The sequence below is a fragment of the Paraglaciecola sp. MB-3u-78 genome (genome assembly GCF_002835935.1).
GTDB lineage: Bacteria > Pseudomonadota > Gammaproteobacteria > Enterobacterales > Alteromonadaceae > Paraglaciecola.
On sequence record NZ_PJCF01000004.1, the window covers coordinates 865071 to 922741 of the forward strand.

53 protein-coding genes and 1 riboswitch (2 of these 54 cut by a window edge) are annotated in these 57671 nt (G+C 40.2%); of the genes, 21 read left to right on the forward strand and 32 right to left on the reverse strand.

Translation table 11 applies throughout. The features are described from left to right. On the forward strand, positions 1–1458 hold the 3' portion of the coding sequence (locus tag CXF95_RS10615; RefSeq protein WP_157828126.1) for an SHOCT domain-containing protein. Its footprint begins 606 nt before the window's first position; the window shows 1458 of its 2064 coding nt (coding positions 607–2064); the start codon falls outside the window, past its left edge; it ends in the stop codon at positions 1456–1458. Between the two features lie 324 nt (positions 1459–1782). Here the strand turns inward: CXF95_RS10615 and CXF95_RS10620 are convergent, their stop codons facing one another. Genes CXF95_RS10620 through CXF95_RS10640 form a run of 5 tightly spaced genes read right to left on the reverse strand, consistent with a single transcriptional unit; the run spans position 1783 to position 6614 of the window. Next, positions 1783–2364, reverse strand: coding sequence for a nucleotidyltransferase family protein (locus tag CXF95_RS10620; RefSeq protein WP_101198626.1), 582 nt, complete (start codon positions 2362–2364; stop codon positions 1783–1785). Next, positions 2361–3368 (reverse strand): XdhC family protein, encoded by a 1008-nt coding sequence (locus CXF95_RS10625; protein ID WP_101198628.1) that lies wholly within the window; start codon positions 3366–3368, stop codon positions 2361–2363. The genes CXF95_RS10620 and CXF95_RS10625 overlap by 4 nt, the downstream gene beginning before the upstream one ends. A gap of 5 nt (positions 3369–3373) precedes the next feature. After that, the gene (locus tag CXF95_RS10630; protein WP_101198629.1) at positions 3374–4582 is read right to left on the reverse strand and encodes an RDD family protein; all 1209 of its coding nucleotides are present in this window, start codon (positions 4580–4582) and stop codon (positions 3374–3376) included. Positions 4583–4593: 11 nt separating this feature from the next. Continuing rightward, a complete protein-coding gene (locus CXF95_RS10635) occupies positions 4594–5778 on the reverse strand; it encodes a VWA domain-containing protein (RefSeq protein WP_101198630.1) in 1185 nt (394 codons plus the stop codon). Then, positions 5778–6614 (reverse strand): MoxR family ATPase, encoded by an 837-nt coding sequence (locus CXF95_RS10640; protein ID WP_101198631.1) that lies wholly within the window; start codon positions 6612–6614, stop codon positions 5778–5780. The genes CXF95_RS10635 and CXF95_RS10640 overlap by 1 nt, the downstream gene beginning before the upstream one ends. Before the next feature lie 263 nt (positions 6615–6877). On the opposite strand from CXF95_RS10640, the gene cysK reads away from it, so the two are divergent. The 4 genes from cysK to CXF95_RS10660 all read left to right on the forward strand — a co-directional run bounded on the left by cysK (position 6878) and on the right by CXF95_RS10660 (position 10810). Further along, positions 6878–7843, forward strand: a complete 966-nt coding sequence (gene cysK, locus CXF95_RS10645; RefSeq protein WP_101198633.1) for a cysteine synthase A — start codon at positions 6878–6880, stop codon at positions 7841–7843. A gap of 148 nt (positions 7844–7991) precedes the next feature. Continuing rightward, positions 7992–8435: a hypothetical protein gene (locus tag CXF95_RS10650; protein ID WP_101198779.1), complete on the forward strand. Its 444-nt coding sequence runs from the start codon at positions 7992–7994 to the stop codon at positions 8433–8435. A gap of 183 nt (positions 8436–8618) precedes the next feature. Beyond that, positions 8619–9224 (forward strand): rhombosortase, encoded by a 606-nt coding sequence (gene rrtA, locus CXF95_RS10655; protein ID WP_101198634.1) that lies wholly within the window; start codon positions 8619–8621, stop codon positions 9222–9224. 146 nt (positions 9225–9370) lie between these two features. Then, positions 9371–10810, forward strand: a complete 1440-nt coding sequence (locus CXF95_RS10660) for an IS66 family transposase (RefSeq protein ID WP_101197042.1) — start codon at positions 9371–9373, stop codon at positions 10808–10810. Positions 10811–10856: 46 nt separating this feature from the next. Here CXF95_RS10660 and CXF95_RS10665 read toward each other — a convergent pair whose 3' ends face one another. The 6 genes from CXF95_RS10665 to CXF95_RS10690 all read right to left on the reverse strand — a co-directional run bounded on the left by CXF95_RS10665 (position 10857) and on the right by CXF95_RS10690 (position 19612). Beyond that, entirely contained in the window at positions 10857–11105 is a 249-nt protein-coding gene (locus CXF95_RS10665; RefSeq protein WP_101198635.1) for a hypothetical protein, read from the reverse strand. Between the two features lie 25 nt (positions 11106–11130). Next, positions 11131–12768 carry an IS1634 family transposase gene (locus CXF95_RS10670; protein WP_101197715.1) on the reverse strand — a complete coding sequence of 546 codons (1638 nt, stop codon included), beginning with the start codon at positions 12766–12768 and terminating at the stop codon, positions 11131–11133. A 201-nt stretch (positions 12769–12969) separates the two neighbouring features. Then, entirely contained in the window at positions 12970–15459 is a 2490-nt protein-coding gene (locus CXF95_RS10675) for a prolyl oligopeptidase family serine peptidase (protein ID WP_101198636.1), read from the reverse strand. A 496-nt stretch (positions 15460–15955) separates the two neighbouring features. Beyond that, positions 15956–16720, reverse strand: coding sequence for an SDR family oxidoreductase (locus CXF95_RS10680; RefSeq protein WP_101198638.1), 765 nt, complete (start codon positions 16718–16720; stop codon positions 15956–15958). A 41-nt stretch (positions 16721–16761) separates the two neighbouring features. After that, positions 16762–17766, reverse strand: a complete 1005-nt coding sequence (locus tag CXF95_RS10685; RefSeq protein WP_101198639.1) for an NADP-dependent oxidoreductase — start codon at positions 17764–17766, stop codon at positions 16762–16764. Between the two features lie 40 nt (positions 17767–17806). After that, on the reverse strand, positions 17807–19612 hold the full coding sequence (locus CXF95_RS10690) for an acyl-CoA dehydrogenase (RefSeq protein WP_101198641.1): 1806 nt from the start codon (positions 19610–19612) through the stop codon (positions 17807–17809). Between the two features lie 183 nt (positions 19613–19795). On the opposite strand from CXF95_RS10690, the gene CXF95_RS10695 reads away from it, so the two are divergent. The 3 genes from CXF95_RS10695 to CXF95_RS10705 all read left to right on the forward strand — a co-directional run bounded on the left by CXF95_RS10695 (position 19796) and on the right by CXF95_RS10705 (position 22985). Continuing rightward, positions 19796–20770: a GlxA family transcriptional regulator gene (locus CXF95_RS10695; RefSeq protein ID WP_101198642.1), complete on the forward strand. Its 975-nt coding sequence runs from the start codon at positions 19796–19798 to the stop codon at positions 20768–20770. Between the two features lie 283 nt (positions 20771–21053). Beyond that, positions 21054–21362, forward strand: coding sequence for an isoamylase early set domain-containing protein (locus CXF95_RS10700; protein WP_101198643.1), 309 nt, complete (start codon positions 21054–21056; stop codon positions 21360–21362). Positions 21363–21464: 102 nt separating this feature from the next. Next, a complete protein-coding gene (locus CXF95_RS10705) occupies positions 21465–22985 on the forward strand; it encodes a DUF3336 domain-containing protein (RefSeq protein WP_101198644.1) in 1521 nt (506 codons plus the stop codon). A gap of 176 nt (positions 22986–23161) precedes the next feature. Here the strand turns inward: CXF95_RS10705 and CXF95_RS10710 are convergent, their stop codons facing one another. The 3 genes from CXF95_RS10710 to CXF95_RS10720 form a co-directional block, all read right to left on the reverse strand. After that, on the reverse strand, positions 23162–23344 hold the full coding sequence (locus tag CXF95_RS10710) for a hypothetical protein (protein WP_101198645.1): 183 nt from the start codon (positions 23342–23344) through the stop codon (positions 23162–23164). Positions 23345–23715: 371 nt separating this feature from the next. After that, positions 23716–24642, reverse strand: a complete 927-nt coding sequence (locus CXF95_RS10715) for an electron transfer flavoprotein subunit alpha/FixB family protein (protein WP_101198647.1) — start codon at positions 24640–24642, stop codon at positions 23716–23718. Beyond that, a complete protein-coding gene (locus CXF95_RS10720) occupies positions 24642–25391 on the reverse strand; it encodes an electron transfer flavoprotein subunit beta/FixA family protein (protein ID WP_101198648.1) in 750 nt (249 codons plus the stop codon). Before CXF95_RS10720 ends, CXF95_RS10715 begins: the two co-directional genes overlap by 1 nt. A gap of 456 nt (positions 25392–25847) precedes the next feature. Here CXF95_RS10720 and CXF95_RS10725 point away from each other — a divergent pair, with 456 nt between their 5' ends. The 5 genes from CXF95_RS10725 (at position 25848) to fur (ending at position 29679) form a co-directional block, all read left to right on the forward strand. Further along, positions 25848–27485: an electron transfer flavoprotein-ubiquinone oxidoreductase gene (locus CXF95_RS10725; RefSeq protein ID WP_101198650.1), complete on the forward strand. Its 1638-nt coding sequence runs from the start codon at positions 25848–25850 to the stop codon at positions 27483–27485. A gap of 2 nt (positions 27486–27487) precedes the next feature. Further along, positions 27488–28261, forward strand: a complete 774-nt coding sequence (locus tag CXF95_RS10730; RefSeq protein WP_101198651.1) for an alpha/beta fold hydrolase — start codon at positions 27488–27490, stop codon at positions 28259–28261. An 86-nt stretch (positions 28262–28347) separates the two neighbouring features. Then, entirely contained in the window at positions 28348–28557 is a 210-nt protein-coding gene (locus tag CXF95_RS10735; RefSeq protein WP_101198652.1) for a DUF2788 domain-containing protein, read from the forward strand. A gap of 69 nt (positions 28558–28626) precedes the next feature. Then, positions 28627–29151: a flavodoxin FldA gene (gene fldA, locus CXF95_RS10740; protein WP_101198653.1), complete on the forward strand. Its 525-nt coding sequence runs from the start codon at positions 28627–28629 to the stop codon at positions 29149–29151. 108 nt (positions 29152–29259) lie between these two features. Beyond that, complete coding sequence (fur, locus tag CXF95_RS10745) at positions 29260–29679, forward strand: ferric iron uptake transcriptional regulator (protein WP_101198654.1); 420 nt, start codon at positions 29260–29262, stop codon at positions 29677–29679. A 488-nt stretch (positions 29680–30167) separates the two neighbouring features. On the opposite strand, the gene CXF95_RS10750 is transcribed toward fur, so the two are convergent. The 8 genes from CXF95_RS10750 to CXF95_RS10785 all read right to left on the reverse strand — a co-directional run bounded on the left by CXF95_RS10750 (position 30168) and on the right by CXF95_RS10785 (position 38653). Beyond that, a complete protein-coding gene (locus CXF95_RS10750) occupies positions 30168–31760 on the reverse strand; it encodes an IS66 family transposase (protein WP_198556450.1) in 1593 nt (530 codons plus the stop codon). 35 nt (positions 31761–31795) lie between these two features. Continuing rightward, a complete protein-coding gene (tnpB, locus tag CXF95_RS10755; RefSeq protein WP_101197177.1) occupies positions 31796–32161 on the reverse strand; it encodes an IS66 family insertion sequence element accessory protein TnpB in 366 nt (121 codons plus the stop codon). Continuing rightward, positions 32158–32481: a hypothetical protein gene (locus CXF95_RS30530; protein ID WP_232787551.1), complete on the reverse strand. Its 324-nt coding sequence runs from the start codon at positions 32479–32481 to the stop codon at positions 32158–32160. Before CXF95_RS30530 ends, tnpB begins: the two co-directional genes overlap by 4 nt. Before the next feature lie 32 nt (positions 32482–32513). After that, a complete protein-coding gene (locus tag CXF95_RS10765; RefSeq protein ID WP_101198655.1) occupies positions 32514–33644 on the reverse strand; it encodes an acyl-CoA dehydrogenase family protein in 1131 nt (376 codons plus the stop codon). 116 nt (positions 33645–33760) lie between these two features. Then, positions 33761–34282 (reverse strand): glutathione S-transferase family protein, encoded by a 522-nt coding sequence (locus CXF95_RS10770; RefSeq protein ID WP_232787760.1) that lies wholly within the window; start codon positions 34280–34282, stop codon positions 33761–33763. A gap of 60 nt (positions 34283–34342) precedes the next feature. Beyond that, positions 34343–36016 carry an AMP-binding protein gene (locus CXF95_RS10775; protein ID WP_101198656.1) on the reverse strand — a complete coding sequence of 558 codons (1674 nt, stop codon included), beginning with the start codon at positions 36014–36016 and terminating at the stop codon, positions 34343–34345. Positions 36017–36211: 195 nt separating this feature from the next. Then, positions 36212–37789 carry a hypothetical protein gene (locus CXF95_RS10780; protein WP_101198657.1) on the reverse strand — a complete coding sequence of 526 codons (1578 nt, stop codon included), beginning with the start codon at positions 37787–37789 and terminating at the stop codon, positions 36212–36214. 234 nt (positions 37790–38023) lie between these two features. Further along, positions 38024–38653 (reverse strand): lysoplasmalogenase, encoded by a 630-nt coding sequence (locus CXF95_RS10785; RefSeq protein ID WP_232787761.1) that lies wholly within the window; start codon positions 38651–38653, stop codon positions 38024–38026. 333 nt (positions 38654–38986) lie between these two features. Here CXF95_RS10785 and CXF95_RS10790 point away from each other — a divergent pair, with 333 nt between their 5' ends. Continuing rightward, on the forward strand, positions 38987–39658 hold the full coding sequence (locus CXF95_RS10790; protein ID WP_101198658.1) for a nitroreductase: 672 nt from the start codon (positions 38987–38989) through the stop codon (positions 39656–39658). A 122-nt stretch (positions 39659–39780) separates the two neighbouring features. Here CXF95_RS10790 and CXF95_RS10795 read toward each other — a convergent pair whose 3' ends face one another. Then, positions 39781–40977, reverse strand: a complete 1197-nt coding sequence (locus CXF95_RS10795) for an MFS transporter (RefSeq protein WP_198556551.1) — start codon at positions 40975–40977, stop codon at positions 39781–39783. Positions 40978–41367: 390 nt separating this feature from the next. Then, positions 41368–42402, reverse strand: coding sequence for an AraC family transcriptional regulator (locus CXF95_RS10800; RefSeq protein ID WP_101198659.1), 1035 nt, complete (start codon positions 42400–42402; stop codon positions 41368–41370). A 163-nt stretch (positions 42403–42565) separates the two neighbouring features. Here CXF95_RS10800 and CXF95_RS10805 point away from each other — a divergent pair, with 163 nt between their 5' ends. Further along, positions 42566–43720 (forward strand): acyl-CoA dehydrogenase family protein, encoded by a 1155-nt coding sequence (locus CXF95_RS10805; protein ID WP_101198660.1) that lies wholly within the window; start codon positions 42566–42568, stop codon positions 43718–43720. Between the two features lie 351 nt (positions 43721–44071). Here CXF95_RS10805 and CXF95_RS10810 read toward each other — a convergent pair whose 3' ends face one another. From CXF95_RS10810 to moaA, 7 genes are all read right to left on the reverse strand, one after another. Then, positions 44072–44890: an HAD family hydrolase gene (locus tag CXF95_RS10810; protein ID WP_101198661.1), complete on the reverse strand. Its 819-nt coding sequence runs from the start codon at positions 44888–44890 to the stop codon at positions 44072–44074. A 167-nt stretch (positions 44891–45057) separates the two neighbouring features. Next, positions 45058–45519, reverse strand: a complete 462-nt coding sequence (gene moaE / locus CXF95_RS10815) for a molybdopterin synthase catalytic subunit MoaE (protein ID WP_101198663.1) — start codon at positions 45517–45519, stop codon at positions 45058–45060. Between the two features lie 8 nt (positions 45520–45527). After that, complete coding sequence (moaD, locus tag CXF95_RS10820) at positions 45528–45788, reverse strand: molybdopterin converting factor subunit 1 (protein WP_101198664.1); 261 nt, start codon at positions 45786–45788, stop codon at positions 45528–45530. Then, complete coding sequence (moaC, locus tag CXF95_RS10825) at positions 45782–46267, reverse strand: cyclic pyranopterin monophosphate synthase MoaC (protein WP_101198665.1); 486 nt, start codon at positions 46265–46267, stop codon at positions 45782–45784. Before moaC ends, moaD begins: the two co-directional genes overlap by 7 nt. Positions 46268–46274: 7 nt before the next feature. Beyond that, positions 46275–46814 (reverse strand): molybdenum cofactor biosynthesis protein B, encoded by a 540-nt coding sequence (moaB, locus tag CXF95_RS10830; protein WP_101198667.1) that lies wholly within the window; start codon positions 46812–46814, stop codon positions 46275–46277. A gap of 2 nt (positions 46815–46816) precedes the next feature. Next, positions 46817–47422 (reverse strand): molybdenum cofactor guanylyltransferase, encoded by a 606-nt coding sequence (locus CXF95_RS10835; protein ID WP_101198668.1) that lies wholly within the window; start codon positions 47420–47422, stop codon positions 46817–46819. A gap of 46 nt (positions 47423–47468) precedes the next feature. Beyond that, positions 47469–48437, reverse strand: coding sequence for a GTP 3',8-cyclase MoaA (gene moaA / locus CXF95_RS10840; protein ID WP_101198669.1), 969 nt, complete (start codon positions 48435–48437; stop codon positions 47469–47471). Continuing rightward, a riboswitch (molybdenum cofactor riboswitch) is annotated at positions 48431–48602 on the reverse strand. Its footprint overlaps the gene before it by 7 nt. A gap of 216 nt (positions 48603–48818) precedes the next feature. Here moaA and CXF95_RS10845 point away from each other — a divergent pair. The 4 genes from CXF95_RS10845 to CXF95_RS10860 are packed head-to-tail and all read left to right on the forward strand — an operon-like array spanning position 48819 to position 53558. Beyond that, positions 48819–49700 (forward strand): kinase, encoded by an 882-nt coding sequence (locus tag CXF95_RS10845; protein ID WP_101198670.1) that lies wholly within the window; start codon positions 48819–48821, stop codon positions 49698–49700. Beyond that, positions 49693–50526, forward strand: a complete 834-nt coding sequence (locus CXF95_RS10850; protein WP_101198671.1) for a mannosyl-3-phosphoglycerate phosphatase — start codon at positions 49693–49695, stop codon at positions 50524–50526. The genes CXF95_RS10845 and CXF95_RS10850 overlap by 8 nt, the downstream gene beginning before the upstream one ends. Before the next feature lie 15 nt (positions 50527–50541). Next, on the forward strand, positions 50542–51771 hold the full coding sequence (locus tag CXF95_RS10855) for a glycosyl transferase (RefSeq protein WP_101198672.1): 1230 nt from the start codon (positions 50542–50544) through the stop codon (positions 51769–51771). A 29-nt stretch (positions 51772–51800) separates the two neighbouring features. Then, positions 51801–53558, forward strand: coding sequence for a sugar phosphorylase (locus CXF95_RS10860; protein ID WP_101198673.1), 1758 nt, complete (start codon positions 51801–51803; stop codon positions 53556–53558). A gap of 496 nt (positions 53559–54054) precedes the next feature. Here the strand turns inward: CXF95_RS10860 and CXF95_RS10865 are convergent, their stop codons facing one another. Continuing rightward, complete coding sequence (locus tag CXF95_RS10865) at positions 54055–54441, reverse strand: sulfurtransferase (RefSeq protein WP_101198674.1); 387 nt, start codon at positions 54439–54441, stop codon at positions 54055–54057. A 176-nt stretch (positions 54442–54617) separates the two neighbouring features. Between CXF95_RS10865 and CXF95_RS10870 the strand changes: the two genes are divergently transcribed. Continuing rightward, positions 54618–55982, forward strand: coding sequence for an 8-oxoguanine deaminase (locus tag CXF95_RS10870; protein ID WP_101198675.1), 1365 nt, complete (start codon positions 54618–54620; stop codon positions 55980–55982). Between the two features lie 325 nt (positions 55983–56307). After that, a protein-coding gene (locus CXF95_RS10875; protein WP_101198676.1) for a TonB-dependent siderophore receptor crosses the window boundary here: on the forward strand, positions 56308–57671 show its 5' portion. The gene runs 1051 nt beyond the window's last position; the window shows 1364 of its 2415 coding nt (coding positions 1–1364); its start codon is at positions 56308–56310; its stop codon lies beyond the right edge, outside the window.

The following is a 57671-nucleotide window of genomic DNA, read 5'->3' on the forward strand; positions in this document are numbered from 1 at the left end:
ACTTGGAACCTTGATTATGCACAGCTATATTTTTCTTTAAATCACATAGATGAACTTAAAGATTATCCTCTGTATTCTGGCGTAATATTACGCATTGACCCCCATGCTTTTGGAGAGTTTAACTACACCGTTCTCGATACTAATCCTTTCATCAAAGACTCTAACATCAATAATGAAATAGTGGTAATGGGCGTCCAAAATATTGAACGTTTTTTTAGGGCTAAAAACGAACACACGTCAATATTCATCCAACATAATAACAATGAACAACACCGTCTGAGCAAAGCAATACTTGGTGATAATTTACTCACCCAGTCTGAGTCTAATATCCTTTGGCAACAACCCAATGCAATGTCAGCAATGTTACTTTATCAGGGACGTGACTTTATGAGTCTAAGAGATAAGATGGTTTTTATCACACTGCTAGATAATAAATGGCATTTAGGTTCTCTTGCACTTGTACCATTAATTAACGAATTGCCAATATTCGAAGAGCTCCTCACTAAAGACGTTCTATCACCAACTTCTGATTTGAACATTTATCAGGATAATCAAAATGAAATAATACTTTTTGATAACCACAAAAGTAAGATGTATTCACTGCAGTTAATTGTTTCAAAGGTAATTGAATCAGTTACAACTCAGTCAAACACGACAGCGGCTGGATCTAACAACTATATTTTGCACATAAGTTTATTGACGGGATTGTTGTTACTTTTGATTTTTGTGTATCGTAAGAAAATGAATAATCGTAGCTCTGACTCTCCATTAGATAAAGACCATCTGCAATTAAAATATGAGCCAACCACACAAATCATTACGCTGTTCAAAGCAAATCAGAAGAAGGACTACAAAACTCTTACCCTTGACGACATTATTCGTTGCGAAATATTGTTGAATAAAAATATTATTAATACTATTGATGACCAGCCAGACAATGCACTAAACAATCAAATCGAAGTAGATATGCGTGCTCTTTTTTCCAAAGAATACTATACTAAAATGGATGATGAGGACACTCGGCAGATTGAAATAGTCTTATCCGTCAAAGGTGATAGTTTCAGAGTGAGTCTATATCTGAGAAAAGGCAACAGTAGAGTAACAGGTACAAAGTATGATGAGATTATAGATATACTTGTTGATCTGTGCTGGAGTATTTCAAAATGTATCAACCACAAAGATACAGAGGCTCGTATAATTCCTATCGTTAAATACTTTCATCCTAGTATGAAGGTTTCGCCTATACACTCCAACAAATCACAACAAAGAAGACATAAGAAAATTGAAGATCCAATCCAAGAGCCAGCAAAGTATACAAGCACAGCTTCAAAATTCTCAAACCAAGTAAAATCACAAACTGAATTGGTTGATGCGCTGGATAAGTTAGTCAATTTGCATCAACAAGGATATTTAAGCGATGAAGAGTTCAGCTTAGCTAAAACCAAATTACTGAAATAACTTACCAAATAAATGAATACTAACAATAGGTATCCAGCGATATAAAGCATAAAAAAGTAAACAAATAGACTTCACAATTTGGAAAAACAAGTCGCGAACATCAAAATATTTTTTTAAACTGTCATCTTTTCAGCCCACAAGCGTGCTTGAAAATCTATTTAATTACAGTATCTCCAACGTTTGGATACTCGTTAAAAGAAAACAATCTGCTATCTCAAATTATACTTTTCAGGGGTCATTAGATTGTTTCAATATGCATGCTTTAAACGATACATTACTGTTACCAACATGCACTCAAATCAAGAACCAAACGTTATAATAGAATTAAACTTGCTTAAGGTCCTGTGGGGTATCAATATCAAATGCGGCTTCTGGTATAGCGATACTAATAATCTGTTGCGAGTGTTGTAAAAGCAGTGTCTTTGCGCCTTTATCACCTGTTAATTGACTTAATTCAGCAAAGTATTGTTTTGGAAATATCACAGGAACTCCATGCCCACCCCGATACTTCGCCGCAACAATGTGTGTGGGGTGTTTTTTTGCAGCATCTAACAATCTGCTAATCATTTGTTGTGTTAAAGCTATTTGATCTGCTAAACCAATCAACACATGGGATCTATCACTAGCAATATTCAGTATGGATTGCGCCAACGTATGGCCCATTCCCTTTCGCCATGAACTAACAACATACTTGTTCACTTCATCAGGCAAAACTTGAGTGATTAACGCTGCATTTGCACCTAATACTACACATCCATGTGTAATGCCTTGTAACCACTTTTCACCTTGACGATAGGGTGAGAGGCAATGGCAAATCATGGGCTGGCCATAAATATCTGTTAGCTGTTTTATTCCACCAAAACGTTGACTTTGACCTGCGGCTAATAATATCAGCTCGGTTTTCACTGATTTAGCACACCACTGATAGACAAGCCGTCTGCGTTTTCTAATACAGCATGTACTTCTGCTAACATAGACAGGGCAATAGATTCAGGCAATTCACCGCCTAATCGCAAACCTACTGGGTTAGCTAAAGGTTTAGACAAGTCATTTCTGGTTAACTTTGCAATATCTAATACTCTGTCAGTGCGATGAGTGGGCCCAAGTAATCCAACATATTTGGCACTACTGCTTTGTACTAACTTTAATGCTGCGGCATCAAGTTTTATGTTATGTGTTAAGACCAACGCAGCATCTATTTGACTAAGCCAAGTCGTGCCATACAAGTCGTCTAATGACTGACGGATAATCTGATTGGCTTTTGTGAAAAACTCAGCCTTTGCGTAGCCAACACGAGGATCAATAAGTAGCACCTGCCATCCCAACTCAGCCGCTATAGAGACTAAAGGCTTTGCATCGACACCCGCTCCAAATACAGCTAGCAACGGGGCAGGACTAAGTAATTGTACAAAAACGTTTGCGGAACCAGTTACTTGGGCACTCGTCCCTAACGTTTGAGACTTTTCGTCTATCGGCAGTACTTTATTGGATGGTATACCTTCATCGATTTGTTGATGATATTCGGCCTTTTGCCTTTGCTCTAAATAGCTATTCAACGCATCAAGTTTGAGATAATCATTGTTTGCATGTACCGGCTGTAACAAAATTCTCACCATGCCGCCACAACCAATACCCAGTTGCCAAGCAAGATCCTCTTCTTCACGCATATCGTACTCAATGATACGATTACGTTGATTATCCCAGCAGCGCCTAGCTTGACGCATGATATCCGACTCTAAACATCCGCCGCTTAACAAACCGAAATATTGCCCCATGTCATTGATCAACATCATGGCCCCAGCTTTACGGTAAGAGGAGCCGTCGGTTTCAATAATAGTGGCCAATACCCACAAATGTTTATCTCTTTTTTGTGACCAGTGGTCCAGTAACTGGCTTATTCTATTTGCCATTGAGGTTATGCTGCCGTTTCTTTAATAAAAGGCACTTTAGGCTTGCGCAAATCAATCACTAAGGTTTCTGAAATTTTATCTTGAATAGCTTGACGATTGGGATCCCAAAAGACCTGTAAAAACCCTGTCAGCCCAGTTGCAAAACCAGCTGCATAACCACCGTAACGGCCGAAACTTTCCCATAGATTTAATGGTGTGTTGTCAAGTTTAATCACTTTCATGCCCATCATTTTTTTCCCCGGTGTTTGTCCTTTCCACCAGGCAGTAAATATACTGAAATAGAACGCTGCCCAACCAAACCCAAGGCCTAATTCTTCCACTAAATTTTCTAACCACTTAATGAAACCTTTAGACTGAGTATATGATTTGTCATTTTTTGAATTGTTTTCCACTGGCTTAATAGGGGATTGTTCTATAGATGAGTGCGCAAATGTTTGTTCAACAGTTGTTTGCTCAGCAGTTACTTGCTCAGGGCTGTTTTTAGTAGTTTGTTTGGTCTCAACAAATTGTTGTAGATGGGTAGTCAACTCCGTTTGTTGTTCAGCACTCAGGTTTTCAGATACTGAGTCTAGATATCCTTCCATAACACCTTCAATAGCATCTCTATCTAATCCAATATCAACGATATCTTGAACAAGTTCTTCGCCTAAAATTTGTAAACAATCATAGGCTTGTTCGCACTCACCTTGGGCAACGTGTTGTTTTATGGCCTTTATCTTGAGCAAATATTTTGCCGTTAAAGCCACTATTGTTATTCCATCCACTGCATTGTCAGTGTTTACTGAAGCATTAGATGAGTTACGAACAGCAGGGTTATCTTCATTAATCATATCAACAATGCCCATAGCCACTACAAATAACAATAATGCGACTAGCAGTCTAAGGAAAATTCGAGCACCGTTGAAACGTTTTTTAGTCTTTAACCTATTGCCAGCTCTAAAAAATGTCCAAGCAGCTACTGCAGCTAAGAATAAACTGCTGACCTGAGTCAGCAGTGCAATAAAAAATAAATCTATTAGTAAGCCAAAACCCCGACGAAATGGCCCCGCCAGAGGTGTGCCCAACAATTCGTCAGCCACAAAAAATGCATATGGGGTGACAATTTGTCGGGTTTCTTCGCGAGTTAAATGCGCCGTTCTATCGATACTACCTGCCAATTCAGACTCTAAACCAGCATCTAATTGACTAGTTTCTAAGGCGGTGTGTTTTTCCATAACCGGTTATTTTATCCACTTCTTTTAGTTAGGCTTTTTATCCCCTCTCCTATTCCATCTAACGTGAGGGGAAACATTCTGTCAGTCATCAGTTCTTTCATTATGCTCACTGAAGCATAATAATTCCAATACTGACTTAACTGTGGATTCAACCATATTGCATGTTCAAAATGATTAAGTAAACGTTGCATCCAAACTGAGCCAGCTTCTTCATTCCAGTGCTCTACACTACCGCCTGGGTAGGTTATTTCATAAGGCCCCATAGTAGCATCACCCACAAAAATAAGTTTATAGTCAGCGCCATATTTGTGAATAACATTAGAAAGAGGTATGACTTCTCTGTCACGCCTTTTATTGTCTTTCCAAACACCTTCGTATACACAATTATGAAAATAAAAGTATTCAAGATGTTTGAATTCGGTATGTACAGCTGAAAATAACTCTTCACATTCTTTAATATGTGCGTCCATCGAGCCACCTACATCAAAAAACATCAACACTTTCACCGCATTGTGACGCTCTTTCACCATATGGATGTCTAAAAACCCAGCATTTTTAGCAGTTGCACCGATAGTAGTAGGGATATCCAACTCTTCAGTAGCCCCTGTTCGGGCAAATTTACGCAGTTTGCGCAGCGCAACCTTAATATTACGGGTGCCTAACTCAACATCACCGGCTAAATTCTTAAACTCTCGTTTATCCCACACTTTAGCGGCAGAAAAATTTCGGTTGCCTTGTTGACCAATCCGCACGCCTTGTGGATTATAACCATTAGCACCGAAAGGTGATGTCCCACCTGTACCAATCCATTTATTGCCTCCTTGATGACGTTTTTCTTGCTCAGCTAAACGTTCTTTCAGGGTTTTCATCAATTCTTCAAGACCACCCAGCGCTTTGATTTGAGCTTTTTCTTCATCGCTGAAATGCCGTTCTAAGGCATTTTTTAACCACTCTTCTGGTATGTCCTTACCAAACAAGTCAATACTTTGTACTCCTTCAAAATAGTCAGCAAATGCACGGTCAAATTTATCAAATTGACTTTCATCTTTAACCATTATCATTTTTGACAAAAAATAAAAATCATCGATACTGGCAAATATGACACCTTTTTCTAATGCGTTCAGCAAGTCTAAAAGCTCTCTTAGACTCACTGATAAGCGGTACTCTCTGAGTTTAAAAAAGAAATCAATTAACATTAACGACGCGCCATAAAGACCAGTTTTTCGAATAGGTGAATATCTTGCTCGTTTTTTAGTAAAGCACCATAAAGGGGTGGAATACTTTGTTTACCATCTTTATTCTGTAATGCCTCAGCCGGGATATCTTCAGCCACTAATAATTTCAACCAATCTAATAATTCTGAGGTAGATGGTTTTTTACGAAGGCCAGGTACATCACGCAGATCAAAAAATGATTGCAAGGCTTGATTCAGTAATATTTTCTTAATCTCTGGAAAATGCACATCTACTATCTGACGCATCTCGTCTGCATCGGGAAATTGAATATAATGAAAAAAACAACGACGTAAAAAAGCGTCAGGTAATTCTTTCTCATTATTCGATGTAATGATCACAATAGGACGTTGTTTAGCTTTGACTAATTGTTGAGTCTCATAAACAAAAAACTCCATTTTATCCAGCTCTAATAACAAATCGTTTGGAAACTCGATATCCGCTTTATCTATTTCATCAATCAATAATATGGTGCGCTTTTCTGCATCAAATGCCTGCCACAACTTACCTTTGACTATATAATTGCCAATGTCGTGCACTTTTTCATCGCCTAACTGCGAATCACGTAAACGAGAAACTGCGTCATATTCATACAATCCTTGTTGGGCTTTAGTCGTAGATTTTATGTGCCACTGGATCAAATTAGCATCTAAACTTTTTGCTAGCTCTTCTGCCAACATAGTTTTACCCGTACCAGGCTCACCTTTAATCAACAACGGTTTTTCTAACGTAATAGCCGCGTTGACAGCAAGTTGCAACTCACGACTAGCAATATATTTTTCTGTACCTTTAAACGCCATGTAAAACCTCAAACCTCATTAACAATTGATTAACCATAAGATATAGCGAAAAAAGCCCTTTAAATGAAGCCTCCTCCCCTTATCTCTAAGTAAGAATATCTTTATGATAAAACAGTTTTACGAGCTATACGTATCAATAATATTTATAGGGTCTATTATTGTTTTGTATATATAAGAAAAAACAGACGCTATCAATAACTAATCTGAGGTGTAACAATCAAGGTTACACGGTAAAAAATATAATATTAAGTAAGGAAATAACTATGCAAGTATACGACGACCATTCACTCGCCATTGGAAAAACACCTTTGGTTAAGCTTAATCGCGTTACAGGCGGCAACGTTTACGCAAAAATTGAATCAAGAAACCCAAGTTTCAGTGTTAAATGCCGTATCGGTGCCAATATGATTTGGGATGCTGAAAAGAAAGGTCTGCTTAAACCAGGTAATGAAATTGTTGAGGCGACTAGCGGGAATACAGGTATAGCCCTAGCGTTTGTTGCGGCATCGAGGGGTTATAAAATCACTTTAACCATGCCTAGTTCAATGAGTTTAGAGCGTCGTAAGTTACTTAAAGCTATGGGTGCAAATTTGGTTTTGACCGAAGCGCCTAAAGGTATGAAAGGTGCAATCGCTGCTGCCAATGAAATTGTTGCTTCTGATCCATCTAAATATATCCCTATGCATCAGTTCGAAAACCCAGCTAATCCTGAAATTCATGAAAAAACCACTGGCCCTGAAATTTGGAATGATACAGACGGTAAAATTGACATTTTTGTTGCTGGCGTAGGCACGGGCGGCACGCTTACTGGTGTCAGTCGTTACATCAAAAATACTCAAGGCAAAGCCATTACCACTGTTGCTGTTGAGCCCACGGACTCGCCGGTCATCACACAAGCCAAAGCAGGTGAAGCACTTACGCCGGGGCCACATAAGATTCAAGGCATAGGTGCAGGTTTTATCCCTGGCAACTTAGACTTAGATATGGTTGATGCTGTTGAACAAGTGAGCAATGAAGATTGTATGGCAATGACACATCGGTTAATGAAAGAAGAAGGCATTTTAGCGGGCATATCTTCTGGCGCAGCAGTAGTCGCAGCCAAACGTTGGGCAGAGAAGCCTGAAAATGCGAACAAAATTATAGTCGTCATTTTGGCCAGTGCATCAGAGCGTTATTTGAGTAGTCCTTTATTTGCAGGTGAGTTTTCTGAATCAGAAAATGTCCAATAATAGTTTGAACTTGTAAAATTAATAAACAATGTTTACATTAACGTTGGTTAAAGAGGGAGGCTAATGCCTCCCTCTTCTTTTGCTAAATCAAAAAACACGATAAGATAAAACGATGAGTGCAGGCTCAACTTTCAAAATGGAATGTACCATGCTAAAAAAAATCATTTTTATCTTAATATTTACCATTCAACTCAGTGCATGTGACAAATCGCCTCCGAAACAAGGTGGTGGCAAATTTGGCATGTTAGATACCGGCAATCCAGAATTCGCTGCAATTGAATTTTTTGAACACATTTATAGTGACAAAGGACTTGAAGGTGCTCTTAAATTAAGCACCCCTAAAATGGAGCGCTTATTACGTTCCTATCACACCAACAAAGGTGCTCAAAAACATGTGCTTAATATGCGTTTCGATAAGGTGAGTATCCAATCTAAGTCACGGAGCGCAGGCAGAAATGAATTTGCTAAAGAGGCACAAATATCGCTGTTTTTTGAGGGTGAATTAGATGGCGATATATTAAAAGATATACGAGTTATCGAACTGGTGAAAATAGGAAACGATTGGAAAGTAGATGATGTCAGCTTGAACTAGTCTACAACCCTTAGTTTGCTGATGAGTTTTCCCTTTAAAAAAGTGAGTAACAAAAAAAGTTTACTCGCAAAACCTTACTCATGTCTTTATCAGGGCTGATTTACATCAATAACAAAAAACTGAAGCTAACTTATCTGATATAAATTAGTTACCATAGCCTTATTCAAAATCCACCCAAATAATATGTTCAATTTACCTGTTCAGACAAAATACAGCCTCGCACCTTTATTGATTCTAATCCTTAGTATTATATTGACTTTGACAGAGCCCATGAGCAGTGATTTATTGGCTTATGACAGAAGTCAGCTTAACGACTTTCAGTGGTGGCGATTGATAACGGGTCATTTCCTGCACACTAACTCCGCACATTTGTTATTAAACACAGCAGGCTTAACGTTATTGTGGGCATTGCATGGCCAGTATTATTACATGTCCCGCTATCTGCTTATATTCATGTTGCTGTGCCTAGGAACATCAGGCGGCTTATATGTGTTTGCCCCACAAATGCAGTGGTATGTAGGTTTATCTGGTGTACTTCATGGCTTGTTTGTCATTGGGGCTTATTTCGATATTCAGAACAAGTTCAAAACTGGATGGATACTGTTAATGGGTGTTTGGCTTAAAGTGATACATGAGCAAATTTTTGGTGCTAGTGAAGATGTAGCCCAGTTAATAGCAGCCAATGTGGCAATTGACGCCCACTTGTTTGGCACAATCACTGGCAGCAGCATCATACTGTATTATTTTGTAGTAAATAGAATTCAAAACAAAAGGGAACAGAATGACTAAATCTATCGAAACGAATGGTCATGTTTATATAAAAATAATGTAACTATTCAGCCTCATGAAAATATATTTTGACGATCCCAGCGATCGTATTGACTGATCCCGCTAGGATGTCAGACTTGCCTTAATATCACTTTAGTTATTAACCAATGAAGATTGACGGCATTGAAATCGACAGTGTGATCGATTCAACAAAAAAGTTGCTTACAGAGGATAAATCAATTTCGCCGGCCTTAAGAGCGGCAATTGAATTGATCATGCTGGTTGTGTCTTTGCTTGCTAATCGATTAGGACTAAATAGCCAAAACAGCAGTAAACCACCCTCCACAGATTTTGATAGAAAGAAGAATTCAAGGACTAAATCTGACAATCCGGCCGGCGGCCAGAAAGGGCGGGAGGGTAAAACGCTGAGCCCGTTCGAAGAGCCCGATGTAGTCAAGGATATTCCCGTAAACAGGGCGCTATTGCCTCCTGGGAAGTATCGTGATGCTGGCGTCCAGTGTCGTCAAGTGGTTGACATAGAAATATCACGCATGGTCACCGAATACAGAGCGCAAATACTGCTCAACGAAACAGGCAAGAAATTCACAGCTGAGTTTCCACAAGGTGTTAACAGTGCTATCCAATATGGCGATGGCATTAAAGCGCACGCGGTTTACCTGTCACAATATCAATTGCTGCCTTATAAACGTATTGAAGAGTATTTTTCCGATCAACTCAATATTCCGATCAGTGCGGGAACCTTGTTTAACTTCAATCAAAAAGCGTCAGATTTAATTGAGCAAACAGGTGCCGCGGATCGGATCAAAGCCGCACTACGAGCATCACCCGTGCTGCATGTTGATGAAACAGGCGTCAACATTAACGGCAAGCGGCGTTGGTTACATTGTGCCTCATCACTTACCTGGACGTATTTCCATGCCCACGATAAACGTGGGAAAGAGGCCATGGATGCGGCCGAGATACTGCCATGCTTTACGGGCATTCTGTGCCATGACCACTGGAAACCTTACTACAAATATATCCTATGTGAACATTCTCTGTGCAATGCCCATCATTTGAGAGAATTGGAAAGAGCGTGGGAGCAAGACAAGCAGAAATGGGCCAATGAAATGCGTGCACTGCTGACCAAGCTTTGTCAGGACGTGAAGGATAATGACGGTAAGTTAACGCCAGAGTCTGCCCGCGTCGCCAGAGAACAGTACCGTGAAATACTCTTTGAGGGTGATAAGGAGTGTCCGCCACCAAATGAGGAGGACCGACCAGCAGGACAACGGGGTCGTTTAAAACGAACCAAAGCGCGCGCCTTGCTTGAACGGCTCAGAGAATTTGAAAATGATGCGCTTAGATTTATCGAAATAAAAGATGTCCCCTTTACTAACAATCAAGGGGAAAACGATATTCGAATGACAAAAGTACATCAAAAAATATCGGGATGTTTCAGAAGTCAAAACGGTGCGGATATGTTTTGTTTGCTTCGCAGTTACATATCCAGTTGTCGCAAGCAAGATGTTTCAGCAAGTGAGGCGTTGCGACTATTGTTCAAGGGCAGGCTTCCTGACATCTTTTCATCTGCGCGACCTGAATAGTTACAAAATAATAAACACTTTCAAGTAAAATTCAGAATCGATTAGGTTAATTACATTTAATTTGTTTTTCGCCAATATAATAAACATTATTCACCGCTACATATACCCCCGAAATAATTGCCGAGCTAGGTATCGTTATAAATGAAAATATTTCGTCTTGCCAAGCATAAAAATTGGCATCGCCGTCATTAAGATTGATGACTTTCAAGGTCTTTTTGTCTGTCGACAATGCACATTTAAAATCCGAACGTTCAGCACTGTGAGGGACCACAATACAACTCGATAATAACGCCACAATTAATACTAATATCTGACATTGATCAGACCCCCACGCTACTTTTTTGAATATTATACAAATGCAGCGAATGGCCTCCAATCAAATTAATGATTTTTGTCCTTAGTTTATCGAATCCATCTAAGTAAGTGCTTGTTTTATCATAGGTTTCTTCAGGCTGAACGAGGTTGATACCCTCGAAGCATTGAAACACCCAGCGCAGTGTGGGGGTAGCAGAGGGTATGTTAATCTGGTTTGGGATGGTTTCATTGGCTTTTTTCATGCTCGCGCGCATGCGTCGTTGCGCGATTGAGTAAACCAATAAAGATAAGGTCATGATCATTAACAATGCGTCGATACGACTAGGCTTTTTGATGAACAAGGATGACACAAAAAACAGTGGGTCTTTTAGGAATCTAAACCCTCTTTCTACCACCGATTGCGCCTTGTAATGATGCAGAATTCCCTCAGGTGATAGCGCTTTTTCGTCGGCATTTGTGGCGAGTATAAAGCATGATTTTTGTTCAATAGCATGTTGAATTGCTTTATCATTTAGCTCAACCACCGCGCTCGTTTGCCATACAATTTGTTTGACTGGTGCATCTTTTTTAGGTCGGCCTTTTCCCTCGTAAACCTTGTGTGCTATGCAGTTAAGCTCAGTCAGTTGGTGATACTTTTGTCGCTTGTTAAGCGCGGCCAACGACTTCAGTGCGTCCTCTTTGCAAGTGAAGCGCTGGGCTTGCAAATGAAATAACTCTTTGTCTAATTTTTCCTTGGCGCGGTCGGCTTGTCTGCCAATCGTTTTTGTTGCACGCTCACCTGCGGCTTTTGAATTGACGACTATCCAGCGCTGTTTAATATCCATGTGCTCTACTTCATTCACTGTGTACTGGTAGTTGTCATCAATAGTCGTCCATTCTTGCGCAGTTAGGGCTTCTGTAATGAGTGTTTTTTCTAGTTTAATAGTGGACGGGATAAGCGTAATAAACGTCAGTTGCGATAAGAACTCAGCATTGTCTTTATGGTAAAGCTTACAGTCAGCGACCAAGTAGTTAGGCTTGGGCGCAGTTTTCACCATCTTGACCAGCGCCTTAGCGCGCTCTTTAAACACTTTTGTATCAGCGCTATTACCATCCCAATTTTTAACGGCCAAGGGTATTCCTCCGTCTTGACTGACAATCATTTCTTGTACAACTTGTTTTAAATCAGGGCGATGCGCTTTGCTATGACCGTGTGTAATTCTGATAACATGCTCGTCACAGCCTTCCTCATCATGCGCATACTCGCCGGTTAACGAATGACTTGTGGTATCAAGGGATTTAAACTGGCAATCTACAGCCTCTATTTCGCAGGCCTGATGCGATACCAAGGAAAACAGACTTTCACAACCAAAGTCATAACATTGGTCCAGTGTTCGGCCTAGTTTATGGCGATTAAAGTGAGATGCCTCAACGCCTTCACGAAATAGATGCTCCATCGGGAGATTGGCAAAAAACTGAGGGCTAAGCGTCAAAGGGCGATTACAAAACCCCAGGCCATTCATTATCATGCCCTTTATCGCCTCGCCCGGGCTAATTTCTTGAAGATCATCTTGCGGCAAATGCTTATCTAACAAAGGCACCATGTTTAAGTCGTCGATAACGCCAGCAACAATGCCATGGTGGTCTAACCGTTTGATTTTCATTGTGATTTCACCCTCAAAAGTTGAGGTGATATTGTACTAAACCCGCGATCTTGTGGGAAATATTATAAATAGAAATTATTCAATTTGGTCTGATCAATGTCAGTAATATGTACTTATTAATGATATTCATTTTTATCCTTAGACAGATATGTCACAACCAAAATGATTAAGTTTTTACTCGTGACATTTCTAAGCATGGGTTTATAAATTAGTTTCAAACAATTTATAGATCCTACGATATTCATCCAGCCAAGAGCTAGGTTGCACAAAACCATGTGATTCCACTGGATAAATTGCGGTTTCAAAATCCTGTTTTTCTAATTCAATCAAACGTTGAACTAGTCTCACTACATCTACAAAGAAAACGTTACTGTCTATCATGGGTGCATTGATAAGCAATGGATTTTCTAGTCCTTCAGCGAAATAGATAGGTGAACTTCTTTCGTAGGCAATAGGGTCAACATCAGGTGTATTGAGTATGTTTGACGTGTAACCGTGATTGTAGTGAGCCCAATCGCTGACGGGTCTTAATGCTGCGCCCGCTTGGAATAAATCTGGAGAATTAAACAATGCCATAAACGTCATAAATCCCCCATAAGAACCACCATAAGTCCCAACCCTTTTTGCGTCTACATCGAGGTTTTCAACCAACCAGTCAACACCATCTTCTAAGTCTTGAATTTCTGGGGTGCCCATTTGGCGATAAATAGCCGTGCGCCAATCTCTGCCATAACCTGCCGATGCCCGATAATCCATGTCAAGTACCACATAACCTTGTTGTACTAACAGATTGTGAAACATAAATTCTCTGAAATAGCCCGACCATCCAAGATGAGAATTTTGTAAATAGCCTGCGCCATGATTAAACACTACAGCTTTATACTTTTGACCGGCTTGCATATCTCTGGGGGTATACACCCGCGAATAGATGGGATGCTCTGTATGGGAAGATTTAATAGGCACTATATCGGGGGCAAGCCAGTTTATATCTAGAAATGCCTGACTGCTGGTTTGAGTAAGCTGCATAGCTGATTGCTTAGCAACAGATTGCCAATATAGCTCTGGAGGCCGAACTAAGCTGGAATGCGTCAATAATAACGACTGTTCATCTGGGCTTAATTGATAATCGGTCATGCCATTAAGATGGGTTATTTCTTGTAGGGTATTGTCAGCTAAAGCAACACGGTATATCTCGTATATGCCCGGATGTTTTTTGTTTCCCTTAAAATACATAAATTGATCGTCTGAAGTTAACGTCAAAGAGTCCACTTCAAATTTTCCAGATGTTACAGCTCTAGCTTGACCATTTAAAGGTTTAAGATAAAGGTGTGAATAGCCTGTTTCCTCAGACAAATAGTACAAATCAGTACTTGTATTTAACCAGCCAAAGCTATTGAACTTATAATTAACCCAAGCATTATCATGTAACCTGTGTTGATTGATTAAGATTGCGTTATCAGTATCAATGGTAGCAAGCCATCTGTCTTTGTTGTCCCACGCTTCCAGCATAATGGCGACATTTTCACCATCGCTATGCCATTGAATCGCCCCTTGCGACCAATACCAATCCTGCATAAGGCTAATGTCTCTAGGCAAGCGATTGGCTATATAATTTTCACCCTTAGCTGCTGCGTTCTCCCGCTTCACTGTTTCCAATACGTCTTCGTTATATCCAGGCAAGCTGTTATAACTGATTTTTCGTTTCGACCTAGCATCGAGGTTGAGTAACCAAATATTGTGTTTCACTGGTTGGGCATCTGCTACCCTGCGGCGCACATTGTCGGTAGTTATTCTTCCGTCTTCATTAATATAGTTAGGCATAATATCACCATCATCACGCCAACTAGACTCTTCTTGTTCAACCAACACTAACCATTTACCGTTAGGCGATAAACTCGCTTCTACGGTTTCATTATCTTCTGGAAAATAAAAATCAGCAGGGGCAAGGGTATTATTTTGTAGTGCAAGCTGTTGTTCTCTTTTAAAACGTAATTCTTTTTGCTGACGTTTTAAAGCCACTACTTCAATTAACTGTTGTTGTTGTTCGGCAATATAATCTTCAGGCTCATCTAATGCCTTGGGTTCATCGGCAAATTGCCATGAGACTAGTTGCTCATAAAGACCATCCTCTGGATGTATGGCATAGATTGCATCACCACTTTGAAAACTTAGACGCCCATCATTTAGAAACACTAAGTTGTATGGCTGTTTATTGTCTTTGGTTAGCTGCTTTAATTGATTATTAGCAAGGTTTTTAACAAAAACATTGCCTTCAAACACCCATGCGGTCATTTGTTTATTTTGACTAACGATCCTTTTTTCATAGGCATGTAAGTGCAATGCACTTAATTCTATTTTATTGCCATTGCCTTGCTCATTTATCGATTTAGTCCATAAGTCAGATAAGGGAGAACCTAGCTGCTTTTGTTTATAAAACACAGCTTCACTATCATCAGCCCAATACGCTGAAGTAGGTTGTCGGCCCATCCAGTCGGGATCAGCCATTATTTGTTCTAGGGTTAACCGCTTAGACTGAATGTTAGTTGGGAGCGGCTGAACTGCTTTGATTACCTTAGGCGGTGCAGCATTATCTTTACTAACAATAGGAACATCAGATTGGGTTGCCGAACAGGCAAATAGGAAAGTGGTAACACTGGCTAATAATAAGCCTTTTTTATTGAGTTTAAACATGCAGTAAGCCTTAGACAATATTAAAATAAACGCCAACGCTATTAAAGCGCATTTAGGGGGCATTTGGCAAAACAATAAATAAAAATTGTATATATTTTAGTGCCTTACGTTACGGAACATTTACACTAACAAAAACCAGATAGGATTTACTTTTATGTAAGAAGTCCCTTTAACATTTGGCAATAATGGTTATAAGCGGTTGCATTAAAGGCCTTTGAATCCTTATTCATAAATCCATGGTGATAGGCATTTTGTTCCCCATTAAGCTCTGGAAGCTCTGGTTGTTGTTTAAGCACCTTAATAACATCTGGAAGTGAAAAATTAGATTCTGACTCAGGGAAGATAATATGGCATGGGCAACTGGGGTGTTTATTTAAAAAGTGACGAATTTGGCGAGGATAAAACAAAGTAAGCTGAGGCGCCTCTTTCACACTAGCAGAAATAAAAACGGCAACTTTACAGTTACCGTCTAAAAAATTTATTCTATACCAAATGCCTAACTTAAAAAACCGCCATCAACCACAACAGTAGTGCCCGTAGTGTAACTTGAAGCATCAGAGACAAGGTACAAAACAGTACCCGCCATCTCATCGGGTTGTGCGGTTCTTCCTAGTGGAATTTGCATCAAGGCGGTTTTTAAGATTTTTTCATTGCTGGTTAAAGCTGAGGCAAATTTGGTTTCGGTTAATCCCGGTAATAAGGCATTAACACGAATATTCAACGAGCCACACTCTTTAGCAAAGGCTTTCGTCATACTAATAACCGCGGCTTTAGTAATGGAGTATATACCCTGCCCCATACCTGGAGAAATGCCATTGATTGAAGCGGTATTTAAAATTACGCCACCGCCCTGCTGTTTCATCATTTTACCGGCCGCGGTGGACATAAAGAAATACCCACGAATATTTACATCTACGGTTTTATCAAATGCCGCTAAATCAGTATCTAGAATATGCCCAAAGTAGGGGTTTGCCGCAGCGTTATTTACTAAAATATCCAAACGTCCATATTTCTCTTTGATTTGTTCGAAGACATTGTCAATCTGTGCCATTTCACCTACATGACAAGCCATAGCCACCGCATCACCACCGTCGTCACGAATACTTTGTGCTACGGCTTCGCAACCGTCAATCTTACGGCTAGAAACGATCACTCGTGCACCGTAAGCTGCAAGTAATCGTGCTATAGACTCACCGATACCACGACTTGCACCTGTTACTAATGCGACTCTGCCGTTTAAATCAAAAATATCTTTTTTCATAAAATGTCTCTCAATCTGAATACGTCACTGAATTGTTATTATTAATCCGCTTCAACTTTAAGGACTAACTTACCCATGTTTTCGCCGTTGAATAACATTAATAATGTTTCTGGGAAATGCTCAATACCTTTAACAACATGTTCTTTTGCGACTAATTTTCCCTCTGCAATCCAACCTGCCATTTCAGCTGCAGCTTTAGAATAATTTGCGACATTATCAAATACCACAATACCTTCCATTCTGGCTCTATTTACCAGTAACGTAAGATAGTTAGATGGCCCTTTTACAGCAGTTGTATTGTTATATTGACTAATAGCGCCACAGATCACGATACGTGCCTTCATACGTATTTGAGTTAATACATCATCAAGTATCTCACCGCCAACATTGTCGAAATACACGTCAACGCCTTTTGGACAAGCTACTCGTAGCGACTTTTTCACGTTTTCATTTTTATAATCAATGGCTGCATCAAAACCTAACTCATCCACAAGGTAGGCACATTTTTCAGGACCCCCAGCAATCCCTACTACTTTGCAGCCTTTTATCTTAGCTATTTGACCTACCACTGAGCCTACTGCTCCAGCGGCACCGGACACCACTACTGTCTCGCCAGCTTTAGGTAAACCCGTATCCAATAAACCAAAATAAGCGGTCATTCCAGGCATACCTAATACACCTAAGTATCGCTCTAATGGTGCTAAGCTTGGATCAATTTTGTGTAGTCCTTCGATACCCACTACGGCATACTTTTGCACGCCACAATGCCCATACACATAATCACCTTCAGAAAATTGGCTGCTGGTAGACTTAAGAACTTTACCTACAGTGCCGGCACGCATTACGGCGCCAATTTGCACGGGTTCAATATAGGATTTACCGTCATTCATCCAGCCACGCATGGCAGGATCTAATGAAATATATTCCACTTGGACCAATACCTGATTGTCGGCTAATTCTGCAACGTCGGTTTCGACAAAGTCCCAGTTTTTGCTAGTGGGTATACCAACAGGTCGTGATGCTAATAAAAATTGTATATTTTTCATAATTCCTCATTATTTAATTTTCAAGGTGAAGACCAATGGATTAAAACCATTCAGCTTGCATTTCACTGCAGCTATCATCCATATCATTTAACAATGCAATATCTCTTTGTACTGCAGGTAACTCCCAGCGAACAAAATACTTAGCCGCTTGAACTTTACCTAAATAAAATGCCTCATCCTGCGCAGATAAGTTTCCTGCCGCCAATGCATTCTCAGCTACATTTGCTTGACGTATCCACAACCAACTCATCACGACTTGGCCAAATATATTCATAAAGCAGGTTGCGTTAGCTAACAAAATGGGTTGTTTTTCAGACTTTAGGTGTTGCCCAAGCAAAGGTAACAAGGAATGCATTTGTTTTAGATAGGGCAATAAATTTTCAATCAATTTCTGACTTTGTTCACCTGTCACCTTGGCAAAATCGCTTTCCATTCTTTGTTGTAATAATTTCAGCCCTGAACCGTTAGCTTGCCAAAGTTTACGAGTTAATAAATCTAATGCTTGAATACCGTTAGTTCCCTCGTGGATTGGATTAAGCCTATTATCACGCCAACATTGTTCAACCGGGTATTCACGGGTATATCCGGCCCCTCCTAGAACTTGAATCGCCAAGTCATTAGCTTTTGGTCCGAACTCTGAGGGCCATGCTTTAACTATAGGCGTCAATAAATCCAACAATTCTGAAGCCTGTCTTTTATCATGATCTGAATTGAGCGTATGTGAATCATCAACTAAACGCGCAGCGTAAAAGCACAGTGCCATGCCCCCTTCGACATAAGATTTTTGTGCCAACAACATTCGTTTCACATCGCCATGTTGAATGATAGTGGCAGGTTTATCGGTAGGTTTGTTATTCGGTGCAACACGTCCTTGGGTGCGTTCTTTGGCATACTCTAATGAATATTGGTAACCACTATAACCTATCATTGCAGCGCCAAAACCTACGCCTAAACGAGCTTCATTCATCATTAAAAACATGTAACGTAAACCTTGATGCTCTTCGCCTATCAAGTATCCGTGACAATCTTCTTTCTCACCAAAACTGAGAGCGGTAGAGGTGGTACCTCTATATCCCATTTTATGGATCAGCCCCGCCAAAGCGACGTCATTTTTCTCAGCTGGGTTTCCAGTTGCATCGAGGCGGAATTTAGGCACCACAAATAGTGAAATACCTTTAACACCGGCCGGTGCACCTTTGATTTTAGCTAAAACTAAATGCACTATGTTGTCAGACAATTCATGATCGCCACCCGAGATATAAATTTTATTGCCCTTGAGCCGATAGTTTCCGTCTTGGTGTTTAATTGCAGTGGTATGAATATCAGCTAAGGACGAGCCTGCGTGTGGCTCTGTCAGAGCCATAGTGCCAGTAAATTCCCCGGCTAACATTTTCGGCATAAAGGCATCTTTAAGTTGCTGTGAGGCAAAGTTGCGTATTACGTTTGCAGCAGCCATAGTCAAAAATGGATAACCGGTACTTGAGGGGTTAGCTGCCATGAAATACCCGGCACAAGCTGTCATGATTGTTTCTGGTAATTGCATACCGCCTTCATCGAAGTCAAATCGGCCTGCAATTAAGCCTGATTCAACATAGGCGTCAAAAGCTTCTTTTACCTCAGCTATCATATGCACTTTTTGACCATCAAAAGTTGGCTCGTTAGCGTCACCTTTTGCATTGTGAGTAGCAAACTTTTCTGTGGCAATTTTATTTGCGATATCCAGCACCGCATCAAATGTTTCGCGATTGTGTTCGATAAATCTTTTTCGCTCACAAAGGTTTTCTGTATCTAGTACTTCGTATAATTGAAACGCTAATTCTTTGCGTTTGACCAGTTCGTTGTTCATATCCTTCTACCTTAACAAGTGATTCTAGATAAAGACTGTAGATGTTCTAAATGATGGAGATAGATTGACAAAAATATGCCTTCGCTATTATTGTCATATATGACATATTAATGGTCATTTATGACAGATATAACGAGCTGTTATTTATGACCAATCACCTAAGTTATTATAGAGTGAACCCTAGTGTTTAAAGTAACCATACTTGGCTTTGATCAGGCATATGCGAGTGCCATTACTGGTGCTCTGGACTTGTTTGCATTAGCTGGAGTAACTTGGCAGCGTATGCAAGGTCAGCAACCAACGCCTTTTTTTGAGGTACAAATTGCCTCGATAAAAAAACGACCTGTTCGTTGTATTAATCAATTGGTGATCAATACCCATATAGCGATTGAAGATGTCGTACACACCGATTTATTGTTGATACCCACTATCGGCGGTGAACTCATTAACGTCATTAAGAACAACCAGTGCTTATTGCCACATATTCAAAAACACTTTGCTAACCAATCAGATATTGCTAGCAATTGCAGTGGTGCATTTTTATTAGCAGAAGCGGGGTTGTTAGATGGAAAAGAAGCCACTACTCACTGGGGTTATGCCAGTCTATTTAAATCCCGCTATCCTCAGGTAAATTTATGTGCAGAAAAAATGATCACCTCTGCACAAAACATCTATTGTTCTGGCGGTGGTATGGCTTGGTTTGATTTAGCCCTGTTGTTGATTGAGCGCTATTGCGGCCATGATGTTGCAACAACGACGGCTAAGGCACATGTAATTGATATTTATCGGGGCGAACAGGTAGCTTATGCCAATATTCTCACTAAGAAATTTCATCAAGACCCTGATGTATTAATTGTCCAAGAATGGCTTGAGGCAAACTACAGTAATAGGATTGCGGTAAGTGATTTACCTTTATTGGTTAACCTTACCCTCAGAACATTTAATCGTCGATTCAAACAGGCGACTGAACAAAACCCGTTAGAATATTTACAAACATTACGTATTGAAGCCGCTAAGAAACAACTTGAAACAACTCACGACAGCATCGAACGAATAGTCACCCAAGTAGGTTATGACGACCTGAGTTCATTTACTCGTTTATTTAAAAAACATACTGGATTATCTCCTAGCCAGTACGCAAAAAAATTCAAACGTTAAGACTAAAATTTTTATTTAAAATTACTTTGCACATTTTTTGCACTAAACTAAATTCGACTTAGACTGATTGTCATAATTTATGATTAAAATAAACATAAAAGTAAGTGCATAATGAAAATTTGGCCATATAATACATACTTATCAGTAAGTTAAATCATCATATTAACATTTAGTACAATTTATTGATTGCACCAAAAACCAACACAAATGCTCGTTTTTTGAGCATTTGCAAACAATTTTTAACAACAATTAGTTTTTACAGCAGATTTACAGGAGAAATACGATGGCTTTTAAAAAGCAATATTTGAAATCTAAGGCAATGTGTAAGGTCACATTTAAATTATCCAAAGAACAAGCACATGCAGCTGATTCGGTACGTTTAGTGGGTGATTTTAATGAGTGGGATCTGACATCTGCGCCGATGAAAAAACTAAAAAATGGTGATTTTACTACCACCGTTGATTTAGTCAAAAACTCGCAGTACCAGTTTAGATATTTATTAGATGATAAGGCTTGGGAAAATGATTGGGAGGCGGATGCCTACATACCTTCGCCAGTATCTTTTGCCGATAACTCCGTTGTGCATGTTTAAACGATTAGTTAAAGGAAGGTGAAGTCACTAAATGGTTTCATCTTCTTAGACTCCGTTTTTTTCAAATTCAACATCATTAATATTTTTTCAGGAAAAAATATTATGTTGTCTATATCTAAACGCCTCTCTCTTTTTCGTCTAGATAATAAAATGCGTCATGCCAAAAATCATGCTGATTGGAAGCAGTTTGCCATTGAGCACGACTCGACTTCTGGTCTTGAAGCGTGGAAAAATAAAGAAGTATCGAATAGTTACGATCACCTGAACATTCGCACCAGAATCGATACACTGAGAAGACTAAGACAAGAAAAGGATGATATTGGATTACTTTTCGCACTCAATGAGGGAATTCATGGCAATCAGGGGGGCATGGGTAAACCCATTCTTTATAAACTGGCAAAATTCGGTACAAAACGATTAATTGAAGAGTATGTTGATGAGACAGTCAATGCACTCGAACACATTTCTACACTCCCTGAGTCCAGTGAAATTTCGAATAAAGACAAACAAGATTTTTTTGAACGTGCAAGCCGCTGTTTTGGCCGTTCAGCATTAATGCTAAGTGGGGCCGGTTCACTTGGGCACTTTCATCTTGGAGTGATCAAGACATTATTCGAACATCAGGTGCTACCAAATGTCATTTCTGGGTCAAGTGCAGGGGCAATATTTGCTGCAATACTTGGAACCTATACAAATGATGAACTGACCCTTGCACTTCAAGGTGACATGCTGCTGGACCCTTTACAACTTAGTATTGACAACAAACCTAAACGCTTTGTTCGCGACCAAGTGGACTCTGCTTCATTAAAAATCACATTGGAGGCCGTGATCCCAGATATCACTTTTCAAGAAGCTTACGAGAAAACAGGCAGAATGATTAGTATCACTATCGCACCATTTGAAGAACACCAAACTTCCAGATTAATGAATGCGGTTACTTCGCCTAATGTTTATGTGCGTTCTGCGGTCATGGCGTCTTGTGCATTGCCTGGTGTTTTCCCCCCTGTTATGTTGATGGCTAAAAATGTTTATGGTGAGACCCAGCCATATTTACCAAATCGTCGATGGGTAGACGGGGCCGTTACGGATGACCTTCCTGCAAAAAGGCTGGCCAGACTTTATGGCGTTAACCATTATATCGTTAGTCAGGCGAATCCGTTAGCGCTAGCCATTATCAAAGGTGAAGAATATATGCCCATCCCAAGAAGCGCAAAAAATATTATACGTTTTTCTTCTCATGAATTTTTAAAAACAGGGGAACAATATAGTCGGCGTTATCTTCGTAGGCTTCCAGATATTGGGAAAGTTATGAATATGTTCTATTCAGTTTTGGCACAAGATTACAAAGGTGATGTGAATATTGTACCTAGCTTCAGCTTTGTCAGACCTCAAAAACTTCTGGGGCAACTCACCACAGATGAAATTAAGGCGTTAGTCAACGAAGGTGAACGTTCAACCTGGCCACAATTAGAACAAATTAGAATTTGCTCTAATATAAGTCACACGTTAGAACAGATTATGGATAACCATTCTGATCATAACATTAAACGTTTTTATAAAGTGAGTCGTCGAAAAACTGAGCGGCCAATGTCCCCCATCACCACGGCCTCAATTATTGGCTGATAGTTAAATGAATACCTAAATTATTTATTACTTCCATTAGACACTAAGGTAAGACTCTGCCGCCTGTTGGTCAATACTGTCGGAGCCAACGATAATAAATGAGCACCCCACCCTAAATGTTTATCTTAGTAAAGCAAGTAGCAGTCAATAATATTGACCTTTATAAAAAATAGTGATTAGTTCAGGCTCATACTTTTTAAAATAATAGACACCTGATCAGGAGTTACATCTGATGGGCATACACCCAACTCGACCAGTTTTTCGCGCACTGTCTCGGGGGCTTTAGCGTCAGCCATATCTCCATGAGACATAAGGTAGCGCCTTAGATTTTGTTGAAGTGAACGAGTTAAACAAGACATACTAATACCTTCTAGTGTCGTGAGTGATTTTTAATCCTTTATCGGCAGACTGACAACAATTCACTATGTGAATTGAACATTTTTAAATTTAACCTAAGTTTACTTAAGCATTAAACAGACCATATTGAGCATTAAACAGACCATTTTATTGATATCCTAGACAATTTAGATGGGAAGGCTTTATTGGTTTTTGTATCCGGAAGCAAACCATGGGAAATAGTCAAATAATGAGTGTATAAAACACGATCACATCCACTTGACGCAGTTGGATTGGGGTACCAAGCACAGAGACTAGAGGATGAAATTGAACAAGGGCAAAAAAAGCCATGACGTAAACAGCCATGGCTTTAATAAAACATAATCAATATTGCTTATAAAGCAGCTTCAAGCTCTGGTAATATATCAAACAAGTCGCCCACTAAGCCATAATCTGCCACTTGAAATATGGGTGCTTCTTCGTCTTTATTGATAGCAACAATCACCTTAGAGTCTTTCATTCCGGCTAAATGTTGGATTGCCCCAGATATACCTACTGCTATATACAAGTTAGGTGCAACAATTTTACCTGTCTGACCTACTTGCATATCGTTTGGTACAAAACCAGCATCCACTGCTGCTCTTGACGCGCCCATGGCAGCGCCCAGTTTGTCGGCAATGCCATCAAGTAATTTGAAATTCTCTCCATTTTGCATGCCACGACCACCAGAGATGATCACATCTGCGGCCGTTAATTCTGGTCTTTCAGATTCAGTTAATTCAGCAGAGACAAACACCGATTTATCTAAGACCTTCACCACGGTGCACGCTTCAATTGGTGCTGTGTTACTTTCACCTGCGGCATCAAATGCAGCGGTTCTAACGGTAATAACTTTAATCTTATCAGAAGATTGTACCGTCGCAATGGCGTTACCAGCGTATATTGGTCTTAAAAAGGTATCGGCACTTTCGACTTTGATAATGTCAGAAATCTGAGCAACATCTAATAAGGCTGCCACTCTTGGCATAAAGTTTTTGCCAGTAGTCGTAGCTGCCGCCAATACATGGCTTGCGTCTTTGCCTAGTTCGGTCACCAAATCAGCAATGTTTTCCGCCATTTGCTGAGCATATTCAGCATTATCAGCCAATAATACTTTGCTTACACCGTCTATTTTAGCGGCTTGTGTCGCTACAGCTTCGCAGCCAAAACCAGCAACTAACAAATGAACTTCACCGCCTAGTTGTGATGCGGCATGCATAAGTTTATGAGTTTCGGTTTTAAGCTGCTCGTTGTCATGTTCTGCATATACTAAAATAGCCATTAGATCACCTTCGCTTCATTTCTTAATTTGTCGACTAATTCAGCAACATTAGCCACTTTAATCCCACCTTGACGTTGCGCAGGCGCTTCAACTTTAAGGATCTTAACAGTTGATGTTAGGTCAACTCCGAAATCCGCAGCAGGCATAATTTCTAGAGGTTTACGTTTAGCTTTCATTATGTTCGGTAAAGACGCATAACGAGGTTCGTTTAGTCTTAAATCAGTTGTCACAACCGCGGGTAAAGTCAGCTCGATAGTTTGTAAACCACCGTCAATTTCACGGGTGACTTTCACTTTACCGGAATCAACTAGAACTTCAGAAGCAAAAGTACCCTGTGGCATTCCTGTGAGTGCAGCCAACATTTGACCGGTTTGGTTATTATCAGAATCAATGGATTGCTTACCTAGAATAACTAGATCAGGTGCTTCCTTTTCAACTACCTTTTGTAATAACTTAGCAATTTGTAACGAATCAAGGGTTAAGTCTGTATCAATTTGAATACCGCGGTCAGCACCAAGTGCTAGTGAGGTGCGTATTTGCTCTTGGCAGCTTTTATCACCAATCGAGACCACTACTATCTCTGTAGCAAAGCCCTTTTCTTTCAAGCGCACAGCTTCTTCTACTGCTATTTCACAAAAAGGATTAATCGACATTTTAGCGTTAGTTAAATCCACAGCGCTGTTGTCTGGTTTAACCCTGACTTTTACGTTGTAATCAATGGCGCGTTTTACTGGCACGAGAATTTTCATTTTCACCTCTACTTACAGGTAACAAGTTTATAATTTGAATTAACTAGCGACTCAAATCTGGTTGGCGACAATTTACTTTGTGTTGACGTTATCGTCAACTTAGATATCAATTTGCAGTCAGTTGCTATGGACAGTGCTTTAAACGAGTATTATATGTCATAGTATATGTTAAAAATCTAGTTTAGGATCACCTTGTTTAAATACTAATATATTAATTAACACACTGTTAAATATAGAGATTTTATATGGTTTTATAATTATTATATACTTCAAAATTGTTAACCAGTGGTATTATCATTGGTCCAATTAAAAGCGTTATCTGGTGCATTTATAGACATTCGCCGACTAAAATATGCTTATGAATAAGGTTCAGAAGTATTTATTTTATGAATAGTTATATACATTTTTATGAATAGTTGAAACTTAAAAGAGGACAAACAAGTGGAACGAGAATCGATGGAGTTTGATGTAGTAATAGTCGGTGCTGGCCCTGCTGGTCTGTCAACTGCGTGTCGGTTGATGCAAATTGCTCAGGAAAAAGACCAAGAATTAATGGTTTGTGTAGTAGAAAAGGGTTCAGAAGTGGGTGCGCATATTTTATCCGGTGCTGTATTCGAAACACGTGCCTTGGATGAGTTATTTCCCGATTGGAAAGAAAAAGGAGCCCCTCTTAATACTCCCGTCACCGCAGATGATATTTATTGGCTTAACAATGAAAATAAAGGGACTAAAATCCCTGGCTTCATGACACCTAAAACCATGCATAACGAAGGCAATTATATTGTTAGCATGGGCAATGTATGTCGTTGGTTAGCCGAGCAAGCGGAAGCTCTAGGTGTAGAAATATTTCCAGGCTTTGCTGCCTCAGAGGTGCTGTTTAACGAAGATGGTAGTGTTGGTGGGGTGATTACCGGTGATATGGGGCTAGATAAAGAAGGGCAGCCTAAAGATTCGTTTATGCCTGGTATGGAATTAAAAGCCAAATATACTGTGTTTGCTGAAGGTTGTCGTGGACACCTTGGTAAACAGCTAATTGAAAAATTCGAATTAGACAAAGGCCAATCTCCACAACATTACGGTATTGGTTTTAAAGAAATTTGGGATATTGATCCGGCTAAACACCAACCAGGTTTAGTAGTACATACTGCAGGCTGGCCTATCACCGATGCCACAGGTGGTTCTTACCTTTATCACGCAGAGAATAACCAAGTGTTGGTGGGGCTAATATTAGACCTAAACTACAGCAATACACATTTAAGCCCATTTGACGAATTTCAACGCCTTAAACATCACCCTGTATTTAAACAATATCTTGAAGGGGGTAAGCGTGTGTCTTATGGCGCAAGAGCGCTTGCTAAAGGTGGCTTTAATTCTTTGCCTAAAATGACTTTTCCTGGCGGTTTATTGGTAGGTTGTGATGCGGGCACCTTAAATTTTGCAAAAATCAAAGGCAATCATACTGCCATGAAGTCTGGGCTTTTAGCCGCAGAGTCACTGATGGAAGTATTAAGCCAAACAGATGCCACACCCTCCCAAGAATTAAGCAGTTATACCCAAAAATTTAAAGATTCTTGGTTGTATGATGAATTGTTTAGATCTCGTAACTTCGGCCCTGCCCTACATAAATTTGGTACCTTTATGGGCGGAGCATATAACACTCTTGAGCAGAACTGGTTCAAGGGTAATTTGCCCTTTACTTTTAGAGATGACATAGCTGACCACGTGCAGCTTAAAAACACTCAAGACTGCGTAAAAATTGACTACCCTAAACCAGATGGCGTTTTAAGTTTTGACAAATTATCTTCAGTATTTTTATCAAATACCAATCATGAAGAAGAACAGCCTTGTCACTTAAAACTAAAAGATAGCACAGTACCTATCACGGTTAATTTGGCACAATATGATGAACCTGCTCAGCGTTATTGCCCTGCAGGGGTATATGAAATCATCGAATCAGAACAAGGTGAAAAACAACTTCAGATAAATGGTCAAAACTGTGTTCACTGCAAGACTTGTGATATTAAGGATCCGACCCAAAATATTACTTGGGTTGTGCCTGAAGGTGCCGGAGGACCAAACTATCCGAATATGTGATTATGACCAAAGTTAATTATCAGATACATTCAGACTCCTCAGATAAACCTTGGATTTTATTGATCCATGGTTTATTTGGAAGTTTGGATAATTTAACGGCATTACGTAGACAATTTACTGAAACATTTCAGGTGTTGTCGGTAGATTTACCCGATCATGGAAAGTCTGCTTTTACTCAGACCTTTAGTTTTGCTCAGTATGCCAAACTTATTTCTGAACTGGTTGACAGTCTCAAGATTACACAACTCAGCTTAGTTGGACATTCTTTGGGTGGTAAAGTAGCAATGCAACTTGCTATTAATCAACCTGAACTAATTAGTCACTTGATCGTATTAGATATAGCGCCGGTTCAATATCCAGCAAACCATTCAAACGTTTTTCAAGGTTTAAACAATGTGATGTTATCAGATATCACAAGCCGCAAAGAAGCGGATATAGCCTTATCAAATTATGTCGTTGATAGCTCAACACGGCAGTTTTTATTAAAAAGTTTGTATCATGAAAACGATATTTGGAAATGGCGGTTTAATCTTACTTTACTTGAAAAAGATTACGGAAAATTATCAGCGGCTATAGGATCGGAGCAGCCCTATGTAGGTCCCGTGTTATTTATCAAAGGTGAAAATTCAGATTACTTACTGCCAGAATATAAAAAAGAAGTACTTAAACTGTTTCCTAATAGTCAATCAAGAATGATAAGTGATACAGGACATTGGTTACATGCAGAAAAACCTGAACTGTGTGCCAAAGTAATATTGGCATTTATATTTAAATAAATCAGAGTGCTATAACTCAAGGCATTTTTCATAGTAAAAACTCTATGCTAATATGCGCCAGATTTTAAGAGAGTTGAACCAAGTACATGTTAAGTGATCATTATGAGCAAATTGAAGCAATAGGATTGGACATTGCGATTGTAGGCCTATTCTTACTGATGGCTTACGTAGTTTATGATGTACTTAAGAAAAATAACGTACCACTTATCGGTAAGGTTGTAGTGTATTTTGTTCTGTTTTTAGGTGCCGCAGGATTTATATTTAAGGGCATCATGCAATTGGTTATCGACAGCTGATATCTGTAAAGATGCTAGTTTTGATTGTAACCAAATTGAATTTTCATTTACGTTGAGGAATAAGTAATAATGGCAAGTGTGGGGCTATTTTTCGGCAGCGACACTGGCAATACAGAACATATTGCTAAGATGATCCAAAAAGAATTAGGCAAAAACCTAATAGATGTTAAAGACATTGCCAAAAGCAGCAAAGAAGATATTGCTGAATTTGACCTTTTACTTTTCGGTATTCCGACTTGGTATTATGGTGAAGCTCAATGTGATTGGGATGACTTTTTTCCAGAACTCGAATTAATAGATTTTGAAGATAAATTAGTGGCGATCTTTGGCTGTGGTGATCAAGAAGATTATGCTGAATATTTTTTAGATGCGATGGGAATGGTTAGAGATATTGTAGAGGCTAAAGGTGCAATTTTAGTTGGCCAATGGCCATCAGAAAGTTATGACTTTGAAGCATCTAAAGGTATGGCTGATGAAAACCATTTCGTAGGTTTAGGTATTGATGAAGACCGTCAACCCGAATTGACCGAACAACGAGTAAAAGCTTGGTGTAAACAAATCCATGACGAACTATGTTTAGCAGAATTAAGTTGAAATTATAATAGGAGCTGAACCTCCTTTTATAATTGATAATAGTAAATAACTTTTAAATCCAAATAGGTACCCTATAATGACCTCACACTTTTTTATGAAAGTAAAATAATGGATCAAAATAAAGAATTAAAAAAAGCGGGCTTAAAAGTTACTCTCCCTCGCTTAAAAATCCTAGAGATATTACAGCTCCCTGAAAATCAACATATCAGTGCTGAAGACGTTTATAAGATTCTAATTGACCATGACGAAGATATTGGTTTGGCCACGGTTTACCGGGTACTTAATCAATTTGATGATGCAGGCATTCTAAACCGTCATCACTTTGAAGGTGGAAAATCAGTTTTTGAAATTAGTCATAAAAATCATCATGATCATCTGGTTTGTTTAAAATGCGGTAAGGTGATTGAGTTTGAAGATGACGTTATCGAAAAACGCCAAGAAGAAGTAGCTGAACGTCACAATATGATACTCACCCATCACAGTTTATATCTGTATGGTGAATGTAAAGTAGACTGTGACGAAGATTAATTTTTTCGATTTTTAATAACGCCGCAATTCTAGCGGCTTTTTTTTGCCTTACTTTACGATACTAAATGAAAGTGTATAAAACCTCCCCCCAGAATTCTGCGCTAGTGAGCGCTGAAAACAAGGAGTCTTAAATCTATATAGTGCTTTATCCTTCTCAAGCTAGTAATTTCTGCTGTGCCTAAGCTGATATCAATTCTGAAACATCCAGATAAGTATTAACGACCTCATCTTATCAGTATCTCAATTTTAGGAATTGCCACTAACACACCCAATTTTTAGTGTTACCGCATCCGTTTTATCATGGCTAGAATCAGTTAGTTGTTCTTGTTAAGTTATGAGCGAGGCATAATATTCATAAGCTTGCAGATAATACCTAGCATCACTTCGTCAGCGCCTCCTCCTATGGAGCCTAACGTAAGCGCTTAATAAACCGACGTACTTTCCAAGTATAAATATCCTTGTCATAATCTAACAGTTCACAGTAAGCGCTATTGAACGTGCGGGGGTAGCCAACTGGGTTTTGAATTTTTGAAATTCCATGGCAGGAGGTCTTCGATCTTTTCAACCGTGTCAGCATAGGGTAACGCCTTGAACACGGCATTGAGATAAGCGTAAGGTTCAAGCTCATGAATTTTGGCTGACTCAATCAGGCTATAATGGATTGCACTGGCATTAGCGCCTGCTGGGGTATCGGCAAATAACCAGGCGCGCCTACCAACAGCAAAGGGACGAATGGCATTTTCAGCCAGAATATTGCTGAGCCTCAGCCGACCATCCGTACTGTAAACCATTAGCTTTTCCCACTGATTATGTAAATAGGTCATCGCCTTGCCCGTCAATCCTCCTTTGTCGACTCTGGGGCGATTGAGCTCCAGCCATGTTTTCAGCTCGCTGAGTATGGGCACACTTCTTTGTTGCCTGGCCTGATAAATTTCATCCGCGCTTAGCAATTTGATTTGACGCTCTACCACGTACAACTTATTGATAAGGCTCAGTGCCATATCCGCTTTGGTTACCTTGCCTTTCATTGCCCTGGGTTGCCCATCTTTGGCTTCACGGAATTTTCGTCGTGCATGATCCCAGCAACCCACCGAGATTAACTGATTTTGTCTGCATACCTCGTTATAACTGGCACAGCCATCGGTTTGCAGGTAGCCATGGGTAAACCCATCAAGCAGGCGCAAGGGTACCTCCCTGCCACGGGAGGGATCGTATTCAAACAAGACACTTCGTTGCTGCGGTAACCCGCCCAGGGTTACCCACATCCATTTATGTGAAGTGGGCGAACGATCTGGCTCTTTCAATACTTGAATGCGGGTTTCATCCGCACAAATCAGTGGGCCCGAATGTTGATGCTCCCTGAGTAGGTTAATTAAAGGTTGGGCTTGTTTCGACAGGGCAATCACCCAGTTGGCCAGTGTGGCCCTTGATATTTCACCGCCATAACGTTTGATGATGTTTTCAAGTCGATAAAGCGGCATGCCATCGGCGTATTTTGAAATAATGATATAGGTCATCAGGTTGACGCTCCCCATGGCCTTGGGGACAGGATGTTTGATAAGCTGGGCGGCTTTCACCGTGCGGCCATCATCTTGTGTTTTGAAGGTCGCTTTTTCCTGCATGTATTCCAATACACGTACCTGAGCGGGAATGATATCCAGCTCTTCCCTGACTTTGACAAAGAAGGTGTCAATGGCACCCACTTTTTCTTCATCACTCAAATAAGCGAACACCTGAAGGCGGGGCAATTTGTCGGACAGTGGCTTGCGACCGGTTTTGGCCTTTGGCTCGTTGCCTGTAGGTAAAGGTGAGTCGACAGGCTCAGGCTCAGCCACCGCTTCTACTTCATTAAACAGGTGACCTTGCTGTGGTGGTGTTTGCTCAGAGCTGGCGCCAAAACGTTTTGAGTTGGCCAACCGCAAGTACTCTTCAAGCATCGCTATTCGTTTCTTTTGCTCGGCAATGACATCCGTTTTCTGTTCGATGACATCGTCTTTTTCAGACAGCAATGCGGTCATCTGGCTCATCGCATCCAGATGTAATTTTGCTTTATTTTCAGTGTCTTGCGGCGCTAATTTCATGCCGTAAAGTATACCAAATTAGCGCATTGATTACCTTAAAAAACGGCCTCATAATGCAACTTTTTATGACCTTTCATGGCACTGATATCATAGCCATCAAGCAGCCAATTAATTTGCTGCCCGGTCAGTGTTATCACCTTATCATCACGCTTTGGCCACTTGAACTTTTCCTCTGACAGGCTTTTGTAATACAACACAAAACCATTATCTTCCCAGAACAGACACTTGATTTTATTACGCCGTTTATTGGTGAATGCATAAAGGTGACCGGCAAAGGGGTCGTGCCCCAACTCACATTCAATGATGGCAGATAATCCCAAGTGTGCCTTGCGAAAATCAATCGGCTGTTGGTAAAGAAAAACCTGAGTGAGCTCCACACCTGGACGCATCACTTTGCTCACGACAACAACTCGGCTAATTGTTTAACCACTGACACGTTACTTGCCGTGATACCTATCAGACGAACACCATTGGTAAAGTGCAATGAGAGTGGATCATGATGTTGCGGCTCAGGTAATCGCTGCACACTGACAAAACCGGAGGGTTTGTGGTTAATGGGTACCAGTGCGGTTGAGTATTTGCGTTTGTGGTAGCTGAAGTTGTGTGGACACAGGTCGTGATCTCGACAATAGGCAGCTTGGGTTAAACCTGAGTCACGCCACTGAGTCACATGCTCACGCCACAGCGGAGCTTCCTGCTTTAAATTTGATGTTGCGGTCACTTTGTTTTCCTCATACGTTTGTAATGAGGAAATTATGCAGCAGATTGCCCGTCGGAATAAGGACGTAGGTTTATTAAGCGCTTACAGCCTAACCGCCCATCACGGTATGAACGAGCAACTGGGTTATCCCACATGTAGCCCATGCCCCCCCAATATTGCAAACAACTATCGGCAACTTCCCGTGCCAATCTCCCAGATTTAAGTTTTGCCATTGATGCTTTTCGTGTCACATCTTGTCCATTGATATAGCCCTCAACTCCATCGTAAACAAGCGCTCGCAGAAGCTCTACTTCTGTTTGCAACTCAGCCAGACGGAAGTGCACCACCTGATTATCAAGGATTGATTTACCAAATGCCTGACGCTCGCGAGCATATTCAATGGTGTCATTGATGTTATTTTCCATACCCTTCAAGGTGCTGGCTGCTACAAACAATCGTTCTTCCTGAAACTGGAGCATTTGATAACGAAACCCTGCACCTTCTTCACCAATTAAGTGGCGTTGAGGTACACGCACATCATCAAAAAAGATTTGCGCTGTATCAGACGAGTGCATCCCAAGCTTTTTTAATGGCTTAGAAAAGCTAATACCCCGAGTATTTGTTGGCACAATCACAAGTGACTTGTTTTTATGTGCGGGCTCATCGCTTGTATTCACCAGCAAACAAATGTAATCAGCTTGAGTAGAGGTAGTGATCCACATCTTGGTACCGTTAATCACATAATCATCACCATCCTTTCGGGCATAGGTTTTTATGGCTGCCACATCTGAGCCAGCATGTGGCTCACTCACACCAATCGAAAAGATTGCATCGCCCGTAATAGACGGTACTAAAAACTCACGGCGAAGTGCTGCGCTGCCAAATCGAGCGAGCGCCGGGGTGGCCATATCAGTTTGTACACCAATTGCCATCGGCACACCGCCACAGCGAATGCGGCCGAGTTCTTCAGAAAAAACAATCTGATAGCTGTAATCAAGACCCATACCACCATATTCAGTTGGTTTGTGAATACCCAACAAGCCTAAGTCACCCATTTTTTTGAACACTTCATGGGCTGGAAAAATACCGTCACTTTCCCATTCGTCGACATATGGATTGATTTCCTTGTCGATAAACTGCGCAATTGTGGCGCGAATGGCATTATGTTCATTGGTAAACAGCATAATTAACTCCTATTTGAATGCGCTTTGATCAGCACCTATGGCTGAGGCTTTTTCAAAGGCCGGACGAGCCTGAAGCGGCGCCAGATAATCTTTGACTTGCGGAGTGTATCGATTATCTAACCCCAAGATTGTCCCAAATGCAATGCATATCCCACTGCGATATCCGCAATCGTAAAACGCTCATCACATAAAAATTCCCGTGACTCAATATGCGCATCGAGGCGACGTAATCGAGCAATAAACCAGGCGGCATAATCCTCTTCGGCCTGAGGCAAGCGTCGATCTCCTTGCTCTAATCGACTATAACGCAGCACAATAGTTTGCGGGAACGTCAGCGTAGCATCGCTATGATACAGCCAATTCAGATAGTCGCCGTATTCAGCATGCTCTGACTTAAGGCCAAAATCATGCTGATTATACTTTTCAACCAGATAATGGCAGATGCCACTCGATTCCGTCATAGTGGTTTTGTCGTCTTGAAAAAAAGGAGCGGTTCCTAACGGATTTATAGCTAAGAATTCCTTTTTGAAGAAACGCGGCGGGAACGGCAGCATCTCCACCTCATAGGGTATTTGCATTTCTTCCATTGCCCACAGAGGACGCAACGAGCGTGCGCCATGGCAGCGCCAAAACTTCATTGTCTATCTTCCTATTGCCGCGCGACCAGATCGCGCGGTCACGTTGCTAATAATTTCTTTTTATGACTCCCAAACGATGCTATCTGGGTGGTCATACCAAACATGTAGTTGCTCTTCATAGACCTGCTCTATCACATTTCTCTTGATCTTGAGCGTCGGTGTCATAAAGGCATTTTCCACAGTCCAAGCCTCTTTGACTATGATGATGCTGTTAATATACTCGTGCTTAAGTGCCTTAGCGTTAAGTTGTTCCATGTTTGTTTGCAATCCGCTGCGGATGCTTTCTTTGTCTGCAGCTTGCCCTATCTCAGACAGCACAACTAAAGCGATAGGCTGTGCCAATCCTCTTCCTAAAATACATACCTGCTCAACGTGGTTATTCATAGCAAAGGCATACTCAAGGGGTGCGGGTACTACAAATTCACCTTTGGCGGTTTTGAAGGTATCTTTTACACGTCCGGTGATTTTCAAGTACCCTTCTTCATCTAGTTCGCCCATATCTCCTGTATGTAGCCATCCATCCTTAATTGTTTCTGCAGTTTGCTCAGGGTGCTTATAGTAGCCATTCATCAGCCATGGGGCCTGCATAAGCACCTCTCCACTTTCTGGATCGATCTTGATGACTGCAGACGGATATGGCTTTCCGACTGAATTTTTCTTGATGTTGTCTTTGGGCATGTACGTACAAGCCCCTAAGTTTTCCGTCATGCCATATACCTCTTGAATGGTAAGCCCAAGCTTAGCAAACCAATCAATCAGTGAGGAAGGCATGGGAGCGGCCCCCGTTAAGATGACTTTAGCTTTACCTAAACCCAGACTAGTCTTTATTTTGTTTCTAATAATGTTGTTAACAATTGGAATTTTTAATAATAAATCTAACTTCTTTTGCGGTATTTTACTCAATACACCTAAACGAAACTTAGTCCAAATACGGGGTACCGCTATAAAGTGAGTAGGCTGTGCTTGCTGTAAGTTTTTAGAAAAGGTCTGTAATGATTCAGAAAAATAAATACAACCTCCCCCCTCAAGAGCACCGCTTTCGACAACATTTCGCTCAGCGATATGGCACAGCGGTAAGTACGAAAAGTGTCTGTTAGCGGTATTATTGAGCAAGAATATATCTCGTGACATGGTTTTCCCATACCCCAAGCGCTCATACGTAAACATTACGCCCTTAGGTGAACCCGTCGTTCCTGATGTATAAATAATGGTCGCCAAGTCTTCTGCCTCAGGGACATGGTTTTGAGTAAGTGGCTGATGCTGCTCTAGTAAGTCCGCCCATTTTATCATTCCCTCTATAGGCGCTTGATTGGAGTATTGCGGATAAGAAATACATATTATTTCATCAGGAACGCCTTGGCTCATCTCTTCCCATTCATCTAACTTCCCTACAAATACCACTTTGCATTCGCTTTGTACGAGCACTTCATTCAGCTTTTCGTTGGTGAGCGTTGGATAAAAAGGTACGGAAACATGGCCTGCCATCATAATCGCGAGGTCATTGATAATCCAGTGAGCACAGTTTTTGGAGACGATGCCAATATTACTTTGCTTGGGGAGATCCAAAGCCTTAAGTGCCGTTGCAATTCTGCGCACTTGATTGCCCACTTCCCCCCAACTGTATTCAATCCAATCATCATTTTGAGGTTGTTTTAAAAACACATTGTCTGCTTGGGTAGCTTCCCAATGGTAAAAGTTATCTAGGAATGTTGTTTGGAGTTTAGTTTCAGACATACCATTTCCCTAATTATTTTATTTTATGTTAAAAATATTTTATTTAATAAAGCATAAAACAAGTCCATAAACATCTCAATAGACTCTGATTTTGTTGAGTTAATAGTTATTCAACCGACTACATAAACACATTAGGAAAACTCTATTTGCAGCATGTAACTAGGCCCTTTTATGCTAGGTTTAAAATGATTGTGTTTAATCACAAAATACAAAATTATTTTCTTTTTTATTATTTGTAATGACTGAGATATTACGGCCAAAAGGTGGCGAAATTTGTGCTGCTGCAATAATGTCAGCTTCGGAGCTTTGAGCAACAAAACGTTCGCCATTTTCATTTTCTGCGATCACAATACATTGATTTGCTACATTACGTGCATAGATAACTGTGTAGCTAATGACCTGACCTTTTTGAGGAGCCACAGCCGGTGTACAACTAGGAAAGTCTTCAGCTGTGAAACGACTTAAAACCAGCATCGACCAGTCGAGTTTTTTACCCGAAACACCATGAGGTTGGCAAGAAAATACGCCTGCAGCATGTTTGGACAACATCCCACCATTAGTCGTCACTAATCCATAGTCATCAGGCTCGCAGCGCAGAGTATTTACCATCTCGGCAATTCCGTGCATGCTGTAGTTATTCCCTGGGCCACCGAAAAAGGGTAAACCACCCGTCTGGGTTAATGGCACGCTGCCGTCAGTGGGTAAATCCAGTACCTCACACGCACTACTTACCGCACAGGGAAAGCAGCTGTAAATCTCAAAATGATCGATATCAGCCACTGATGTATCCGCTATTTTCAGTGTTTCTTCAATCATTTTAGCCATTGCCGCAGAGCGACCGACATTCGGCCGAAGGTACACAGGTGCGTCATAAGCTTCGGCATAACCGTGAAGAAACACCCATTTAGCTGGGTCTATTCTTAAGCTTTTTGCTTTGCCAACATTCGTCAGTAGTAATGCAGCCGACTGATTAACCGCATCTTGCGATACAAATCGTTTAGTGTAAGGAATAGTGAGCCGATAATTATCTGTTTGCTCCAAAAGCAATTCTTGGATTGTGAAAGCTTTTGGAAACTGTGCATAAGGGTTTTCAGTTGCTCGTTTGCTAAAAGGTCCCCACATCTTCGCCATTGCTTCAGCATGCTCCTTTAAGCTTAAGCCCGCATTTAGGGCCCTCATGTTTTCTATTATAGAGTAATAATATATTGGGATTGTTAAACCATTTTGAGCTTCAGTATCATGCACAAAGGATTTTCCATAGCCCCGGTCTTCTAAGTCGACATCTGCATGATCTTCATACCAGTTAAGGCTAAGCCCATTTTTTTGAGCATACTTTTGTGTACCTATAGCTTCCACACCACTTAGTAAAACCAATTGTTTCTCATTTTTAGCGATAGCCTGAAACATCTCAGCCAACAGTTGCATCGGTTGAGAGCCGCCTACTTCACTGTATATTCGATGCTCTGGGGACGCTCCAATTCTGCGGGCTATCGATTCAGGTAGGTTATTACTGCCACCAAATGGCGAAGCCCATAAAGGAGTGGAATCAGCAAATAATCTAACGGTGACAATAGTATCAATTTCAGCAACTGCTGATCCGATACCCGCATCGACTAATGCATTTTTAGCTGCAACTGCCGCTAAATCAGCCGGAGATTGAACGTTTTCTATTTCAACGGGATACCCTTGAAGGAGATGTTGACCAACGCCCACCAAAATGGGGGTATTATCAGCAAGTTGATCATAATCGATAGCACCATGATTACGGCTCATTGTAGTGGCTCAGTGTCGGTCAAATTTAAGGCAAACTTTAGCATTAAAACAGCGAGGCAACATTACAGTAAGGAAATCATCTCGCAACGACACTTTGGCAATAGCAACAAGCTCTTCGTTAAAAATAATTGAGAAACAGAACTATTTTTATCGACTATCGGGCAAATTAAAAATTTGAATACACCGTCTATTTCACCTAGAAACCCATTAAATTCATTAATGAGGACTTATGAATTAAGCTTCTTCATCCTGCCTTACTGAAGTGAGAAAGCCAGATACCAACATAAATTGTGCTGCATAATAGGTACTCATTATCCAGTAACTCTCATACGGAAATGGATTAATAAATTTATTAATGGCGATGAAGGAATCAGAGATAATAAATAATATGGCTCCCAATACTGCCCAACGTATAGGTAAAGACGAATGCAAAGCCAGTAGTCCCATTGCCGCAATAGTCAGCAAATAGGCGATCACCGGTAACTGTAAATTCCCAAGGTTGGGTATCAGCAACCACACCATTATCAACATATACATTATTAGCAACACGCACAGGGGCCAACGACGCTGAAAGCCTTGCCAGTAATGCCTAAATAACACAGCATAGCTAAGCTGTGCTAATAGAAACGCGGCCACTCCAAATATAAATTCGTCAAACGCTAGTAACAAGTCACCACAACCACTAAAGACCAGTGCTAACAATAAAATAGTCCGAGTTGAACTCGACTCTAGTTTAAACACCCCAACGCCTAATATTGCGATAGGGATGATTTTCAGGAGCCATAAAAAGTCCAATACATATTGCAGGCTAACCATATACAAGAGTACAAAAAAGAAAAATACGACGCTTATGCTTTTTGACATATTCACTCTTTTCCGATATTTATTATTAAGGATGAAGATTGATCCAACATGACATCTAGACCACCCCAACGCTGGCACTTGCTTTTGATCGAGTTTAAACGAAAAGTAACTTATTTGGGTGTTTAAATTAGATTTCACTGTAGATAAAGAAGCCCTCAATATTGGAAGCCAATCTATGACCAGATACAAGAAAACGGGTAACCTCCCTTAATACTAGGCATTACCCAATAAAGCAGACTTTAACTGGAAGATAAGTTTCCATGATTTTTACCTAATGTCTGGCTAAGTTATAGTGTTCATAATCATCAATATTTACTATTTAATAAGGTTTATATGAATTTTGCAGAATTCGCAGAATCTCGAAAGAGTGTTCGAGGCTTTAAAAATAAAACGGTCTCAAAAGAGCTGGTCGATGCGGTCATCAATGGGGCTAAGTGGGCACCGTCTTCTTACAATACCCAAACTTGGCGTGTGCATGCTGTAACAGGTGACGTACTTGATAAAATACGTGAAGACAATACTAAAAACACCCTTGCTGGTAAGCCACATGTCCGGGATTTTCCATATAAAGAAGATTATGAAGGGGTACACAGACAGCGACAGATCGACGTAGCAATACAACTGTTTGAAGTTATGGGCATAACTAGAGAAGATAAAGAAAAACGTATGGAATGGATGATGCGAGGGTTTCGTCAATTTGACGCACCGGTATCTCTTGTTCTTACCTACGACAAGTCGTTAGAGCCTGCGGGCATAACTCAGTTTGGCTTGGGTTCTTTGGCTTACGGTATTGTACTGGCCGCATGGGATCTAGGCTTAGGGTGCGTGATTAATGGCCAAGGAATTATGCAATCAGATGTTGTGCATAAACATGCGCAAATTCCAGACACAGAGGCAATAATGATTTGCATCGCTATGGGTTATCCAGATGAAAATTTTGAAGCAAATAACGTGCGTTCTGTTCGCGCCGATAATGAAGATTTTGTGAGTTATCACGGATTCTAAAAACAACAACAGCTTAGTTATAAATATTAGATTCGCTATGCTGTAATCTTAATAACTATCACAGGAATATCGACTAAACGTTGTTAATCATGTTTAGTGCCTTTCGTGTGATAGTTATCAAATTATTTTTTGTCACTAAATTTTAGAGTAAAGAAAAACAACAAGAAATAACTTGTGAAGGCAAACCAGTAAGGTAATGCCCCGTCTATAGAATATAAGTAGGTACCCAACAATGGTCCTACAGTAAATCCCAATGGCCCACAAGAGCCAGCGACCCCAGCGACTGCACCCTGCTCTTCCGATGAAACAGCAACAGAGGCACCAGCCATAAATCCTGGACCCGCTAGCCCCATTCCCAAACCAAGAATACACATAGCCAGTATATACATGTTCTGAGATTGGCTTAAGGCCATCATAGCGAAGGCAATCATCATTATGGGCATTGATATTCTAAGCAGCACAAAGGGTCTTACATGCAAGCGTGGAATAATCAACAATTGCACGAGTAGAGCGGCGGCAGCCGAAAACATCAAACTAATGCCCACAATTTTAGCTGTTTGAGTGCCATCGAGCCCTAATACATCTTGAAAGCGAAACGCGATAGTTTGTTGCACTATGGCAAAACCCATAAACAAAAACACGCCAGCAATCACCAGAGGAAAAATCCTCGGGTCACTGTATTTAAGTCTCTTTGGCTTTTTTATGACGGTAGGCTTAGGTAATTCCGGCAAGGCATACAGAGTCAATATAGCGGCTGCCAGCGTTAAAAAAACCGAGAAATACAGCGGTGTAAGCAGACTGATACTGGCGAGTAAGCCACCAATGGCTGGCCCCAATATTGAACCAATATTGCCAGCGGCCCCTATTGCCCCCATTCCTTTAATACGATTGGTAATGGTCGTAATATCAGCCATGTAGGCGTTTGCTGATGGCGCCACGGCTGCCATTACCGTGGCGTTGGCAACACGAGTCACAATCAACAGTATTAAGGCGGTTACTGGAACAAGATACCCTAGTAATGCAGCCTGAAAAACACTAGCAAACAACACAGTGCCTACAGAATAACCAAACAGACCAATTAATAAGATCTTTCTTCTACCCCAAAGATCACTGGCGCGGCCCCAAAGGGGGCTGACCAGAAACAGAGTCAAGGATGAGGCAGAAATAATGGCACCAATTTGCACTTCCACTAAGCCCACTTCCCTTCCAAGTGGGGCCAATATGGCAAACAACACAGTTTGGGCAAAACCCATAGCGCCCGCAGCTAACAATAAAGTGCGTTTGGCTAAAATATTAGCTTGAGACTCATTAATTGTCATTGGACATACGTCAACGGTATTAGGTCACCTGAGTATTGTTTGCCAAAATAAGCTAATGTCAGTTGCAATACTCGGTAACAATAACCCCGAATTTCAACCGTCATCAGTACTTGAGAAATAAAGGTATAAAGTATTATTAGATACGGTTTCATTGTCATATTTTCTTTTCCATGCTTTTTGTCATACTTTTTGTCATATACTTTTTAACACCTTTTTCCACATAGAAAATTTCTCACTATCACACAAAGTAATCCAATATTCGTTGCTAAAACACGGGTCTTGTAGTTTACCGCATAGGGAGAAATGGCACATGATATATAATATTGGGGCTATTAATTTTAAGATCACTGTATCCATGTTATTGGTATTCTTATGTTGCTATGAAAGTAACTAACGACAATTTCGATAAGTACTTGGTGATACGCCAGTCCAATGTTTAAAAGCACGTGAAAATGTTGCCAGCTCAGTAAAACCCACAGCTAAGCTTATCTCTGCCAAGGTCAAATTTGGCTGTTCAAAAAGGCTGATGGCCTTGTCTCGCTTCACATTATCTTTCAATTGTTGAAAACGACTGCCTTCTGCAATCAATTTTCGGCGCAATGTTCTAGAGGTCATATTTAGCTTTGCAGCTATAGTTTCTAAATTTGACTTATTTTCCAACGTAGCATCTTCTAATAAACGCAGCACTTGAGCGCTACAGGTATCGTAATAGGATTGTTTTTTAAACCATTGTAAGGGGATCTGTTTGATGTATCCCAATAATTCATCTTTATTTTGCACCACAGGCAAATTTAAATATTTGGCTTCAAATAGCAGCGCATTATTATGACTTTGATAGATACAGGGACAAGGATACATTAATCGGTATTCTTCATGGTGTGCAGGTTTAGCATGCTGCACTTGTACTATGCTCAATGGGATAACTTGCCCCACTAACCAGCTTGAAAATCGATGGCAAATTAATAATAATAATTCGCTCAATAAACTATTGGGTGAATGATGGTCGCTAATTGATTTAAAGTTTGCATTGAGACTAACTGATACTTGCGCGCCTATTTTTTTAACTTCAAATTGTAACTGATCCCCAGTCAGATTATAAAAAGCAGCAGTATGAGTAAAAACATCATCAAGAGTTTTACAAATAATCAAGCGCTCGGCTAATAAGTTAAACATACCTACTTTTACTTTATGCTCGGTGAACCCCAAAAATTCATCACCGCTTACTTGCCAACAACTTTTTACAATACTGGCTAATTGTGTGGCCAATACTCTGGTTCTTGGTTGCTCTAACTGAGTCGATTTTAGTTCAGCACGAGCCAAGATTTGTTGTTTATTTCCTCCTAGTAACACCCCATTATTTAAATGTGACCGAGCAAAATAACTTGCAATTGTATGCTGGTTTGCAAAATGATTTAGCAATGTCATTCCTGTCCGTTTTTAACAATTTATAGCTTTATTAAAGCAAAATTTGCATAGAACTTAAAGAGGCATGTCCATAAATGCTAAATTATTGACTTTATTCCTCATTGCTTATGACCCCCTATTTGTCAATAATTAGTATTAATTTGCAAATACAACGAGGTTTCTTATGTCCGTAATAGAAGAAGGTAATACCGAAGAAATACAAATGTTTCGCGATATGGTGTTGCGCTTTTTAGAACAGGAAGTATTGCCCCATTACGATTCATGGGAAAAAAATCATAAAATGCCCCGGGAAATGTGGAATACCATGGGAAGTGCGGGCATGCTTCTGGTGGATTTCCCTGAAAAATATGGTGCTGCAGATGCCAGCTTTGATGTGTGTCAAATGATTCAAGAAGAAATGTGTCGCCTGAATCTGCATGCTTTAGCTACCGGGTATAACATTCACTCAAATATCGTGGCACCTTATCTGTTACACATTGGCAACCAACAGCAACAAGACCGTTGGTTACCGGCTATGGTCTCTGGTGAAGTATTAACTGCACTTGCAATGACTGAGCCGGGAGCAGGCAGCGATCTTGCTGGTATTCGAACTAAAGCAATTAAGGACGGTGATCATTATATCCTGAGCGGCTCTAAAACGTTTATCACCAATGGCAACGATGCCGACATGATTATTGTGTGTGCCAAAACCGATGTTAATGCAGGCTCTAAAGGGATCTCGTTATTTTTGGTTGATACCAGCATCCCCGGTTTTTCTACCGGCAAACCTATTGAAAAAATAGGGCAACATTGTAGTGATACTGCCGAATTATTTTTTGAAAACATGCACATACCTAGCAACGCTTTACTAGGCGAAGAAGGCAAAGGATTTGTGTATCTCATGCAAGAGCTTCCCCGAGAGCGACTTGGTTGCGCGGTGCAAGCGATTGGTCATGCTCAAGGCGCACTGGATATTACTTGCGATTATGTCAAAGAACGTAAGGCATTCGGTCAATCGGTGTCACAGTTCCAAAATACCCGTTTTAAATTAGCAGAGTGTCAAACCGAGCTTGAAATGTGTCGGGCGCTTCTAGAAAAACATATGCACAAATATCAACGGGGAGAAATGACAGTGACCGATGCTGCCATGCTAAAACTGGCTGCCACGGAAATGCAGCTAACCATGGTAAACGAGTGTTTACAGTTATTTGGGGGGTACGGCTATACCGACGAATACCCTATCTCTCGTTTTTATCGCGATGCACGGATCCAAACTATTTATGCTGGTACGTCAGAAATCATGAAAGAAGTCATTGCACGGGACATTTTAGGTCGATGAAAAGGCATAACAACACCACAATAAAATTATATCTATTGGAAATATTATGACTATCCCCGTTGAGTTTGAACATCGTATACGCATTCCACTCATAGCATCACCAATGTTTATTGCCAGTCATCAAAAAACTTATACAAGTACATTTCCCAAATAACATAACTAATTTGGCTATTTTTAAATTCACAATAAGACACCAATAGATGCTATATAAAACGATTGATTATCAAGTACAGGATCTAATATTAACCTTAAGTTTAAACCTTCCTTCACTCAGACAACTAATACTGATTTAAACAGTTTATTTATTTCCCTACTAAACCATTCTATGCAACCTTAGTCTATATTGAGTCGCTATAGGGAGAAGCGCTCACGCAAAAAATGAGCAATACCATCATGGTGATTATTTCCAATTACAGCGCTCGCAGATTTTTTAACTTGGGCTTGTGCATTTTCTGGAGCATAACTTTCATCAGCAAGGGCAAACATACTTAAATCGTTATCACCATCGCCAAAACAAATAACATTGCTAGCTCCCAATTGCCTTTTAAGGTTGGTAACTGCCGTACCTTTGTTGGCACTTCGGTGATGAACATCTAACCACCAATAATTATTACCTTCTTGTGCTGGACCAGAGTAAGCAATGAGATTTGCATGTGTATTGAGTGCTAGCCATATTTTTTTAATCGTGTCAGCGAAACCAATCATACTGATATTAGTCACTTGACTATTAATGGGTAACGCTTCTAAAGGTAAAAGTGTCGCTTTGGTGCTTGAAAAGTATTTATAAACTAGTTCTTTTTCTACATCGTGACGGGTTTCAGTATGGAAAATAAAATGGTCATGGTTATCGATAACGTTAACAAAAGGGGTAATGCCTTGTTCAAGCGCAGCATCGGTAACGGTGGAGATTTCAGCGTTATCAAGTAGATTTTCCAAAGTGATTTGTTGAATTTTAGGGTCCCATATTGTCACCCCATTATTGTAGATTTGAGGCAATGCAAACTCATGCCCGTCCACAATACGCTGGGCCGATAACATAGTGCGACCTGTTGCTAAGGTATAAGCAATATTTTTTTCGCTTAACAAGACAAGGGTTTCTTTGGTAAAAAGTGATATTTCAGATGCATCGTTTAACAGAGTGCCATCTAAATCAAAAAAAATAAGATCCATAGATATTTCAGTAACTCAAGATTATGGACTAAACATTAGCCCTACATTTAAGACAAGTCATAACAGACTACTACGAGTTTCACGGCAAATTAGTTTATAAGCCTGAAGAACTGTTTTAAATGCAAATGAAAATTAGCGCTTTAGGTAATAAATATCTCTAAAAGGGATTACAACCAACCCTTAGACTTTTCCATATCGCTTGCCTTTGCTTCAATCCATGTATCCCCTTGTGTGGTGGTTTCTTTTTTCCAAAATGGTGCTTGGGTTTTTAAATAATCCATAATAAATTCGTTAGCATGATAAGCAGATTGACGGTGTTGACTGGTGACACCAACAAACACAATTTGTTCTGACACTTTTAGTTGTCCAACACGGTGAATTACCGACACACTGCCTAGTTGCCATTTAGATCTAGCTGTTTTGACTATGTTAGCTAATACTTTTTCTGTCATCGCTGGGTAGTGTTCTAAAAATAAACCACTGACAGTTTGTTGTAGATTCAAATCCCGAACTAAGCCAACAAAGGTCACCAGAGCACCATCACTGGTATTACTGTCTCTTAATTTTTGGTATTCGTGAGTAAAATCGAAATCCTGAGCTTGCACCACGATTTGCGTAAAATGGCTCATAAAAATTATTACCCACCGGTCACTGGAGGAAAAAATGCGATTTCGTCGGCATCATTTATTGCAGTATCGTCGCTTGTCATCTCTTGATTTACCGCAACCAAAGCTTTACCGTAAGCCAAATATTCTTTCCAAGTATCGTCTTTTGCCTGCAACATACCCCGTAACTTCGCCACAGTGTTTAGTGCATTGCCACTTTGAATTATGTCGATCTCTAGGCATTCCGTTTTAATGATGTCTTTAAGTTGACCAAAAAACAAAATCTTTAACATGACCAATCACCGCTTTTGCCACCTTGTTTACTGAGAACCTTGATATCACTAATGACCATGTGAGGGTCAACGGCCTTACACATATCAAATAAGGTCAACGCGGCTATACTCACAGCCGTAAGCGCTTCCATCTCAACACCGGTTTGCCCCGCTAGCTTACACAGAGCTTGTATTCGAACTTTATTATCTTCATCCAAGGTTTGAAAATCGATCTGAACTTTAGATAACATCAATGGATGACATAAGGGAATAAGATCACTGCATTTTTTTGCCCCCTGAATACCCGCGATACGCGCTATAGATAACACATCACCTTTGGCATGAGTGTTATCTTTTAACATGATAAAAGCGGGTGTAGACATGGATATATACCCTTCTGCCACAGCTTGTCGTTGTGTCACCTGTTTGTCGGTCACATCAACCATATTAGCCTTTCCATGCTCATTCACATGAGTAAAACTTGCACTTTGGTTTTGCATACGGCTGTTATCCTCTACTCGGGCATTCGATGATGTCTTTTAAATGTACAACAAAATTACACGGACGATGAGTCGAGTCTAACTGTTGTTGCAGGATACTGTTCCACGCTGTTTTACAGGCTCCAGTTGAACCTGGCATACAAAATATTGCAGTACCATTGGCCATTCCCCCTAGCGCCCTTGATTGCACTGTTGATGTGCCAATTTCTAAGAAAGACACATGTCTAAATAACTCACCAAAACCTTCAATCTCTTTTTCAAACAACGGTAACATAGCTTCTGGCGTCGTATCTCTTGCAGTAAACCCTGTTCCACCTGTCACCAAAACCACTTGAATATCATCTGCAGCTATCCAATTAGACACCACAGCTCGGATCTGAAACTTGTCGTCTATAACAATTTTTTTGTGTATGACATTATGCCCAGCAGCGATCGCAGCCTGATTAAGATATTGCCCCGAGGTATCATTCGCTTCACTGCGCGTATCCGACACAGTTAACACCGCGATATTGAGAGCCTGTTTAGTATTTGAGTCAATCACTGTCATGTCTAAGCCTCGATAGATGGTTGTTTGCCGTAGCGCTGTTGCCACTGCTCTGGAGTATTAATATTGTCTAATTGAGTGTTTTTCAAAGGGGATATTTGTAAACCTTGTAAAGACTTCAACATCATTTTAACCGAGTATTGGCGCTGTTTTGGCTGGATATAAGCTTGATCTAATTGGAGCTTAAGTACTGTCGCTAGATATTCAGTGACATCACCTGATAGCGGGATATACAAAGGTAAAAAGCACTGTTCAAAAGAGCATAAACAACGGTTTTTTCTGCCCTTTTCGATTAAATAGTTAAAATCCTCTGAGCATAAATCTGGCATGTCTACCGCAATCACTAGCAATTCATTGATGTTGCTGTGATGCATTTGAATATGGGTCATTGCCCCATGTATGCCAGATAATGGTCCACAATTTCGAATAATATCAACGATACCCTGTTCATGCTGAGAACCGCTGATAAAGATATTATTATCGCACACCAAAGCCAATTGATTTTTGCAATGTTCAAGCAACGATTGCGGACTTTCTGGTAATGTTAACAAACTTTTGTCTGTTCCCATTCTACTAGACTTCCCCCCAGCTAAAATCACCCCAGCTAACATGTATGAAACCCATTCCAAATCGGTACCATTTTTATTTGAGCAATCATTATCCGCCTAACATCGCTAAATGTTTAGTCGCACCTGTGAAACCATCTTGTAGCCAATGTGTCGCTTCTTTATCACCTAATAACTCAATGAGTTGGGCTTGTAATTGACTGCTATCAGTTGACTGCAAAGCAGGACGAATATCCAAACCTTGGTCAGCAAATAAGCATAAATGTAATTTGCCAGTGGCAGAAATCCTTAGACGATTACAGGTTGCACAAAAGTCTTTGCTGTAGGGCATGATTAAGCCTATTTTCCCTTGATAATCAGGGTGAAAAAACTCTTGCGCAGGCCCTGCTGTTTTATCGCGAATCAGTTGCTCCCATCCACTTTCTAGCAACTGTTCTTTTATTGGCATACCAGAAACATGGTTCTGGTTAAAAAACGTCACATTGTCACCCGTTTGCATCAACTCAATCAGTCTCAACGTCACAGGTGTGGTTTTTAACCAAGTCAGGAAATTCTTTAGCTCTTTTTCATTGTATTGCTTCATTAATACAGCGTTGACTTTAACTTTTACACCTAAAGCGATGGCTTTGTCGATACCAAGTAAAATAGTCTCAAGTTTATTATGCCCAGTAATCGCTGCAAACATACGAGGATCGAGGCTATCGATACTAATATTGAGTGAATCAAGTCCAGCATCCACCCATTTTTCAATATCGGTATCTAACTTATAGCCGTTACTCGTCATAGCGACATGTTCAATTCCACTAGCAGATGAGCAGGCCTTTATTATTTCAGGCAAGTCTTTTCTAAGGGAGGGTTCACCACCGGTTATACGTACTTTACTGGTGCCCAAGGAGGCAAATCCATTAACCAAAGTTTTAATTTCAGATAATGCCAAAAAGTCACGATCGGTATCGCAAGCATAACCATCAGGTAAACAGTAATCACATGAAAAATTACACACGTCTGTTATAGACAGCCGCAAGTAATGGAAGCGACGTCCAAATTTATCTTCTAACATATTGTTTAACACCTTTCCAAAGTGAAATGACACAAAAATTTGTGGCACTTGCGGGAGGCAGTTCGATTTCTCTTACAACCCTGGCGAACTGGCAACATTGCCAGATTCACGGCTAAAACACCTTGTCGTAGATTTAGGTGAGATAGCTCGGAGTTATGCACCGGTTGTCTGACTCAGAGGTCAAACAACAGTTACGTATTTGTACCATATAAATATAATATTGTAATGGTAAACCACTGTGGTCTTTTTATAATGTTAAGGCTGTCAGTCTGGGTACTCGATGCAATATGGCACATAAGTTGTAATAGTTTTATCAACATCTAAAAAAACGCATCAATAAAAAGCACTGTTAAAGTGCAAAACAAGAGATTTTCAAAGTCTATGATCAGCACATTCATCAACAAAAATAAGCTCTCCAATGATTTCACCTCAATTGCAAAGGATTACTTCATTCCTCTTGCCGAGGAAATCAAAACGCACCAATCAAGTGCAACAACCACTTATTTTGTTGGAATTAATGGCAGTCAGGGCTCCGGCAAGTCTACATTATCAGCGTTTTTGAAGGACTACTTGACCGATACTTACGGCATGAACGTAGTGGTAATGTCATTAGATGATTTCTACTTTAGCCAAATAGAACGCAAAATAGTAGCAGCCGATGTACATCCTTTATTTACCACTCGTGGTGTTCCCGGCACCCACAATATGCGCCAGGCAAAAACGGTAATGCACGATCTAAAACATCAACAACCCACGACTATCCCAAGATTTAATAAGGCGACAGATAATCCCCACCCTACCTCATCTTGGACCAAGGTATCGTCTGCAGTAGATATAGTGATCTTTGAAGGCTGGTGTTGGGGCGTTGAACCGCAAACGTCTAAACAGCTAAAACAACCAGTTAATGCATTAGAGACGATTGAAGACGAGCACGCAGACTGGCGAAACCACGTCAACTTACAACTTTCTCTCCATTATAAGCCTCTTTATAATTGGATGGATAAATGGGTGATGTTAAAAGCACCTTGTTTTGAGGATATATATGCATGGCGTTTAGAGCAGGAACAAAAGCTTAATGCTGCAACAACCCATGATGACAAATCGGGCATCATGAATGAACAGCAAATTCAGCGTTTTATCCAGCATTATCAACGTTTAACCGAACATGCACTCAATACACTGCCAAATATATGTGATCACGTATTTGAACTAAATTTTGAAAGGGCCATCACCGCCCATAAGATAAAGGCAATCCATGCTTAATGATGTATTAGTTTTTACCGATTTGGACGGCACATTGCTTGACCATCATACCTATAGTTTTGCTCCAGCATTACCCATGTTACATAAACTTAATTCTATCAATATCCCAGTGATCCCTAACACCAGTAAGACCTTCGCTGAACTAATTGAATTAAGACAACAAATAGGAATAGAAGGGCCTTTTATTGTCGAAAATGGTGCCGCTATTTACATCCCTATTCTTTATTTCAAAACTCAGCCAAAGGATACAACATCTAGAAATGGCTACTGGGTAAAAGAATTCACTAAACCAAGAGAGCATTGGTTGTCATTAATCGATGAGTTAAAAGGTCTTTATTCAGGCGAATTTAAGCATTTTTCTAACATGTCTAATACAGAAATAATGACGGCAACCGGGCTTTCAGCAAAACAGGCAAGATTAGCTGCTACTCGAGAGTACGGTGAACCTATTTTATGGTTGGGCAGTGCCAGTATAAAAAATAAATTTGTGCAGACAATTATAGATCTTGGAGTCACTCCTTTGCAGGGAGGACGTTTTTTACATCTATCTGGGGAATGTGACAAAGGCAAAGCACTGATTTGGCTAACAAAGCAGTTTAAAAAAGAACGAGACGTTAAACAATGTACCTCCATAGCCTTGGGTGACGGACAAAATGATGTTGCCATGCTTGAGGCTGCTGATATAGCGGTACGGATTTTATCACCAACAAACGCACCACCAATATTAACGAGACAAACTGGCGTTTTCACCAGCCAAGCGTATGGCCCAAGTGGTTGGACAGAATGTCTAGAGAAAATAATTTTTTCCCATCAACAATTTAACTAGTAGTACGGAGATAGCATGGCTGATTTTTATCAAAATGGCATAGTCACAACCTTACATAACTTATCTGAAAGGCCCATTGAGGAACTAGAAGCCGAACTTGTAGAGTTCTCAAAAAGACGTCCTATGGCGCTCATACTTCCCTCTTTATTTTCCGAACTTGAAGGCACAGCGTTACCGAACATTATCGACCATATAGCCAAAGTTCCCTACCTATCTCAAATCGTGATTGGTTTGGACAGAGCCAATCTTGAACAATACCAACATGCCCTAAAATTTTTTGGCACCTTACCGCAAAATCACCGCATATTGTGGAATGAAGGACCAAGACTACAAGCTTTAGACGCAAAATTAGAAGCTTTAGGATTGGCACCAAAGGAATTAGGCAAAGGACGTAATGTCTGGTATTGCATGGGGTATGTGTTAGCAACAGGAAAAGCAGAGTCGGTAGCATTACATGATTGCGATATTTTGACTTATGACAGAGGCTTACTAGCTAGATTGATATATCCGGTTGCGAATCCACTTTTTAACTATGAATTTTGCAAAGGCTATTATGCACGAGTGGCTGATGGAAAGATTAATGGCCGAGTTTCAAGATTATTAGTGACACCTTTAATACGAGCCTTACAAAAAGTAGTGGGTCATAATGAATATCTCGAATACATGGATAGTTTTAGATATCCATTGGCAGGCGAATTTTCTTTCAGGCGTGATGTGTTAAATGATATCCGAATTCCCAGTGATTGGGGCTTAGAAATTGGTGTGTTGTCTGAAATGCAACGTAACTATTCCCATAATAGATTATGTCAGGCAGATATCGCCAAAACCTATGATCATAAACACCAAGATTTATCGGCTAATAATGATCAAGGTGGACTGTCGAAAATGTCTATCGATATCACCAAAGCTTTAATTAGAAAACTCGCTACTCAGGGGGAAACCTTCTCCACCGAGACCTTTAGATCTTTAAAAGCGACGTATTACCGGATTGCCTTAGATTTTATAGAAACTTATAACAATGATGCCATTATGAATGGATTGAAGTTAGATATTCATAGTGAAGAAAAAGCAGTTGAGCTATTTGCCAGTAACATAATGAAAGCCGGTGAGAGTTTCTTAGATAATCCGATGGAAACCCCATTCATTCCAAGTTGGAACCGTGTGGTTAGTGCCATGCCGGACGTGCTAGAACAATTAAAAGACGCGGTAGAGCACGATTTCTTAGAGTTTAATCAACCGATTTAATCTTTTTAATCAATCAAAAGGCGCAATAAATGTTATCTGTATTAGAGCAACTGACAGAGCGTGTTGAGCATCACTTAACCGTTATATATCAGGATGTTGAATTAAAGACTTCGTACCCAGAGTTATGTAGGCAGTTATTACACACAATGCGTATAGATGCCTCTGAGTTATTAGTAGAGCCTAAACGTCATCATAATAATTGGGATCAAAAAGATGTCATGCTGATTACCTATGGCGACAGCATTGAAAAGTCAGGGGAAAAGCCACTTCATTCTTTACACAGTTTCTTAACAAAATACTGCGGTGGTGCGATCAATAGCATACATCTTTTACCTTTTTTTCCATACAGTTCTGATGATGGATTTTCGGTCATTGATTATTCTAGCGTCAACGAAGCGTTAGGAGATTGGGATGATATACAAGCCATTTCCCAAGACTATCGTGTTATGTCAGACGTGGTAATCAATCATTGCTCATCTAGGAGTTTATGGTTTGAAAATTTTATCAAAGGAGAAGGACCAGGTAGTGACTTTTTTTTTACTGCATCATTAGAGGATGATGTATCTAACATAGTAAGACCTAGAACCTCGGATTTGCTTAGATTAACCGAAACGAAACATGGGGAAAAACAGGTGTGGTGTACCTTTAGCCATGACCAGGTTGATTTTGACTTTAGGAACCCTGCTGTTTTGGACACCTTTGTTTCAATTATACGCCAATATCTGGACTCGGGCATTCGGATATTTCGCTTAGATGCGGTCGCTTTTCTGTGGAAGAAAATAGGCACTAATTGTATAAACCTTGAACAAACCCATGAAGTAGTTCGTTTGTTGCGAACACTGATAGAACATGCAGTCAGTAACGCTATAATTATAACTGAAACTAACATACCCAATCGACAAAACCTTACCTATTTTGGTAATGCCAACGAAGCTCATGGTATCTATAACTTTTCGCTGCCACCGCTGTTAGTCAATACTTTAGTAACAGGTTCGTGCAAGCACATCAAAGCCTGGTTGGGGAGTATGCCACCCGCTCAAAATGGTACATTCTTTTTTAATTTCATCGCGTCCCATGATGGCATAGGATTAAGGCCTGCTGAGGGGCTACTTGAAGATCAAGAACTCACAGCTTTGGTTAATACCATGCAAAATTTTGGCGGAAGAATTTCATGGCGTACATCAGAAGATGGCAAACAAAAAGCTTATGAAATCAATATTGCCCTTTACGATGCTCTGCAAGGTACAGTAAAAGGTCCTGACAAATGGGGATTAGACAGATTTATATGTGCCCATAGCATAATGTTTGGCTTAGAAGGTATTCCAGGAATTTATATTCATAGCTTATTAGGCACCGGTAATGATTATGAAAAAGTAAAAAACACTAGCCATAACCGCTCTATCAATAGACATAAATGGGATTATACCAAGTTACAGGAACAACTCGATTCACCCTATAGCCAACATAGCAAAGTACATGGGAGGATAATAAAGCTACTAAACATTCGCAAACAACAACCCGCATTCCATCCTAATGCCACCCAGTTTGCCTTGCAACTAGGTGAGCATATATTTGGTTTTTGGCGACAAAGTATGGACAGAAGACAAAGTATTTTTTGTATTTTCAATGTCACTGATGAACCACAAAACGTTAGGTTAAGTGACATTAACTTGATAGGTACCGACACTTGGTTTGACCTTATCAGCGGCCATACAATAAGTCTGGAAGATCTTGAATACCAGCTAACACCTTATCAATCTATATGGATATCTAACATTAGCAGTTAATCCCTTAACCTAAGTAAATCGGCTATTTGGGGCTTATGTAGCACATCAGCCCCATTCTATCTAATTGATTTTAATCCACATTATTTTCCCCAGCCAATAGCTGACTTTTTTAAACGACACATTAGTTATGTATGTAAAACACATTGACTACGGCATGCTCACATAACAATATAAGCCATTGTTATAATAAGACATTTATCTTTTGGCACGACATTTGATATGACTATTGTGAGTAAGGTGGCAACAGTAACAATTAAGCAAAGCCCCTCCATACTTCTTGATATTTTCACTGCGCTTTTCTATTGAAATTATTAGCATGGACGAAGCACAAGCAGACAGCACACTTAGTGTAATTTTTACTCAACTTGATATCAACCAAGATGGTTTTTTTCACACTTGGAATTAGAAGTTCAAACTGAAGATGAAACTAACTAAGTCAGATATCTGCTTAATTAAAAGCCCACAAAGATAATAACTTTGTGGGCTTTTAACTATTTTATAACTCAACCGGCAAGTCAGCACTAGCTCCCCATTCACTCCACGAACCATCGTATACCGCTAGCTTTGTATATCCTGCTTCAGTTGCTGCCAATGCCAAAATGCAAGCGGTGACTCCCGACCCACAACTAAAAACTAAAGACTTATCTAAAGTCAGTACCCATTCTGAAAAAATGGTTTTGAGCTCTGTAGATGATTTTAGTGTCGTGCCTTCAAGGCATAGTTGAAACGGTAAATTGATTGAATTAGGGATATAACCCCCAGGACTGCTATCGCTTTGTCCAGTTACTGGATTGTTCATTTGGGTATACAACACTATTAGTTTAGGCTGCTCGATATTATCTTTTAGCCATTGACTGGAAACCATGTTGGTTTTTGACGGCATGATTTATTCCTTATAAACAATGAAATACTATATGGATTACACAATAAACCCAAAGTATCATATACGAAATCGTCACTTATCCTTGCTAACTTTTTCGTGATACTGATAACTAGTTCAACTGGGATTAAAATGTCGAGTCACCCCCAACTTCCGTCCAGTAGTAAGAGAATTCAAGTATGTTAAACCAAACTTTATGGCTTAAGTCACCCGCCGCGATATATACCGGTAATACACTAAACGCCGGTAACGGCCTCGTAATTAAAGGCAACAAAATTGTTGAATTAGTACCCTCAGGCATGAAGCCCAAAATGCCCATAGATAGTTATCTTGATTGCAGTAATAAAGTGATTACGCCAGGTCTTATCAATACTCATCATCATTTCTATCAAACACTCACCCGAGCCGTCCCAGGTGCCTTAAATAAACCCTTGTTCCCTTGGCTTAAATACCTGTATCAAATATGGAAAAACCTAGATGAAGAAATGATCTACTCAGCGACCCAATTAGCTGGGTTAGAGTTGATGTTCTCTGGAGCAACCTGTATTGCCGATCACCACTACGTATTCCCTAAAGGGCTTGAACAAGCAATTGATATTCAGGTTGAGGCCATCAACACTTTGGGTTGTCGTGCAACACTGACCAGAGGCTCCATGAGTCTAGGAGAAAGTGACGGTGGCTTGCCTCCAGACAGTGTTATCCAATCCGAAGATATAATATTGCAAGATAGTCAGAGACTGATATCAAAATACCATGACAACAGTGAAGATGGGTTTATACAGATAGCGCTAGCGCCGTGTTCGCCTTTTTCTGTATCAACCTCACTGATGCAAGACACGGCTCAGTTAGCGAAAGAAAATAACGTGATGCTGCATACACATTTGGCTGAAACTGAAGATGAAAACAATTTTTGTATGCGTCAATTTGGAATGCGTCCTTTAGATTATTTAGAACATTGCAATTGGTTGGGTGACAAAACCTGGCTCGCACACGGAATTCACTTTAACCAAGATGAAATACGACGCTTAGGCCAAGCTAAAGTCGGTATTGCTCACTGTCCCAGTTCTAATATGTTATTAGCATCAGGCATTTGCCCAACAGTCGAACTTGAAGCCGCGGGGTGTAATATTGGATTAGCGGTAGATGGCTCTGCGTCGAACGATTGTTCTAATATGATCCAAGAAGTGCGCCAATCTTTGTTACAACAGCGCTTACGTTATGGAGCAGAGATTATAACCACCGAACGTGTTCTGGGTTATGCAACAACAGGTTCGGCTTCAGTGTTACAAAGACCTAGCATAGGAACGTTTAATGTTGGTATGCAAGCAGACCTAGCGGTTTTTAGCTTAGACGAATTACGTTTTTCAGGGGTGGGCAGTCCACTTGATGGATTGATAACTTGTGGCGCATATCAAGTCGATAAACTGATGGTCGGGGGGAAGTGGTTAATTGAAGATTCTGAGCACCGCACAGTTATAAACAGGCAACTCATGGAAAAACATCAATTACTCGCTAAAAAAATTCAAAACCAAAACTCTGTTTAACTTATTTTTTAATGTATGTAGGCACTCCGATGGTGCAATGCAATAAGAAATGATTTAAATTAGTGCACCCCCTAATTTAAGAAATTAACATCACGGGTAAGTATTATGCCTAACGTTATTTTTTTATTCCAGCAAAACACAAGTATTTTCAAGGGATTAATAAATATCGTTGCTACTAGACCATTTGGACAAGTTGTTGGCATCTTTCGTGCACAACATGATAAAAAATCAGAATAAAATAAATAACTAAATTAAAATAGTGTGTTGAATGGTCCATAGAGACTAATACAACATCAAGCAAAGTTACTACCCTGGAAACACAAAAATGACAAACAAAACTTTTATATCAAATCCGTTAGCCAAAGCTGTTGCTATTGGACTAGCCTCTTTAATACCAATACAAGCAATGGCACAAGAAACTGAAGAAGAAAGTGTCGAGCGTATAGAGGTAACTGGCTCTTTAGGTAGCCTGCCCGGACAAGATGTTGAAGCTGTATTCGGCTTTGGTAAATCAATACTAGAGACACCTCGTTCAGCTTCGACGATAAGTGATGAGCAGTTAGAACGTTTTGCAGTAACAGATATAGATGAACTAATGGCGTTTGCACCTGGTACATTTACTCAGTCATTTTTTGGAGTCGCAGGGTCGCTTGATATCCGTGGTACACCAGGCGAAAATTACTTTCGTGGCATGAAACGCTTAGATAATCCAGGTAACTATCCCACACCAATTGGTGCTTCAAGTAGAATAGATATTGTTCGTGGTCCAGCCTCTCCTATATATGGTCCATCTAAAATTGGGGGTTATTTAAACTTTAATCCTAAATCCGCTCGCGCAAGTGGTGGTCAATACTTAGAAGAAAATACTGGAGCCTTCTCATACTCTTTAGGTACTTGGGATAAAAGTGTTATGACTGCCGAGATTGGTGGTCCTGGTTCTGTTGGCGGCAAGGAAATGGGGTTTTACCTTTACGGTGAATTAGAAAACTCAGGTAGCTTTTATGATAACACCGACACCGACCAAACTATTTTACAAGCTTCGATTAATGTTGATATTACAGACAAAATACGTATTGAATTTGGTGGTATGTATCATGATTTTGCAGGGAATCAAGTCGCTGGTTGGAACCGTTTAAGCCAAGACCTAATTGACACCGGCATTTATGTAACAGGAACAGCTAAACCATTAGACATTAGTGGCGATGGTTCAATTTCACACCAAGAGTACAATTTAGTGAGAGGTGATATTAATCCTTTTATCTTTAACAATGTAGGTTTTGGCTTATTTCCAGATAGAATTACAAACGCTGACTTTTCTCCCACTTTGGCATTGGACAATCCAGGTACAACAACTCTTGGCAGAAATCAGGTCTTAGCTGCTGCGGACGATGTGTTATTGAATACAGTTGAAACACTTTATTTTGATATTTTTTATTACACCGACAATGGTTGGGAAATCAAGAATCAAATGTTTTATGAAGCTTACGAAAACTTAAATGAAAATGCGTATGGTTTTGCACAATTTCATGACAGCTCGGTATTTGAAAACAAACTAGTATTCTCAACAGAGTATGAAACAAATACATTGCTAGCACAGTTTCAAATATCACCTTCAATTCGCCATACAGAGTTTTTACATGGTGATGACTTTACCAATGAATATTTTAATCGTAGAGACTTAACAGGACC

Bases quoted from the DNA above. Each gene is read 5' to 3' on its own strand.
- CXF95_RS10625 (WP_101198628.1), bottom strand. From the start codon at position 3,368: ATGGCAAATAGAATAAGCCAGTTACTGGACCACTGGTCACAAAAAAGA.
- CXF95_RS10630 (WP_101198629.1), bottom strand. From the start codon at position 4,582: ATGGAAAAACACACCGCCTTAGAAACTAGTCAATTAGATGCTGGTTTA.
- CXF95_RS10635 (WP_101198630.1), bottom strand. From the start codon at position 5,778: ATGTTAATTGATTTCTTTTTTAAACTCAGAGAGTACCGCTTATCAGTG.
- CXF95_RS10640 (WP_101198631.1), bottom strand. From the start codon at position 6,614: ATGGCGTTTAAAGGTACAGAAAAATATATTGCTAGTCGTGAGTTGCAA.
- cysK (WP_101198633.1), top strand. From the start codon at position 6,878: ATGCAAGTATACGACGACCATTCACTCGCCATTGGAAAAACACCTTTG.
- CXF95_RS10650 (WP_101198779.1), top strand. From the start codon at position 7,992: ATGCTAAAAAAAATCATTTTTATCTTAATATTTACCATTCAACTCAGT.
- rrtA (WP_101198634.1), top strand. From the start codon at position 8,619: ATGTTCAATTTACCTGTTCAGACAAAATACAGCCTCGCACCTTTATTG.
- CXF95_RS10660 (WP_101197042.1), top strand. From the start codon at position 9,371: ATGAAGATTGACGGCATTGAAATCGACAGTGTGATCGATTCAACAAAA.
- CXF95_RS10670 (WP_101197715.1), bottom strand. From the start codon at position 12,768: ATGAAAATCAAACGGTTAGACCACCATGGCATTGTTGCTGGCGTTATC.
- CXF95_RS10675 (WP_101198636.1), bottom strand. From the start codon at position 15,459: ATGTTTAAACTCAATAAAAAAGGCTTATTATTAGCCAGTGTTACCACT.
- CXF95_RS10680 (WP_101198638.1), bottom strand. From the start codon at position 16,720: ATGAAAAAAGATATTTTTGATTTAAACGGCAGAGTCGCATTAGTAACA.
- CXF95_RS10685 (WP_101198639.1), bottom strand. From the start codon at position 17,766: ATGAAAAATATACAATTTTTATTAGCATCACGACCTGTTGGTATACCC.
- CXF95_RS10690 (WP_101198641.1), bottom strand. From the start codon at position 19,612: ATGAACAACGAACTGGTCAAACGCAAAGAATTAGCGTTTCAATTATAC.
- CXF95_RS10700 (WP_101198643.1), top strand. From the start codon at position 21,054: ATGGCTTTTAAAAAGCAATATTTGAAATCTAAGGCAATGTGTAAGGTC.
- CXF95_RS10705 (WP_101198644.1), top strand. From the start codon at position 21,465: ATGTTGTCTATATCTAAACGCCTCTCTCTTTTTCGTCTAGATAATAAA.
- CXF95_RS10710 (WP_101198645.1), bottom strand. From the start codon at position 23,344: ATGTCTTGTTTAACTCGTTCACTTCAACAAAATCTAAGGCGCTACCTT.
- CXF95_RS10715 (WP_101198647.1), bottom strand. From the start codon at position 24,642: ATGGCTATTTTAGTATATGCAGAACATGACAACGAGCAGCTTAAAACC.
- CXF95_RS10720 (WP_101198648.1), bottom strand. From the start codon at position 25,391: ATGAAAATTCTCGTGCCAGTAAAACGCGCCATTGATTACAACGTAAAA.
- CXF95_RS10725 (WP_101198650.1), top strand. From the start codon at position 25,848: ATGGAGTTTGATGTAGTAATAGTCGGTGCTGGCCCTGCTGGTCTGTCA.
- CXF95_RS10730 (WP_101198651.1), top strand. From the start codon at position 27,488: ATGACCAAAGTTAATTATCAGATACATTCAGACTCCTCAGATAAACCT.
- CXF95_RS10735 (WP_101198652.1), top strand. From the start codon at position 28,348: ATGTTAAGTGATCATTATGAGCAAATTGAAGCAATAGGATTGGACATT.
- fldA (WP_101198653.1), top strand. From the start codon at position 28,627: ATGGCAAGTGTGGGGCTATTTTTCGGCAGCGACACTGGCAATACAGAA.
- fur (WP_101198654.1), top strand. From the start codon at position 29,260: ATGGATCAAAATAAAGAATTAAAAAAAGCGGGCTTAAAAGTTACTCTC.
- CXF95_RS10750 (WP_198556450.1), bottom strand. From the start codon at position 31,760: ATGAAATTAGCGCCGCAAGACACTGAAAATAAAGCAAAATTACATCTG.
- CXF95_RS10765 (WP_101198655.1), bottom strand. From the start codon at position 33,644: ATGCTGTTTACCAATGAACATAATGCCATTCGCGCCACAATTGCGCAG.
- CXF95_RS10770 (WP_232787760.1), bottom strand. From the start codon at position 34,282: ATGAAGTTTTGGCGCTGCCATGGCGCACGCTCGTTGCGTCCTCTGTGG.
- CXF95_RS10775 (WP_101198656.1), bottom strand. From the start codon at position 36,016: ATGTCTGAAACTAAACTCCAAACAACATTCCTAGATAACTTTTACCAT.
- CXF95_RS10780 (WP_101198657.1), bottom strand. From the start codon at position 37,789: ATGAGCCGTAATCATGGTGCTATCGATTATGATCAACTTGCTGATAAT.
- CXF95_RS10785 (WP_232787761.1), bottom strand. From the start codon at position 38,653: ATGTCAAAAAGCATAAGCGTCGTATTTTTCTTTTTTGTACTCTTGTAT.
- CXF95_RS10790 (WP_101198658.1), top strand. From the start codon at position 38,987: ATGAATTTTGCAGAATTCGCAGAATCTCGAAAGAGTGTTCGAGGCTTT.
- CXF95_RS10795 (WP_198556551.1), bottom strand. From the start codon at position 40,977: ATGACAATTAATGAGTCTCAAGCTAATATTTTAGCCAAACGCACTTTA.
- CXF95_RS10800 (WP_101198659.1), bottom strand. From the start codon at position 42,402: ATGACATTGCTAAATCATTTTGCAAACCAGCATACAATTGCAAGTTAT.
- CXF95_RS10805 (WP_101198660.1), top strand. From the start codon at position 42,566: ATGTCCGTAATAGAAGAAGGTAATACCGAAGAAATACAAATGTTTCGC.
- CXF95_RS10810 (WP_101198661.1), bottom strand. From the start codon at position 44,890: ATGGATCTTATTTTTTTTGATTTAGATGGCACTCTGTTAAACGATGCA.
- moaE (WP_101198663.1), bottom strand. From the start codon at position 45,519: ATGAGCCATTTTACGCAAATCGTGGTGCAAGCTCAGGATTTCGATTTT.
- moaD (WP_101198664.1), bottom strand. From the start codon at position 45,788: ATGTTAAAGATTTTGTTTTTTGGTCAACTTAAAGACATCATTAAAACG.
- moaC (WP_101198665.1), bottom strand. From the start codon at position 46,267: ATGCAAAACCAAAGTGCAAGTTTTACTCATGTGAATGAGCATGGAAAG.
- moaB (WP_101198667.1), bottom strand. From the start codon at position 46,814: ATGACAGTGATTGACTCAAATACTAAACAGGCTCTCAATATCGCGGTG.
- CXF95_RS10835 (WP_101198668.1), bottom strand. From the start codon at position 47,422: ATGTTAGCTGGGGTGATTTTAGCTGGGGGGAAGTCTAGTAGAATGGGA.
- moaA (WP_101198669.1), bottom strand. From the start codon at position 48,437: ATGTTAGAAGATAAATTTGGACGTCGCTTCCATTACTTGCGGCTGTCT.
- CXF95_RS10845 (WP_101198670.1), top strand. From the start codon at position 48,819: ATGATCAGCACATTCATCAACAAAAATAAGCTCTCCAATGATTTCACC.
- CXF95_RS10850 (WP_101198671.1), top strand. From the start codon at position 49,693: ATGCTTAATGATGTATTAGTTTTTACCGATTTGGACGGCACATTGCTT.
- CXF95_RS10855 (WP_101198672.1), top strand. From the start codon at position 50,542: ATGGCTGATTTTTATCAAAATGGCATAGTCACAACCTTACATAACTTA.
- CXF95_RS10860 (WP_101198673.1), top strand. From the start codon at position 51,801: ATGTTATCTGTATTAGAGCAACTGACAGAGCGTGTTGAGCATCACTTA.
- CXF95_RS10865 (WP_101198674.1), bottom strand. From the start codon at position 54,441: ATGCCGTCAAAAACCAACATGGTTTCCAGTCAATGGCTAAAAGATAAT.
- CXF95_RS10870 (WP_101198675.1), top strand. From the start codon at position 54,618: ATGTTAAACCAAACTTTATGGCTTAAGTCACCCGCCGCGATATATACC.